The sequence below is a fragment of the Modestobacter sp. SYSU DS0511 genome (assembly GCF_054050755.1).
On record NZ_JBJGZY010000011.1, the window covers coordinates 1 to 55,063 of the forward strand.

Annotated in this window: 63 protein-coding genes and 1 riboswitch (1 of these 64 cut by a window edge); of the genes, 46 read left to right on the plus strand and 17 right to left on the minus strand. The window is 75.3% G+C overall.

Features of this window, described 5'->3' with window-relative positions; all coding sequences use genetic code 11:
- Positions 1–213 precede the first annotated feature (213 nt).
- The gene (locus ACI783_RS07390; RefSeq protein ID WP_457139831.1) at positions 214–723 is read left to right on the plus strand and encodes a MarR family winged helix-turn-helix transcriptional regulator; all 510 of its coding nucleotides are present in this window, start codon (positions 214–216) and stop codon (positions 721–723) included.
- Between the two features lie 150 nt (positions 724–873).
- Here ACI783_RS07390 and ACI783_RS07395 read toward each other — a convergent pair whose 3' ends face one another.
- The gene (locus ACI783_RS07395; RefSeq protein ID WP_457139832.1) at positions 874–1,653 is read right to left on the minus strand and encodes a hypothetical protein; all 780 of its coding nucleotides are present in this window, start codon (positions 1,651–1,653) and stop codon (positions 874–876) included.
- Between the two features lie 59 nt (positions 1,654–1,712).
- Here ACI783_RS07395 and ACI783_RS07400 point away from each other — a divergent pair, with 59 nt between their 5' ends.
- The 5 genes from ACI783_RS07400 (at position 1,713) to ACI783_RS07420 (ending at position 5,322) form a co-directional block, all read left to right on the plus strand.
- Positions 1,713–3,449 carry a carbon starvation CstA family protein gene (locus tag ACI783_RS07400; protein ID WP_457139833.1) on the plus strand — a complete coding sequence of 579 codons (1,737 nt, stop codon included), beginning with the start codon at positions 1,713–1,715 and terminating at the stop codon, positions 3,447–3,449.
- Complete coding sequence (locus tag ACI783_RS07405) at positions 3,446–3,850, plus strand: hypothetical protein (RefSeq protein WP_457139834.1); 405 nt, start codon at positions 3,446–3,448, stop codon at positions 3,848–3,850. Before ACI783_RS07400 ends, ACI783_RS07405 begins: the two co-directional genes overlap by 4 nt.
- 56 nt (positions 3,851–3,906) lie before the next feature.
- On the plus strand, positions 3,907–4,200 hold the full coding sequence (locus tag ACI783_RS07410) for a hypothetical protein (RefSeq protein WP_457139835.1): 294 nt from the start codon (positions 3,907–3,909) through the stop codon (positions 4,198–4,200).
- Between the two features lie 42 nt (positions 4,201–4,242).
- Entirely contained in the window at positions 4,243–4,743 is a 501-nt protein-coding gene (locus tag ACI783_RS07415; RefSeq protein ID WP_457139836.1) for a DUF2505 domain-containing protein, read from the plus strand.
- Positions 4,744–4,836: 93 nt separating this feature from the next.
- Complete coding sequence (locus ACI783_RS07420; RefSeq protein WP_457139837.1) at positions 4,837–5,322, plus strand: GAF domain-containing protein; 486 nt, start codon at positions 4,837–4,839, stop codon at positions 5,320–5,322.
- On the opposite strand, the gene ACI783_RS07425 is transcribed toward ACI783_RS07420, so the two are convergent.
- The 3 genes from ACI783_RS07425 to ACI783_RS07435 form a co-directional block, all read right to left on the minus strand.
- Positions 5,312–6,340, minus strand: coding sequence for an ion channel (locus tag ACI783_RS07425; RefSeq protein ID WP_457139838.1), 1,029 nt, complete (start codon positions 6,338–6,340; stop codon positions 5,312–5,314). The two genes, ACI783_RS07420 and ACI783_RS07425, sit on opposite strands and share 11 nt — an antisense overlap.
- A gap of 51 nt (positions 6,341–6,391) precedes the next feature.
- Positions 6,392–8,074, minus strand: coding sequence for a lytic murein transglycosylase (locus ACI783_RS07430; protein WP_457139839.1), 1,683 nt, complete (start codon positions 8,072–8,074; stop codon positions 6,392–6,394).
- A gap of 193 nt (positions 8,075–8,267) precedes the next feature.
- Entirely contained in the window at positions 8,268–10,856 is a 2,589-nt protein-coding gene (locus tag ACI783_RS07435) for an AMP-binding protein (protein ID WP_457139840.1), read from the minus strand.
- A 108-nt stretch (positions 10,857–10,964) separates the two neighbouring features.
- On the opposite strand from ACI783_RS07435, the gene ACI783_RS07440 reads away from it, so the two are divergent.
- Complete coding sequence (locus tag ACI783_RS07440; RefSeq protein WP_457139841.1) at positions 10,965–11,474, plus strand: mycothiol transferase; 510 nt, start codon at positions 10,965–10,967, stop codon at positions 11,472–11,474.
- A 27-nt stretch (positions 11,475–11,501) separates the two neighbouring features.
- Positions 11,502–12,731: an acyl-CoA dehydrogenase family protein gene (locus ACI783_RS07445; RefSeq protein WP_457139842.1), complete on the plus strand. Its 1,230-nt coding sequence runs from the start codon at positions 11,502–11,504 to the stop codon at positions 12,729–12,731.
- 1 nt (position 12,732) lies between these two features.
- On the opposite strand, the gene ACI783_RS07450 is transcribed toward ACI783_RS07445, so the two are convergent.
- Positions 12,733–12,987, minus strand: a complete 255-nt coding sequence (locus tag ACI783_RS07450; RefSeq protein ID WP_457139843.1) for a hypothetical protein — start codon at positions 12,985–12,987, stop codon at positions 12,733–12,735.
- Positions 12,988–13,094: 107 nt separating this feature from the next.
- Here ACI783_RS07450 and ACI783_RS07455 point away from each other — a divergent pair, with 107 nt between their 5' ends.
- Positions 13,095–13,388 (plus strand): hypothetical protein, encoded by a 294-nt coding sequence (locus ACI783_RS07455; RefSeq protein ID WP_457139844.1) that lies wholly within the window; start codon positions 13,095–13,097, stop codon positions 13,386–13,388.
- Positions 13,389–13,400: 12 nt separating this feature from the next.
- Here the strand turns inward: ACI783_RS07455 and ACI783_RS07460 are convergent, their stop codons facing one another.
- Positions 13,401–13,736 (minus strand): hypothetical protein, encoded by a 336-nt coding sequence (locus tag ACI783_RS07460; protein ID WP_457139845.1) that lies wholly within the window; start codon positions 13,734–13,736, stop codon positions 13,401–13,403.
- A gap of 152 nt (positions 13,737–13,888) precedes the next feature.
- Between ACI783_RS07460 and ACI783_RS07465 the strand changes: the two genes are divergently transcribed.
- From ACI783_RS07465 to ACI783_RS07480, 4 genes are all read left to right on the plus strand, one after another.
- Entirely contained in the window at positions 13,889–14,914 is a 1,026-nt protein-coding gene (locus ACI783_RS07465; protein ID WP_457139846.1) for an SDR family oxidoreductase, read from the plus strand.
- Between the two features lie 193 nt (positions 14,915–15,107).
- Positions 15,108–15,551 carry a PPC domain-containing DNA-binding protein gene (locus ACI783_RS07470; RefSeq protein ID WP_457139847.1) on the plus strand — a complete coding sequence of 148 codons (444 nt, stop codon included), beginning with the start codon at positions 15,108–15,110 and terminating at the stop codon, positions 15,549–15,551.
- Between the two features lie 78 nt (positions 15,552–15,629).
- Entirely contained in the window at positions 15,630–16,049 is a 420-nt protein-coding gene (locus tag ACI783_RS07475) for a PRC-barrel domain-containing protein (RefSeq protein ID WP_457139848.1), read from the plus strand.
- Between the two features lie 135 nt (positions 16,050–16,184).
- A riboswitch (guanidine-III (ykkC-III) riboswitch) is annotated at positions 16,185–16,250 on the plus strand.
- Positions 16,251–16,260: 10 nt separating this feature from the next.
- Positions 16,261–16,575 carry a DMT family transporter gene (locus tag ACI783_RS07480; RefSeq protein ID WP_457139849.1) on the plus strand — a complete coding sequence of 105 codons (315 nt, stop codon included), beginning with the start codon at positions 16,261–16,263 and terminating at the stop codon, positions 16,573–16,575.
- A 381-nt stretch (positions 16,576–16,956) separates the two neighbouring features.
- Here the strand turns inward: ACI783_RS07480 and ACI783_RS07485 are convergent, their stop codons facing one another.
- Positions 16,957–17,742, minus strand: coding sequence for an SDR family oxidoreductase (locus ACI783_RS07485; RefSeq protein WP_457139850.1), 786 nt, complete (start codon positions 17,740–17,742; stop codon positions 16,957–16,959).
- 85 nt (positions 17,743–17,827) lie between these two features.
- Between ACI783_RS07485 and mshA the strand changes: the two genes are divergently transcribed.
- The 3 genes from mshA to ACI783_RS07500 all read left to right on the plus strand — a co-directional run bounded on the left by mshA (position 17,828) and on the right by ACI783_RS07500 (position 21,197).
- A complete protein-coding gene (gene mshA, locus ACI783_RS07490; protein WP_457139851.1) occupies positions 17,828–19,195 on the plus strand; it encodes a D-inositol-3-phosphate glycosyltransferase in 1,368 nt (455 codons plus the stop codon).
- The gene (locus tag ACI783_RS07495; RefSeq protein ID WP_457139852.1) at positions 19,192–19,707 is read left to right on the plus strand and encodes a YbjN domain-containing protein; all 516 of its coding nucleotides are present in this window, start codon (positions 19,192–19,194) and stop codon (positions 19,705–19,707) included. The genes mshA and ACI783_RS07495 overlap by 4 nt, the downstream gene beginning before the upstream one ends.
- Positions 19,708–19,913: 206 nt before the next feature.
- Entirely contained in the window at positions 19,914–21,197 is a 1,284-nt protein-coding gene (locus ACI783_RS07500) for an aminotransferase class I/II-fold pyridoxal phosphate-dependent enzyme (protein WP_457139853.1), read from the plus strand.
- 20 nt (positions 21,198–21,217) lie between these two features.
- On the opposite strand, the gene ACI783_RS07505 is transcribed toward ACI783_RS07500, so the two are convergent.
- Positions 21,218–21,985 carry a class I SAM-dependent methyltransferase gene (locus tag ACI783_RS07505; protein WP_457139854.1) on the minus strand — a complete coding sequence of 256 codons (768 nt, stop codon included), beginning with the start codon at positions 21,983–21,985 and terminating at the stop codon, positions 21,218–21,220.
- 38 nt (positions 21,986–22,023) lie between these two features.
- Here ACI783_RS07505 and ACI783_RS07510 point away from each other — a divergent pair, with 38 nt between their 5' ends.
- Both ACI783_RS07510 and ACI783_RS07515 read left to right on the plus strand, forming a co-directional pair.
- Complete coding sequence (locus ACI783_RS07510) at positions 22,024–22,326, plus strand: hypothetical protein (RefSeq protein WP_457139855.1); 303 nt, start codon at positions 22,024–22,026, stop codon at positions 22,324–22,326.
- A gap of 24 nt (positions 22,327–22,350) precedes the next feature.
- On the plus strand, positions 22,351–23,118 hold the full coding sequence (locus ACI783_RS07515) for a phosphoglyceromutase (RefSeq protein ID WP_457078750.1): 768 nt from the start codon (positions 22,351–22,353) through the stop codon (positions 23,116–23,118).
- Between the two features lie 366 nt (positions 23,119–23,484).
- On the opposite strand, the gene phoU is transcribed toward ACI783_RS07515, so the two are convergent.
- Positions 23,485–24,150: a phosphate signaling complex protein PhoU gene (gene phoU, locus ACI783_RS07520; RefSeq protein WP_457139856.1), complete on the minus strand. Its 666-nt coding sequence runs from the start codon at positions 24,148–24,150 to the stop codon at positions 23,485–23,487.
- Positions 24,151–24,408: 258 nt separating this feature from the next.
- Between phoU and ACI783_RS07525 the strand changes: the two genes are divergently transcribed.
- Both ACI783_RS07525 and ACI783_RS07530 read left to right on the plus strand, forming a co-directional pair.
- On the plus strand, positions 24,409–25,704 hold the full coding sequence (locus ACI783_RS07525) for a sensor histidine kinase (protein ID WP_457139857.1): 1,296 nt from the start codon (positions 24,409–24,411) through the stop codon (positions 25,702–25,704).
- Positions 25,701–26,381, plus strand: coding sequence for a winged helix-turn-helix domain-containing protein (locus ACI783_RS07530; RefSeq protein WP_457139858.1), 681 nt, complete (start codon positions 25,701–25,703; stop codon positions 26,379–26,381). The genes ACI783_RS07525 and ACI783_RS07530 overlap by 4 nt, the downstream gene beginning before the upstream one ends.
- A 201-nt stretch (positions 26,382–26,582) precedes the next feature.
- Here ACI783_RS07530 and ACI783_RS07535 read toward each other — a convergent pair whose 3' ends face one another.
- Together ACI783_RS07535 and ACI783_RS07540 are read right to left on the minus strand one after the other, a co-directional pair.
- On the minus strand, positions 26,583–26,798 hold the full coding sequence (locus ACI783_RS07535; protein WP_457064044.1) for a DUF3072 domain-containing protein: 216 nt from the start codon (positions 26,796–26,798) through the stop codon (positions 26,583–26,585).
- A gap of 10 nt (positions 26,799–26,808) precedes the next feature.
- Positions 26,809–27,039, minus strand: coding sequence for a hypothetical protein (locus tag ACI783_RS07540; protein WP_457139859.1), 231 nt, complete (start codon positions 27,037–27,039; stop codon positions 26,809–26,811).
- Between the two features lie 84 nt (positions 27,040–27,123).
- Here ACI783_RS07540 and ACI783_RS07545 point away from each other — a divergent pair, with 84 nt between their 5' ends.
- A complete protein-coding gene (locus tag ACI783_RS07545) occupies positions 27,124–28,212 on the plus strand; it encodes a helix-turn-helix domain-containing protein (protein WP_457139930.1) in 1,089 nt (362 codons plus the stop codon).
- Here the strand turns inward: ACI783_RS07545 and ACI783_RS07550 are convergent.
- Positions 28,108–28,947: a hypothetical protein gene (locus ACI783_RS07550; protein ID WP_457139860.1), complete on the minus strand. Its 840-nt coding sequence runs from the start codon at positions 28,945–28,947 to the stop codon at positions 28,108–28,110. The two genes, ACI783_RS07545 and ACI783_RS07550, sit on opposite strands and share 105 nt — an antisense overlap.
- 42 nt (positions 28,948–28,989) lie before the next feature.
- Between ACI783_RS07550 and ACI783_RS07555 the strand changes: the two genes are divergently transcribed.
- Together ACI783_RS07555 and ACI783_RS07560 are read left to right on the plus strand one after the other, a co-directional pair.
- On the plus strand, positions 28,990–29,934 hold the full coding sequence (locus tag ACI783_RS07555; RefSeq protein WP_457139861.1) for a Ppx/GppA phosphatase family protein: 945 nt from the start codon (positions 28,990–28,992) through the stop codon (positions 29,932–29,934).
- Positions 29,934–30,980 (plus strand): hypothetical protein, encoded by a 1,047-nt coding sequence (locus ACI783_RS07560; protein WP_457139862.1) that lies wholly within the window; start codon positions 29,934–29,936, stop codon positions 30,978–30,980. The genes ACI783_RS07555 and ACI783_RS07560 overlap by 1 nt, the downstream gene beginning before the upstream one ends.
- Before the next feature lie 14 nt (positions 30,981–30,994).
- On the opposite strand, the gene ACI783_RS07565 is transcribed toward ACI783_RS07560, so the two are convergent.
- A complete protein-coding gene (locus tag ACI783_RS07565; RefSeq protein ID WP_457139863.1) occupies positions 30,995–31,537 on the minus strand; it encodes a type 1 glutamine amidotransferase domain-containing protein in 543 nt (180 codons plus the stop codon).
- 60 nt (positions 31,538–31,597) lie between these two features.
- On the opposite strand from ACI783_RS07565, the gene proC reads away from it, so the two are divergent.
- The 6 genes from proC (at position 31,598) to ACI783_RS07595 (ending at position 36,021) form a co-directional block, all read left to right on the plus strand.
- A complete protein-coding gene (proC, locus tag ACI783_RS07570; protein ID WP_457139864.1) occupies positions 31,598–32,422 on the plus strand; it encodes a pyrroline-5-carboxylate reductase in 825 nt (274 codons plus the stop codon).
- Between the two features lie 392 nt (positions 32,423–32,814).
- Complete coding sequence (locus tag ACI783_RS07575; RefSeq protein WP_457078723.1) at positions 32,815–33,231, plus strand: helix-turn-helix domain-containing protein; 417 nt, start codon at positions 32,815–32,817, stop codon at positions 33,229–33,231.
- Between the two features lie 196 nt (positions 33,232–33,427).
- Complete coding sequence (locus tag ACI783_RS07580; protein WP_012854759.1) at positions 33,428–33,526, plus strand: 30S ribosomal protein bS22; 99 nt, start codon at positions 33,428–33,430, stop codon at positions 33,524–33,526.
- 10 nt (positions 33,527–33,536) lie between these two features.
- Positions 33,537–34,655, plus strand: a complete 1,119-nt coding sequence (locus ACI783_RS07585) for an NAD-dependent epimerase/dehydratase family protein (protein ID WP_457139865.1) — start codon at positions 33,537–33,539, stop codon at positions 34,653–34,655.
- Positions 34,648–35,556: a lysophospholipid acyltransferase family protein gene (locus ACI783_RS07590; protein ID WP_457078719.1), complete on the plus strand. Its 909-nt coding sequence runs from the start codon at positions 34,648–34,650 to the stop codon at positions 35,554–35,556. Before ACI783_RS07585 ends, ACI783_RS07590 begins: the two co-directional genes overlap by 8 nt.
- A gap of 189 nt (positions 35,557–35,745) precedes the next feature.
- A complete protein-coding gene (locus ACI783_RS07595) occupies positions 35,746–36,021 on the plus strand; it encodes a hypothetical protein (RefSeq protein WP_457139866.1) in 276 nt (91 codons plus the stop codon).
- On the opposite strand, the gene ACI783_RS07600 is transcribed toward ACI783_RS07595, so the two are convergent.
- The 3 genes from ACI783_RS07600 to ACI783_RS07610 all read right to left on the minus strand — a co-directional run bounded on the left by ACI783_RS07600 (position 36,018) and on the right by ACI783_RS07610 (position 38,880).
- Positions 36,018–36,938, minus strand: a complete 921-nt coding sequence (locus ACI783_RS07600; protein ID WP_457139867.1) for an HAD family hydrolase — start codon at positions 36,936–36,938, stop codon at positions 36,018–36,020. The two genes, ACI783_RS07595 and ACI783_RS07600, sit on opposite strands and share 4 nt — an antisense overlap.
- Positions 36,939–36,987: 49 nt before the next feature.
- Entirely contained in the window at positions 36,988–38,172 is a 1,185-nt protein-coding gene (locus ACI783_RS07605; RefSeq protein WP_457139868.1) for a DUF5667 domain-containing protein, read from the minus strand.
- Between the two features lie 114 nt (positions 38,173–38,286).
- Positions 38,287–38,880 carry a sigma-70 family RNA polymerase sigma factor gene (locus ACI783_RS07610; protein WP_457139869.1) on the minus strand — a complete coding sequence of 198 codons (594 nt, stop codon included), beginning with the start codon at positions 38,878–38,880 and terminating at the stop codon, positions 38,287–38,289.
- 289 nt (positions 38,881–39,169) lie between these two features.
- Here ACI783_RS07610 and ACI783_RS07615 point away from each other — a divergent pair, with 289 nt between their 5' ends.
- The 15 genes from ACI783_RS07615 to ACI783_RS07685 all read left to right on the plus strand — a co-directional run bounded on the left by ACI783_RS07615 (position 39,170) and on the right by ACI783_RS07685 (position 53,995).
- The gene (locus tag ACI783_RS07615; protein ID WP_457139870.1) at positions 39,170–40,771 is read left to right on the plus strand and encodes an AMP-binding protein; all 1,602 of its coding nucleotides are present in this window, start codon (positions 39,170–39,172) and stop codon (positions 40,769–40,771) included.
- Positions 40,764–41,015, plus strand: coding sequence for a glutaredoxin family protein (locus tag ACI783_RS07620; RefSeq protein ID WP_457139871.1), 252 nt, complete (start codon positions 40,764–40,766; stop codon positions 41,013–41,015). The genes ACI783_RS07615 and ACI783_RS07620 overlap by 8 nt, the downstream gene beginning before the upstream one ends.
- 248 nt (positions 41,016–41,263) lie before the next feature.
- Positions 41,264–42,001, plus strand: a complete 738-nt coding sequence (locus ACI783_RS07625) for a redox-sensing transcriptional repressor Rex (protein WP_457139872.1) — start codon at positions 41,264–41,266, stop codon at positions 41,999–42,001.
- Complete coding sequence (locus ACI783_RS07630) at positions 41,998–43,446, plus strand: glutamyl-tRNA reductase (protein WP_457139873.1); 1,449 nt, start codon at positions 41,998–42,000, stop codon at positions 43,444–43,446. The genes ACI783_RS07625 and ACI783_RS07630 overlap by 4 nt, the downstream gene beginning before the upstream one ends.
- Complete coding sequence (gene hemC, locus ACI783_RS07635) at positions 43,443–44,384, plus strand: hydroxymethylbilane synthase (protein WP_457139874.1); 942 nt, start codon at positions 43,443–43,445, stop codon at positions 44,382–44,384. The genes ACI783_RS07630 and hemC overlap by 4 nt, the downstream gene beginning before the upstream one ends.
- Positions 44,385–44,472: 88 nt before the next feature.
- On the plus strand, positions 44,473–46,029 hold the full coding sequence (locus ACI783_RS07640; protein WP_457139875.1) for a uroporphyrinogen-III synthase: 1,557 nt from the start codon (positions 44,473–44,475) through the stop codon (positions 46,027–46,029).
- Positions 46,026–47,015 carry a porphobilinogen synthase gene (gene hemB, locus ACI783_RS07645; protein ID WP_457139876.1) on the plus strand — a complete coding sequence of 330 codons (990 nt, stop codon included), beginning with the start codon at positions 46,026–46,028 and terminating at the stop codon, positions 47,013–47,015. The genes ACI783_RS07640 and hemB overlap by 4 nt, the downstream gene beginning before the upstream one ends.
- A 13-nt stretch (positions 47,016–47,028) precedes the next feature.
- Positions 47,029–47,547 carry a hypothetical protein gene (locus ACI783_RS07650; RefSeq protein ID WP_457139877.1) on the plus strand — a complete coding sequence of 173 codons (519 nt, stop codon included), beginning with the start codon at positions 47,029–47,031 and terminating at the stop codon, positions 47,545–47,547.
- Positions 47,544–48,911 carry a glutamate-1-semialdehyde 2,1-aminomutase gene (hemL, locus tag ACI783_RS07655; protein WP_457139878.1) on the plus strand — a complete coding sequence of 456 codons (1,368 nt, stop codon included), beginning with the start codon at positions 47,544–47,546 and terminating at the stop codon, positions 48,909–48,911. Before ACI783_RS07650 ends, hemL begins: the two co-directional genes overlap by 4 nt.
- A complete protein-coding gene (locus tag ACI783_RS07660) occupies positions 48,908–49,576 on the plus strand; it encodes a histidine phosphatase family protein (protein ID WP_457139879.1) in 669 nt (222 codons plus the stop codon). Before hemL ends, ACI783_RS07660 begins: the two co-directional genes overlap by 4 nt.
- A complete protein-coding gene (locus ACI783_RS07665; RefSeq protein ID WP_457139880.1) occupies positions 49,569–50,144 on the plus strand; it encodes a TlpA family protein disulfide reductase in 576 nt (191 codons plus the stop codon). Before ACI783_RS07660 ends, ACI783_RS07665 begins: the two co-directional genes overlap by 8 nt.
- Before the next feature lies 1 nt (position 50,145).
- On the plus strand, positions 50,146–51,012 hold the full coding sequence (locus ACI783_RS07670) for a cytochrome c biogenesis CcdA family protein (RefSeq protein ID WP_457139881.1): 867 nt from the start codon (positions 50,146–50,148) through the stop codon (positions 51,010–51,012).
- Entirely contained in the window at positions 51,009–52,637 is a 1,629-nt protein-coding gene (resB, locus tag ACI783_RS07675) for a cytochrome c biogenesis protein ResB (RefSeq protein ID WP_457139882.1), read from the plus strand. The genes ACI783_RS07670 and resB overlap by 4 nt, the downstream gene beginning before the upstream one ends.
- Positions 52,634–53,602, plus strand: a complete 969-nt coding sequence (gene ccsB, locus ACI783_RS07680) for a c-type cytochrome biogenesis protein CcsB (RefSeq protein ID WP_457139883.1) — start codon at positions 52,634–52,636, stop codon at positions 53,600–53,602. Before resB ends, ccsB begins: the two co-directional genes overlap by 4 nt.
- A gap of 132 nt (positions 53,603–53,734) precedes the next feature.
- Positions 53,735–53,995: a hypothetical protein gene (locus ACI783_RS07685; protein ID WP_457139884.1), complete on the plus strand. Its 261-nt coding sequence runs from the start codon at positions 53,735–53,737 to the stop codon at positions 53,993–53,995.
- A gap of 77 nt (positions 53,996–54,072) precedes the next feature.
- On the opposite strand, the gene ACI783_RS07690 is transcribed toward ACI783_RS07685, so the two are convergent.
- The gene (locus ACI783_RS07690; RefSeq protein ID WP_457139885.1) at positions 54,073–54,315 is read right to left on the minus strand and encodes a hypothetical protein; all 243 of its coding nucleotides are present in this window, start codon (positions 54,313–54,315) and stop codon (positions 54,073–54,075) included.
- Positions 54,316–54,470: 155 nt separating this feature from the next.
- Here ACI783_RS07690 and ACI783_RS07695 point away from each other — a divergent pair, with 155 nt between their 5' ends.
- Together ACI783_RS07695 and ACI783_RS07700 are read left to right on the plus strand one after the other, a co-directional pair.
- Positions 54,471–54,899, plus strand: a complete 429-nt coding sequence (locus ACI783_RS07695; protein WP_457078675.1) for an Lrp/AsnC family transcriptional regulator — start codon at positions 54,471–54,473, stop codon at positions 54,897–54,899.
- A protein-coding gene (locus ACI783_RS07700) for a DUF4229 domain-containing protein (protein WP_457139886.1) crosses the window boundary here: on the plus strand, positions 54,892–55,063 show its beginning. Its footprint extends 209 nt past the window's final position; only the first 172 of its 381 coding nucleotides appear in the window; its start codon is at positions 54,892–54,894; its stop codon lies beyond the right edge, outside the window. The genes ACI783_RS07695 and ACI783_RS07700 overlap by 8 nt, the downstream gene beginning before the upstream one ends.

Consider the following 55,063-nt stretch of genomic DNA (forward strand, 5'->3'; position numbering starts at 1 on the left):
CCCCCCCCCCCCCCCCCCCCCCCCCCCCCCCCCCCCCCCCCCCCCCCCCCCCCCCCCCCCCCCCCCCCCCCCCCCCCCCCCCCCCCCCCCCCCCCCCCCCCCCCCCCCCCCCCCCCCCCCCCCCACGCCTGGCTAGGCTTTTCCGGACAGGCACGAGCCGCATCTCGCGATGATGGGGCCGCGCGCCGCGCCACCGTGATGAGGAACGCAACGATGGAGCTGCCGCCGGAAGCGGTCCTCGAACCCATGCCGACCGTGATCGACAGCAACGACTTCACGCCGCGGTTGATCTCCCTGCTGTCGAACAGCCTGGTCTGGCGCGAGTCACGACTCCTCCGCGCCCACTTCGGCCTGGGCACCAACGACTGGCGCGTCATCTCCGCACTCGCCCTCCGTCCGGGCGTGACGGCGAGCGAGATCTCCGACTTCGTGGCGATGAACAAGGCGATCATCTCCAAGAGCGTCGGCGTGCTCACCGAGCGCCGGCTCATCGTGCAGGTGGAGGAGACCGGCCGTTCCCGGCAGCTGTTCCTGACCGCGGCCGGGGCCGAGATGCACGACGCGATGCTGCCGATCTCGCTGCGCGGCCAGGAGATCATCCTGGCGGACCTCTCGGCGGAGGACGTGGCGCAGCTCAACCACCTGTTGCGCCGCCTCGTGGCGCACGTCCCCGACCTGCAGGCCGAGGAGGCGCTGGCCGACCGCAGCGCCCCCGGGAGCTGACCGCCGACCGGACCCGGACCGCCGGGCACCGCAGTCACCGGGCGCCCGGCGTTCCGGCTGCGGGACCGGTGGCGCGTCCGTGTCGTCCCGATCAGGCGACGGTCGGCTGGCGCCCTGCGCGACGACGCGGCCTGACCACCCCCGTGCCGGTCAGGCGTGCCCGGCGTCCCGGAGGGCGGCGAGGCAGGCTCGGTGCAGCGCTCGCTGCCGTCGTACCCGGGCCAGCAGCCCGGGCGTCGGCTCCAGCCCGCGGCCGGCCGCCGGCGTGACGTCGGTCAGCCGCCCGTCGGCCAGCCGCCCGGTGGTCACGTGCACGGTCCACCGCTCGGCGTCGGGCACCGAGACCTCCTGACCGACGAGCGTCGCCGGGCCGGTCGCCGCCGGGGCACCGTCGAGCACCAGCGGATCGGCGCCCCACTCCCCCACCCGCACGGTGCCGGCGTGCAGGCCGCCGTCGTCGACCGCGAGGACGGCGTCGGCCGGCCCGTCGCGGCGCCTCGTCGGGACGACCCGGACGTCCTCGAGCACGAGGACGAGCCGCGGCAGGTACCACCAGTGCTCCCGGCGGAGCATGGCCGAGTCGGCCAGCGCCCGGGACGGCGGGTGCTTGCGCAGCTCCTGCGGCAGCAGTTCGTCGGTGAACAGGCGGCCGTCGCCGTCCTCGACCAGGGTGCACCGGCCACTCAGCGCGAGCGGCTCCCAGCCGGCTCCGGTGAGCCGCGGATCGGAGAGGACGAGCGCCGCGGCGTCCGCAGCGGCGACGCTGCGGGCGGCCGCCACCTGCGCCCACGGCAGGGCCGCGGCCGGTCGCTGGCCGAGCAGCAGCGGGACCACGCCGAGCGCTCCGGGCGGGCTGCCGGGGCGTCGCCAGACCAGCTCGGCGAGGCCGGCGGCGCGAATCGCCCGCGTCGGAGTTGTGCGCTCGGTCACGTCCACTGTCTACTCTGCGGGCCTGCGGCCGCTCGGGCCGCCCTGCGCTGGAGGTCGCCGTGCCCGCAGTCGTCGTGGCAGCCGTGGTCGGGGTGCTGTTCTTCCTCGGGTACCGGTACTACTCCCGCTACCTGGCCCAGAAGGTGTACGTGCTCGACCCGGCGTTCGTGACGCCGGCGCACGAGTTCAACGACGGCGTGGACTTCGTGCCCACCAACAAGCACGTCCTGTTCGGTCACCACTTCACCTCCGTCGCCGGGGCCGCGCCCATCGTCGGCCCGGCGATCGCGGTGTTCTGGGGGTGGGGGCCGGCGCTGACCTGGATCGTGCTGGGCACGATCTTCGCCGCCGGCGTGCACGACTTCGGCTCGCTGGTCGTGTCGGTGCGGCACAAGGCCCGCAGCATCGGCACCCTCGCCGGGGAGGTCGTCAACGGCCGCGCCCGGGGCCTGTTCCTGGCGATCATCTTCTTCCTGCTGACCCTGGTGAACGCCGTCTTCGCCGTGGTCATCGGCAACCTGTTCGTGAACAACCCCGGGGCGGTCATCCCGATCGTGGTGGAGATCCCGGTCGCGATGGCCATCGGCCAGTACATCTACAAGACCCGCTCCTCGGCGCTCATCCCCTCGATCGTCGGGGTGCTGATCCTGTACGCGCTGATCCTGGTGGGCAACGCGTTCCCGATCTCCCTCGACGGCCTGGCCGAGACGCTCGGGTTCGAGCAGACCCGCAACCTCTGGGTGGTCCTGCTGTTCGTCTACACCTGGGTCGCCTCCCGCATCCCGGTGTGGGTGCTGCTCCAGCCGCGTGACTACATCAACAGCCACCAGCTGTTCATCGCCCTGGGCGTCATCTCCCTCGGCGTGATCGTCGGCCTGAACACCATCCAGGCGCCGGTGGTCAACGACGTCCCGGAGGGCTCGCCGAGCTTCTTCCCGTTCCTGTTCATCACCATCGCCTGCGGCGCCATCTCCGGTTTCCACTCGCTGGTCGCCTCCGGAACGACGTCCAAGCAGCTGGACCGGGAGACCGACGCCCGGTACGTGGGCTACATGGGCGCCGTCGGCGAGGGCTCGCTGGCCACCGGCGCGGTGCTCGCCGCCACCGCGGGCGTGGCCGCCTCCCAGGCCGAGTGGGAGGCGCTCTACCCCGACTTCGCCACCGCCAGCGGCGGCGCCACCGGCAACTTCGTCAACGGGGTCGCGGTCTTCGCCAACAACCTGGCCGTCCCGCTGGACATCGCCACCATCTTCGCCGCGGTCGTGGTGATCAGCTTCGCGGCCACCACGATGGACACCGGCGTGCGGCTGCAGCGCTACGTCGTCCAGGAGATCGGTGAGCTCACCGGCATCCGGGTGCTGGCCCGCAACCTCACGCTCGCCACCACCATCGCCGTGCTCATCCCGCTGGGGATGGCGCTGCTCCCCGGCGGCGGTGAGGCCGGCTACACCTTCGGCGTGCTGTGGCAGCTGTTCGGCACCACCAACCAGCTCACCGCCGGCCTGGCGCTGGCCGTGATCGCCGTGTGGGTCACCCGCCGCGGCCGCAGCCCGGTGGCGGTGCTGATCCCGCTCGTCTTCCTGCTGCTGATGACCTCGTGGGCGCTGCTGGTGAACCTGCGCAACTTCGTCCGCGACGACCAGTGGGTGCTGGCCCCGCTGGACGCGGTCATCTTCCTGCTGGCCCTGTGGCTGATCGTCGAGGCCGCGCTGGCACTGCGCGCCGCGTTCCGGGACCGGCGGACGACGGTGGGTGCCGAGGACCGGCCGGCTGCATCCCAGGAGGAGCCGCGGTGAGCCCGCGGGTCGTGCTCGTCCGCGGTGCGCGCGGCCCGGCCGGGGGCGGGTGCTGCAGTGGGGACGTGCGCCCCTTCGACGCCGGCGGGCACGCCCACCCGGGCCACCGGGACACGAGCAGCGACGACCCGGTCGGTGCGGTCTACCGCGCCCTGCGTGGTGGACTGCCCGATCAGGTGGCCGTGGAGGTCGTCTCCCCGTCCAACTGGCTGTGGCTGGTGCCCGCCCTGGTGGGCGACGGGCGGCGCCGGGGCCTGCGGGGCGCCGCGCTGCGGCGCTCGGTGCGCGCCGGGCTGGCCGTCGAGTCGCTGATCGCCGACGGCACGGTGCTGGCGTCGGGCCGGCTGCCCCCGCCCGCCACCGCCCTCGCCGCTGCACGCGCGGAACTGGGACTCCCCTGAGCGCCACCCCGGCGGTGGACGTTTCTCGCGCCCGCCCGGCGGTTATCGACGCACTGGTGACCATCCACCGACTCCCGCTGCAGCGGCTCATCTGGCGCCGGCTCTTCGAGCTCGGCCTCACCGCCGAGGATGCGGCTCAGCGGACCGAGGGGACGCTCTCCAAGGAGGCGATCCGGGGGTTGGTCGCAGGGAGCACGTCCGTCTACGTCAGCGACCGGGTGGCTCGGGCGCTGGCCCGGTCGCTGGGCGTCCCCGAGAACCGCGTGCGCCGTGCGGCGGGGCTCCCGGTGACCGACCCCGCCGGAGTGCGCACCCAGCCCCACCTCCGGATCGTCGGCCGGGACGACTGAGCCGCGAAGCGCGGTCCCAGCCGGCCGGCGGCAGGATGAGGTGTGCCCTTCGACCTGAGCGAGCGCTACCCGGCCGCCCCGGACACCGTGCTGGCCGTGCTGACCGACGAGTCGTTCCTCCGCGAGCGTGCGGCCGCGCTCGGCGCCCAGGTGCAGGAGCTGACCGTGACCGCCGACGGCGACCGCCCCCGCACCGAGGTGCGGCTCGCGGCGCCGACCACGGGCATCCCGCCGGTGTTCGCCCGCTTCGTGGGCGACCGCGTGTCCGTCCTCGAGCGCGCCGCCTGGACGCCGGACGGCGCCGGTGGGCACCGCAGCGACCTGGACGTGCAGGCCGAGGTGTTCGGGCGGGTCGTCCGGGTCACCGGTGAGCGTCGCCTGCTCCCCGACCCCACCGGCACCCGCTCCGCGGTGACCGGCGAGGCCTCGGTCGACGCCCCGCTGATCGGGCGCCAGGCGGAGGCCGCCGTCCGGGAGCTGGTCGGTGTCGTGCTCCGGCGCGAGGACGAGGTGCTGCGCCGGCGGCTGAGCTCCCGCACCTGACGCGCCAGCGCCCGGGACACGCTGTGCAACGATTCCGGATCGAACGCGACCGGAGGGATTGACGGGAGACCGCGCGCGGGCTCACGGTGCAACATGCGCCCTGTGGTGGTCGACGACCTCGCGCCGTTCGCCGACTGGCCGGCGGCCGTCCGGGCGTCCCTCACCCACCTGCACCGCACCGTCGGGCTCGACGTCTGGATGCTGACCGAGGTGGCCGGGACCGAGCAGGTCGTGCTGCACGCCCATCCCCGCGAGGCGGTCCCCGCCGGCACGTCCTTCCCGTGGGAGCGGACCTTCTGCCGGGCGATGGTGACCGGCACCGGGCCCCGGGTCGCGACCGTCACCGCCGCCGTCCCGGTCTACTCCCAGCTGCTGGCCGACTCCCCGGAACGGATCGCCGCCTACGTCGGGGTGCCGCTGGTGACCCGCTCCGGTGAGCTGTTCGGCACGCTGTGCGGGTTCTCCGCGCGGGCTCAACCGCGCAGCATGGCGCGCTTCCTGCCCACGGTCGAGCACACTGCCCGGCTGCTCAGCACGCTGCTGCCCGCCGACTCCTCCGGCGATCCGGTCAGCGGCTGAGCAGCTCCCGTGGTTCGATCCGCCGGCGCCCGATGTAGTAGAGCGTCGTCCCCTCCGGCACCGGGGTGTCCCACGGCGGGCTCACCGCCAGCTCGCCGTCGTCGCGCACCGCGAGCACCGTCGCACCGAACTCCCGGCCCAGGTGCGTCTGGCAGTCGCCGAAGGCGGCGAACCGGTGGCCGGCGGGCAGTCGCACCGAGTAGGTGTTGCCGTGCCCGCCGTGGCTCATCACGTCGGTGTAGACGTCGGTGATGCCGGGGTCCAGCGCCTCCTCGGTGAGCAGGTAGGGCATGTGCCACTGCACGCAGGCGATCGACGGGCTGACGTACCGAAGCGCGTCCCGACGGCCCAGGTCGCGCAGCGCGGCGACCATGTGCGCCTCGGGGTTGGCGTGGTCGGCGGCCAGCGCGATCGCCAGGGTCTCGTTGTCGTCGCGCCCGTCGACGATGACCGTTCGCGCGCGGGCCACGCAGGCCCGGGTCATCACGTCGATCCCGGTCAGGTCACCGCGCACGAAGGAGACCGTGGTCTGCTCCGGCACCGGGTGCTCGGCGACGTCGTCCCACGCGCACAGCACGATCTCCCCGCAGCCCTCGGTCACCAGCTCGGTGAGGATCCGCTCGGTGCGCCCCGGGGTGTACCCCAGGACGACGACGTGGTCGGTCAGGTCCAGTGCCACGACACCTCTCAGGCGCTTGCCGCGGACCGTCGACAGGTAGTCGGACAGCCGCGTGAACAGCAGGGTCAGCGTGACGATCCCGCCGACGATGACGTAGGCCCCGACGACGTGCCCGCCGTCCGAGACCGGGAACAGGTCGCCGTAGCCCACGGTCGCCGCGGTGACCACGAAGTACCACCAGTAGTTGCCCGGCGCGGCGATCTGGCTGTCCGCCGGCTCGACCAGTGCCATGGCGAGCCAGCTGGTGAGGAAGACGACCACGATCACCAGCAGCGGCAGCCGCCAGCCGTGCAGCCGGCTGCCCACCACACGGGTCAGCCGGGAGAGGAAGAAGAACACGGGCCTCCTGCCGGGTCGACGCTCGGGGCAACCTAGCGCCCCGCGTCCCGGTCAGTCCTCCGGCGGCCCCTCGCACGGCCGCGTCGGCAGGGTCGGCAGGGCAGCGAGCGCCGCCAGCTGGTCCCCCAGGTCGGCACCGACGACCACGGTGAGCTGGGGGACGTCGGCCTCGTGCACACGTCCGGCCAGCCCCAGTGCCTCGGCGAGCACCCGGGCCTCGACCTCCCGGCCGGCCGGGAACTCCAGGGCCGACTCCGCCCGGGCGTCGGTGAGCACCACGGCCCCGACGACGGCGCCGGTCCCCCGTAGTTCCGCAGCGAACGCCTCCGCGGTCGCCGGTTCGCCGGAGCCGTCACGGACGTCGACGGTCCACGACTCGGGGTCGCACGCCCCAGGCCCCGGCGACGGGCTGGGCACCGGGCCGGGCGTCGGCGCGGTCGGCGACGGCTCGACGGTCGGCGTCGGCTCAGCGGTCGGCTCCGGCTCAGCGGTCGGCTCCGGCTCAGCGGTCGGCTCCGGCTCGGCAGTCGGCGTCGGCGTCGGCGTCGGCGTCGGCGTCGGCGTCGGCGTCGGCTCAGCAGTCGGCGTCGGCTCAGCAGTCGGCGTCGGCTCAGCAGTCGGCTCCGGCTCAGCAGTCGGCTCCGGCTCGGCAGTCGGCTCCGGCTCGGCAGTCGGCTCCGGCTCGGCAGTCGGCTCCGGCTCGGCAGTCGGCTCCGGCTCAGCAGTCGGCGTCGGCTCAGCAGTCGGCGTCGGCTCAGCAGTCGGCTCCGGCTCGACAGTCGGCGTCGGCGTCGGCGCCGGAATCGGGCTCGGCGCCGGAGCGGCCGCCGGAGCCGGCTCGGCGGCCAGCAGCACCGCAGGCGGTTCCGGAGCGGGGTCCGGCGGCGGCGCGGCCGGTGCAGGGTCAGCCGGTGCAGGGCCAGCCGGTGCAGGGGCGGGCGGGGGCGTCGCCGTCCCCGCGTAGCCGGCGGCCAGTTCCAGCACCGAGGCGACATAGGCGGTGGAGTGGTTGTAGGCGAACACCGCGCGGGCCTGGCCGGTCAGGGGCGACAGGTCACCACCGGCGGCGCACAGGTAGCGGGCGGCCGCGGCAGCGGCATCGTCGAGGTCGAAAGGGTCACTGCGACCGTCACCGTCGCCGTCGGCGGCGTAGCGCGCCCAGGTCGAGGGGATGAACTGCATCGGTCCGACGGCGCGGTCGTAGGTGGCGTCGCCGTCCAGCCGGCCCCGGTCGGTGTCCCGGATCTCGGCCGTCGCGCCGGCGCCGGTCAGCGCGATGCCGACGATGCGTGGGGCCGAGGTCCCGTCGGGCTGCAGCGCCGCGCCGGCGAACCGGCCGTGGTTCGACTCCACCCGGCCGATCGCCGCGATGAGTTCCCAGCCGATGCCGCATGCCGCGGGTGCCTGCTCCGCCGCCCGTACGTAGGCCCGCAGCGCCACCGCCGGGGTCCCGCCGGCGGCCAGCGGCGGGTTCCACACCGGCTCGACCACGGTCGGCTCCGACGGCGCGGGGGCCACGGACGGGGCGGCGGGTACGTCGGCGGCAGGTGCTTCGGCGGATCCCCTGGCCGCGTCGGTGACCGCTGGCCGGCGTGGTGCGGGCGGGGCAGCCACGGCCGCACGGTCCGCGTCCGGCTCGACGACCGCGGCCGCAGCACCCGCCGGCGCGACCTCGGCCACCGACGCACTGGCCAACGCGGCCACGATCAGCCCCGCGGTCACCGCTGCACCCATGCGCCGCCCGACGGTCCTGGACGACGCACCCCCGGCCGTCGTCCGCCGCCGCCATCCGCTCATCCGTCCCCCACGGTCCGAGCTCCTCCGGCATCGCCCGGAGCCCCGGGACGCCGGACGGGATCAGTGAAGGGACGTCGACGCACCGGCGCAAGTGGTGCCGGCGCGTCGCGGTGCGCCGTTCACCCGCCGCTCACCTGCCGCCCGGTGCAGCGCTCTCGGACACGCTGACCTCGCCACCGGCGGCCGCCACCGCGTCGAGCTCGGAGGCCACCAGCTCGGCGACGGGTCCGACGTCGGGCTCGTGCAGCATCCCGGTGTGGTTGCCGGGGACCTCGTGCATCGACCACTGCCCGGTCAGGTGCCCGGACCACTGCCTGCGGCCGGCGGCCTCCGGGTCGTCCCGGGCCACCAGCACCAGCGTGCGGCCGTCGTAGGGCGCACCCCGGTACCGGCGCTGCAGGAACATCCCCTGCCGGTAGAACCGCAGGTAGTGCCCCTTGCCCGCATCGGGGACGATCCCGGTCAGGGCCAGCGCGCCGATCTGCTTCACCCGCCGCGGCAGGCCCCCGTCGATCGCCGGTGGGGAGGCACCGGGCTCCGGCGGGAAGGAGTCCAGGACGACCACCAGAGCGACCTCCTCCCCCGCTGCCCGGAGCTGGTGCGCCATCTCCAGCGCCAGGATCCCGCCGAGGGAGTGCCCGGCGAGCCGGTAGGGGCCGTGCGGCTGCACGCTGCGCACGGCGGCGAGGTGGCGCCGCGCGATCGCCCGCACCGACCAGTCGGGGCGGCCGCGGTTCTCCATGCCGTGCGCCTGCAGGGCCCACACCGGCTGGTCCGGACCGAGCCGGAGGGCCAGCGACCGGAACCCGACGGCCACACCTCCCGCTCCCGCGATGCAGAACAGCGGCGGCCGGCTGCCCTCCGCGCGGAGCCGGACCATCGTCGGGTGGGCCGGCTCCCGGCGCCGTCGCGTCGCCTCGGCGAACGAGGCCACCGTGGGCGACTCCTGCAGCAGCGTGGTGGACAGCACGCGCGCCGGGACGTCCATCTCGGTGCCCATGGCCGCCAGCAGCCCCTCGGCGGCCAGCGAGTCACCGCCCAGTTGGAAGAAGTCGTCGTGCAGCCCGACCTCGTCCAGCCCGAGGGCGCGGGCGAACTCCGCGGCGACCACGCGCTCCCAGTCGGTGCCTGGCGGGGTCACCTCGGCCCTGGCCGGCGGGGGCGGCAGCGCGGCCCGGTCCAGCTTGCCCCGTTCGGTCCGGGGCAGCGCCGGGAGGATGACGACGTCCTGCGGCACCATGAAGCCCGGCAGCACCTCGCGGACGGCGCGCCGCACCGTCGAGGCGTCCAGCCGCTGCACCGCCGGCACGACGTAGGCGACCAGCCGGGTCTGCCCGTCGTCCCCTTCGACACCGGTGACGACGGCCTCGCGGACCTCGGGCATCGCGAACAGCGCGGCGTCGACCTCGCCCGGCTCGACGAGGTGCCCGCGGACCTTGACGCTGTGGTCGGTACGACCCAGCAGCTGCACGCAGCCCTGCTCGTCGATCCGGGCCACGTCGTTGGTGCGGAACGTCCGGGTGCCGTCGGCCGAGCCGGAGAAGACGGCCGCGGTGAGGTCCGGGGCACCCCAGTAGCCCTCGGTCAGCCACCGGGAGGTGACCAGCAGGCGTCCGGTGCCCTGGTCGCGCTGCTCGCCGTGCTCGTCCTCGACGGAGAACGCCATGCCGTCGACCGGCCAGCCCACGGGGACGGCGCCGTCCGGCACCGGGTCGCCGGGGCGCAGCCGGAACTCGGCGAGCAGCCCCGTCTCGGTCGACCCGTAGCGGTTGCGGATCTCGCAGTCCGGACCGACCACCGACCGGATCGCGGCCAGCTGGGCGGCGTGGACGGCCTCGCCGCCGACCGTCACCGTCGACAGCGTGTCCAGGCGGTCGCCCGGCGGGAGCGTCGCGACCACCCCGCGCATGATCGCCGGGCTGGCCACCAGCACCGACGCGCCCACCGCGCGCAGCCAGCCCGGCAGCTCGGCGACCGGGCGGGTGCGGGGGTCGAACAACTGCTGGGTGCTGCCGGCCAGCAGGCCGCCGAGGGCGCCCTTCAACCCCGCGTCGAAGGCCAGCGGCAGCAGGTTGGCGACCAGGTCGCCGGCCCCGTAGCACCCGCTGGCCGACGAGTTGGTCCACGCGTCGTGCAGCGCGGCCGGGGAGCCGGCGAACACGCCCTTCGGCAGACCGGTCGAGCCCGAGGTGTACACCAGCGTGACCGGCGCCCCCGTCCCGGGCGGCGTCGAGCGGAGCGCGGTCGCCACCTCCTGGAGGTCCCGGTCCGCGGCCGACGCGGGGGGCTGCAGGACCACCGGGCACAGGGTGGCGGCCGCCTCCGCGTGCACCGCGTCGCTGACGCAGATCCGCGCACCGGCCAGCTCGACGTAGTGCCGCAGCCGGGCAGCCGGGGTGGTGGGATCCAGCACGACCACCGGCGCGCCGGCGGCGATCACCCCCACCACCGCGATCACCGCGTCGACTCCCGGCTGCCGGAGCACGCACACCGGCCGCACGCCGTCCTCGGCCGCCGCCACCGCGGACCGGACGGTCTCCCCCTCGCGCAGGACGTCGGCGAACAGCGCAGTCCGTGCGCGGTCGGCCAGCGCGGGCACGTCCGGCTGCGCGAGAGCGACGTCGACCAGCCGGTCGATCAGCCACTCGTCCGCGCGACCGTCGAGGGGCGGAAGCCCGACCGAGTGGCGCGCCGACGAGTGCTGCTCCACGGGGCTCATGCTCGGAAGCTAGTACCGAACCGTCCGGAGGTGCATGCCGATCAGCCGGGCAGGTGCCAGCGGTCGGCACGAGGTTGCCCCCGCCTGCCGGGCGGGTAGGCGCTCGTCATGCTGAGCCGTGACCTGCTGCTGACCGCCTTCGACAACGTCGAGGGTGCCGTCCGGGGGGTGCTCGACGGCATCGACCCGGCCCTGCTGAACGAGCGGATCGACCCCGAGGCCAACACCATCGCCTGGCTGGTCTGGCACCTCGTCCGAGTGCAGGACGACCACGTCGCCGAGGTGGCCGGCCGCGAGCAGGCCTGGACCGATGCCGGCTGGGCCGACCGGTTCGACCTCCCGTTCGACGCCGCGGCCATCGGCTACGGCTTCAGCAGCGACGACGTCGCCGCCACCCGGGTCACCGACCCGGACCTGCTGGCCGGCTACTCCGCCGAGGTGCACCGCCGGACGGCGGAGTTCGTCCGCGGCCTCACCGACCCCGACCTCGACCGCGTCGTCGACGAGCGCTGGGACCCGCCGGTGACCCTCGGCGTCCGGCTGGTCAGCGTGATCACCGACGACCTGCAGCACGCCGGGCAGGCCGCCTACCTGCGCGGCACCCTCGAACGCCGGTGAGCCCGAGCCGGGCGTAACGTCCGCCGGGTGAGCAGCGCTGCCACCACCCCCTCCGGCACCGACTTCTACGTCCTCGAGGACCTGCTGGCACCGGCGGAGGTCGAGGTCCGCGACCGGGTCCGGGAGTTCTGCGCCCGCGAGGTCACCCCGGTGATCAACGACTACTGGGAACGCGCGGAGTTCCCCTTCGCACTGCTGCCGGGCATCGCCGGGCTGGGCATCGCCGGTGGCACGGTCCGGGGCCACGGATCGCCCGGGATGAGCGCGGTCGCGGCCGGCCTGGTGGCCCGCGAGTGGGCCCGCGCCGACGGCAGCCTGGGCACGTTCTACGGGGTGCACAGCTACCTGGCCATGCAGTCGATCGCCATGCTCGGCAGCGACGAGCAGCAGGAGCGCTGGCTGCCGGCGATGGCCCGGCTGGCGACGATCGGCGCGTTCGGGCTCACCGAGCCGCAGCACGGCTCGGACGCCGTCGCGCTGGAGACGCAGGCACGCAGGGACGGCGACGAGTACGTGCTCACGGGCGCGAAGAAGTGGATCGGCAACGGCACCATCGCCGACCTGGTGCTGATCTGGGCGCGCGACGAGAACGGCGACGTCGGCGGCTTCGTCGTCCCGAAGGGCTCGACCGGCTGGACCGCGACCCGGATGACCGGGAAGACCGCCCTCCGGGCGGTGTGGCAGGCCGAGATCACCCTCGACGGCGTACGGGTACCGGCGGAGAACCGGCTGGCCCGCTGCTCCTCGTTCAAGGACGTCGCGAGAGTGCTCGACCGCACCCGGTACACGGTGGCCTGGCGGGCGCTGGGCGTGGCCGAGGCCGCCTACGAGCTGGCGCTGGCGCACACGCTGCGGCGGGAGCAGTTCGGCCAGCCGATCGCCGGCTACCAGCTGGTGCAGGAGAAGCTCGCCCGGATGCTGGCGGAGATCACCAGCATGCAGCTGCTGTGCTGGCGGCTGTCGGTGCTGGCCGACCAGGACCGGATGACCGCGGCGATGGCGTCGCTGGCGAAGATGAACAACGCGAAGAAGGCCCGGGCGATCGTGGCCGACGCGCGGGACCTGCTCGGCGGCGACGGCATCCTGCTGGAGCACCACGTGGCCCGGCACCACGCGGACATCGAGGCGATCTACACCTTCGAGGGCACCGACCACGTGCAGGCGCTCATCGTGGGCCGGGAGGTCACCGGCATCTCCGCGATCACCGGCCGCCGGTCCGCGCCGCGGACGGCTCCCGAGCCGCCCCAGTCGATCTGACTCAACTCACCCGCTGCAGCTCCGGCGCCGTCCGCCGTCGGCACTCGGCGCAGCCGGACCGTCCGGCGCCGACCCGCTCCCACCGCTGCGACCCCCAGACCTGCACGATCGCCCCGCACACGGCGAGCTCCACCTCCCCGTCGAGCTCGTCGGCGGGGCGGTGGGCCTCCACCGCGTGCCAGGACATGGGCTGGTCGGCCGGCTGGGCCCAGGACCGGCGGTCTGGTCGGGCGAAGCCGACGGCGTAGCTGTTCACGCACTTCTGTGTGCCCCAGGCCACAACTGGTCAATCATCGCTGTCACCTGACCACCCGACGGCACTACCGTGGGAGCGGTGAGTCGAGGAGGTGGCCAGTGGAGCCGGTGAGCCTGCTGGTGGGCGGCGCGTTGCTGGCGGCCGGCTACGTCGCCGGACGGCTGGGCCGCCGGCGGAACGCCACGCCGGCACTGCCGCAGGCGACCTGCAGCTGCGGTCACCCGTTGAGCCAGCACGACCCGGAACGGGGCACCTGCCACTCCGAGGTCGCCCGCGACGCCTACACCAAGCGGGGCAAGTGGGCCGGGCACACGTGGGTGGCGTGCAGCTGCCGGCAGTACGTCGGTCCGCGGCCGATCGACGAGGTCTTCGCCCCGCGCCTGCTACCGCCGACCTCCTGACCCGTCGCCGACTCAGCCCTCGGGCTCGACGTCCCGGTCCAGGTCCCGGTCCAGGTCCCGGTCCAGGTCCCGGTCCAGATCCCGGTCCCGGGCGTAGCGGCGGCGGACGTACTCGCGGGCCAGCAGCCCCCCACCGGCCAGGAGCACGAAGTTCACGGTGGCGAGCTCCCAGCCGCTGAGCAGCAGGCCCACCACGGCACCCAGGCAGCCCCACGCCACCTGGACGACGAGGTACTGACCGAACGGACGCCGGTGGAGGAAGGCGCGCGCGTCGTCGCGGGCGCGCTGCCGGTCCTGCGCCGCGGCCCGCTCCCAGCGGTTGAGCGGTGGCTGCCCGGACCCGCTCACGCGCCCGTCCCCGTGTCGACCATGCGGATGATCATGGCGATGGGGGCCGTCCCCCGCCTCCCGGGACGTCGCGGCGGGTTTGCCCACGCCCCCCGTCGCGCACACCGACGGAGACCAGGCGGGCCCTGGACCACAGACCGCGGAGGAGACACGTGACCGTTTCACAGCAGTCGTCCGCCGGGCGGGTGGTGGTGGTGACCGGTGCCAGCGGTGGGATCGGTCGCGCGGCCGCCGTCGCCTTCGGCCGCCGGGGTGATCGGGTGGCCCTGCTGGCCCGCGGGGAGACCGGGCTGACGGCCGCCGCCGACGAGGTCCGCGCGGCCGGCGGCACCCCGCTGGTGATCCCGGTCGACGTCGCCGACGCCGCGGCCGTCGACGCCGCCGCCGACCGGGTGGAGGCCGAGCTCGGCCCGATCGACGTGTGGTGCAACGTCGCGTTCAGCACGGTGTTCGCGCCCTTCGACCAGATCACCGCCGAGGAGTGGGCGCGGGTGACCGAGGTGACCTACCTCGGGTTCGTGCACGGCACGATGTCGGCGCTGCGCCGGATGCGCCCCCGCGACCGCGGGGTGATCGTGCAGACCGGGTCAGCGCTGGCCTACCGGGGCATCCCGCTGCAGAGCGTCTACTGCGGGGCGAAGCACGCGATCAAGGGCTTCACCGAGTCGCTGCTGACCGAGCTCAAGCACGACGGCAGCAACGTACGGGTGACGATGGTCAACCTGCCGGGGGTCAACACCCCCCAGTTCGACTGGGTGCTCAACCGCCTCCCGGAGCGCCCGCAGCCGGTGCCGCCGATCTACGCCGTGGCGCCGATGGCGGAGGCCCTGGTGCACGCCAGCGAGCACCCGCGGCGCCGCGCGTGGTGGATCGGGACGCCGACGGTCTACACGATCCTCGGCAACAAGGTCTGGCCGCAGTTCCTCGACTGGTATCTGGCCCGCACCGGCTACGACGGCCAGCAGCGGGGCGAGCCGGCGTCGTCCGACGACCCGGTGAACCTGTGGGAGCCCGCCGACGGCGCCGGCGGGCGCGACTTCGGTGCCCAGGGGAGCTTTCCGCACCAGGCCCGCAGCCGGGACCCCCAGATCTGGGCGAGCCGGCACCACGGTGCGCTCGCCGCCGTCGGCACCGGCGTGCTGGCCACCGCCCTCGCGGCCTGGCGCCGCGGCCGGTGACCGACCCGCCGGGTGCGGGTCCGTGTTGAGCCGGCGCCGCGACGGGTAGGTGCTCCAGGACGTCGCCTCCCACGGAGCGGGGCCGACGTCACGACCGGCGCCGGAAGCGGCCCGATCACCGCCGCTCCCGGCCGAGCCACCGTGCCCGGCCGCATGCGCGACCTCGCGTCCGGCCGGGCGGAGGAGGAACGGCGTGCAGACGTCCACTCTCACCGACGGCCCGCCCCGCCAGCACGCCGTCGTCTTCAGCGCCGGCGAGGAAGTCGTCGCCGGCCTCACCGACTGGGCCACCGAGAACCGCCTCCCGGCCACGTCGTTCACCGGCATCGGCGCCTTCTCGGAGGCCACGCTGGGCTTCTACGACCTGGACGACCAGGAGTACGCCGAGATCCCCGTCACCGACCAGGTCGAGGTCCTCGCGCTGACCGGGGACATCACGCTCGACGGCTCGGGCGGGTGGCAGGTGCACGCGCACGCCGTCTGCGGCCGACGGGACGGCTCGACGATCGGCGGCCACCTGCTGCGTGCCGTGACCCGCCCGACCCTCGAGCTGGTCCTGACGACGAGCCCGGCCCACCTGCAGCGCCGGCACGACCCGGCATCGGGGCTGGCCCTCATCGACCCCGGCAACGGCTGAGGGGCCCGCCGCGCACGGCAGCTCACGGTCCACCACCGAGGACGGCGGAGAACACGACCAGACAGCTGAGGAGAGAAGATGACCGCCACGAACACCCCAGGCCGCCTGGTGCCACTGAGCGAGACGGACCGGACCATCGCCGACCCGGCCGCTGACGTCCGTGCCCGCTCGGCCGTCGACAGCAGCGGCGAGGAGATCGGCACGGTCGAGGACCTGCTCGTCGACGACGAGGAGTGCCGCGTCCGGTTCCTGCAGATCGGCTCGGGCGGGTTCCTGGGCATCGGGAAGGACCGTTTCCTGGTCCCCGTGGACGCCGTGACGTCGGTCCAGCCCGACCAGGTCCAGATCGACCGAGACCGCGCCCGGATGACCGACGTCCCCGGGTACGACCCCGAGGTGACCCGCGACCCGGCCTACTTCGAGGACGTGTACGGGTGGTGGGGCTACGGCGCGTACTGGGGCCCCGGGTACCTCTACCCGCGCTTCCCGCAGCTCTGAGCCCGGGGGGGGGGGGGGGGGGGGGGCGCCCCCCCCCCCCCCCCCCCCCCCCCCCCCCCCCCCCCCCACTTCCCGCGGGGAACCCGTCCGACCGGGCGCTCGGTGGCTGCGGCGGCGCGGCCGTGCGAGCCTGGAGGGGAGCCCGCAGCGGAGCTCCCGGACGAGCGGCGCCGTACCCGGTCAGCGACAAGACGGCGTTCCGGGAGTGGTCATGGCCTGGCTCGTCCTCGTCGTCTCCGGCGCGCTGGAGGCCGTCTGGGCCACCGCGCTCGACCGGTCGCAGGGCTTCACCCGCCTGGTGCCGAGCGTGGTCTTCGCCGTCGCCCTGGCCGGGAGCATGGGCGGGCTGGCGTTCGCCATGCGCACCCTGCCGCTGGGCACCGCCTACGCGGTGTGGGTGGGCATCGGCGCCGTGCTGACCGCCGGCTGGGCGATGCTCACCGGCGCCGAGCCGGTCTCGGTGGTCCGGGTGCTGCTGCTGGCTGGCATCGTCGGCTGCGTCGTCGGGCTCAAGCTCGTGCACTGAGCCGGCGCGCACGTCACCGAGTCCCCCGGAGCAGCAGGACGGTGACGAACCACCGCCGCCGTGCGGACGGTCTCCTCCGGTCGCCAGGGCGCCACCCCGATCGTCAGCTCGCCGGCGAGCGCGCGCAGCGCGGGGTGGTCGGCGGGCTCCGCGGGCCGGACGGTGACCTGGTCGGACGACATGGCCCCAGCCTCGCGCACGGACCCGCATCGACACGCACTCCGACCATCCCCGGCTGCCCGGCCCCAGAGGTGTTCGGTGGGAGCTTGTGCTCTGCTCACCAGGAGTGAGCAGAGCACAAGCTCCCGGGACGTGGTCTCCCCGGGTCCGAGCACACCGACCCGCGGGAGGGCCGGACCGGCGGAGTCGCCCCGGCGGCGATCACTCCGGGTCGCGGGCGACCTTGTGCTGGGCCGCCTGGGCGCGCGGCCGGACGACGAGCAGGTCGACGTTGACGTGGTGCGGGCGCGTGACCGCCCAGGCGATCACGTCGGCGACGTCCTCGGCCACCAGCGGCTCGCGCACCCCGCGGTAGACGGCGTCGGCCTTCTCCTGGCTGCCGGTGCGGTTGAGCGAGAACTCCTCGGTCTTGACCATCCCGGGCGCGATCTCGATGACCCGCACCGGGTCGTGCACGAGCTCCAGGCGCAGCGTCTCGGCCAGCGTGTGCACCCCGTGCTTGGCGGCGGTGTAGCTGGCGCCGCCCTCGTAGCTGACCAGCCCGGCGGTGGAGCCGACGAACACCAGGTCCCCGGCGCCGGACGCCTGCAGCGCCGGCAGCAGCGCCTTGGTCACCCGCACCGGGCCCAGCACGTTGACGTCGTAGGTGCGCTCCCAGGAGTCCAGGTCGGCCTCGGCCACCGGGTTGGCGTCGAACGCCCCACCGGCGTTGTTCACCAGCACGTCGACCCGGTCCAGCGAGGCCGCCAGCGCCGTGACCGACGCGGGGTCGGTCACGTCCAGCTGCGCGACCCGGCCACCGATCCGGGCGGCCAGCTCGGTCAGCCGGTCCAGCCGGCGCGCGGCCAGCACCACGTCGAACCCCTCGGCCGCCAGCCGCTCCGCGGTCGCGGCGCCGATCCCGCTGGACGCGCCGGTGACGACGGCGACCCGGCCGGAGCCGGGGAAGGGCACTCGTGCGGGGGAGGGCGCAGCAGGGCTGGACATGTGTCCATCCTGGCCTTGTTGCAGACTGAACCACCGACAGGGTGTCCGCCGCGGGCGCCACGCACGCCCGAGCGGAGGTGGCACCGTGCCTGGTCGACGGTCCGGTCGCCCCGGCGTCCTGTGGCGCAACTCCACGGGCCGGGTGCTCCCGCGCCGGGTGGCGACCCTCTCGGTGCACACCAGCCCGCTGGAGCAGCCCGGCGCCGGGGACGCCGGCGGGATGAACGTCTACGTGGTCGAGGTGTCCCGCCGCCTGGCCGAGCGCGGCATCGCCGTCGACGTCTTCACCCGCGCCACCTCCAGCGACCAGCCGCCGGTGGTCGAGATGAGCCCGGGGGTCACCGTCCGGCACGTCAGCGCCGGCCCGTTCGAGGGGCTGGGCAAGAACGAGCTCCCCGCCCAGATGTGCGCCTTCACCGCCGCCGTGCTGCGCGAGGAGGCCCAGCACGAGCCGGGGCACTTCGACGTCGTCCACTCCCACTACTGGCTGTCGGGCCAGGTCGGCTGGCTGGCCCGCGACCGGTGGGGCGTGCCGCTGGTGCACTCCGCGCACACCCTGGCCAAGGTGAAGAACGCCGCGCTCGCCGAGGGCGACGAGCCCGAGCCGCGCGCCCGGGTGATCGGCGAGGAGCAGGTCGTCGCCGAGGCCGACCGGATGGTCGCCAACACCGCCGAGGAGGCGCGCCAGCTCGTCGACTTCTACGGCGCCGACCCGCGCCGCACGCTGGTGGTGCCCCCCGGGGTCGACCTGCGCACCTTCCGGCCCGGGGACCGCCAGCGGGCCCGGGAACGGGTGGGCGTGCCCGCCGACGCCGTCGTGCTGCTGTTCGTCGGGCGGATCCAGCCGCTCAAGGCCCCGGACATGCTGCTGCACGCCGCTGCCCGGATGCTCGCCGCCGACCCGGCGCTGCGCGCCCGGCTGCAGGTGCTGGTCGTCGGCGCGCCCAGCGGGTCCGGGCTGGCCGAGCCGCAGCGGCTGCAGGAGCTGGCCGTGCGCCTCGGCGTCACCGACGTCGTCCGGTTCCTGCCGCCGCAGCCGCCGGCGCAGCTGGCCGACCACTACCGCGCCGCCGACGTCGCCGTCGTGCCCAGCCACAACGAGTCCTTCGGCCTGGTGGCGCTGGAGGCGCAGGCCTGCGGCACGCCCGTGGTGGCTGCGCGGGTCGGGGGCCTGCCGACCGCGGTCGACGACGGCGTCTCCGGCCTGCTGGTCACCGGCCGCGACCCCGGCGACTACGCCGCCGCGATCACCCGGGTGCTCGAGCGCCGTGAGCTGCTCGCCGCCGGAGCCCGGCGGCACGCGGCCGCCTTCAGCTGGGACCGCACCGTCGATTCCCTCGTCGACGGCTACGCCGCGGCGATGGCCGAGATGGCCCGGCGGCCGGTGCCGCTGTCCCGGCTGCGCGGAGCGGACGAGGTGCGGCTGCTGTCCGGGGGCACGGCGGGCCGATGAGCCGGCGGAGCGTGGCGGAGCTCGACGGGGTCGTCGAGGAGGCCCTGCGCGCTGCGGAGCTGGAGTACGAGCACCCGGGCACGGGGCGGTTCGTGGTGACCCTGCCCGGGGTGAAGAAGCTGCGCACCCTGGTCGGGCTCACCATCGGCGCGCACGGGTTCCGGGTCGAGGCGTTCGTCTGCCGCCAGCCCGACGAGAACCGTGAGCGGCTGTGGGCCTGGCTGCTGCAGCACAACGCCCGGATGTACGGGGTCGCGTACTCGATCGACGGCGTCGGTGACATCTACCTGACCGGCACGCTCGGGCACGACGCGGTGAACCCCGAGGAGATCGACCGGGTCCTCGGCTCGGTGCTCACCTACGCCGACGAGCACTTCAACACGATGCTGGAGATCGGCTTCGGCAGCTCGATCCGCCGGGAGTGGGAGTGGCGGGTCAAGCGCGGGGAGTCGCTGCGCAACCTGGAGGCGTTCGCGGCCTTCGCCGACCCCACGCGGCGGCCGTCCGCCTGACCGGCCCTGCTGCGCGGCCGGGTGTCACCCGGCCGCGTCCGCACGGGTGGACCGGCGCGCACGCGGCGTCGACCAGTGACCCCGCCCACGCCCGGTCAGGTGACCCCCGAGGGGACCGCGTGACACCCGTTGACCACGGAGCGTGTCGAACGCCAGGGTCGGGGGACCGCGGCCACCCACGACCGCGCCGACCACCCGGAGTCCCCGTGCCCGACGCCCCGCCCGCCCGACGTGACGCCTTCGCCCCGCTGCTGGACAGCCCGCGGGCGGAGGTGATGCGGCGGCACGCCGGCGAGGGGCGGGCGACCCACTCGGTGCCCACCGGCGGGGCGCCCGAACCGGTCACCGTGTTCGACGACGGCCGGGCCCGGATCAACCTGGGCACCAACAACTACCTCGGCCTGGCCGGTGACCCGCAGGTGGTCGAGGCCGCGGTCGCGGCACTGCGTCGCTACGGCACCAGCGCCGCCGGCAGCCGGGTGCTCAACGGCACCACCCGCCTGCACCTCACGCTGGAGGAGGAGCTGGCCGACCACTACGGCACCGAGGACGCCGTCCTCACCTCCGCCGGCGTCAACGCCAACGTGGCGGTGCTGGCCGGCGCCGGCGCGCCCGGCGACGTCCTGCTGGTCGACGCCCACGCGCACGCCAGCCTGCACGCCGCGGCGGCCGCCAGCCGGGCCACCGTGCAGCGGTTCACCCACAACTCCGTCCCGTCCCTGGAGCGCCGGCTGGCGCGGCTGGCGCCCGACGCCGGTGCCGTGGTCGTCGTCGACGGCGTCTACTCGATGAGCGGGGAGGCCGCGCCGCTGGCCGCCCTCGCCGGGATGTGCCGGCGGTTCGGTGCCCGGCTGGTCGTCGACGAGGCGCACGGCCTCGGCGTGCTGGGCGAGCACGGCCGCGGTGCCGCCGAGGCGGCCGGGGTGCTCGACCGGGTCGACGCGGTCACCGTCGCGTTCAGCAAGTCGCTGGCCAGCGTCGGGGGTGCGGTGCTGACCTCCCGCGCGGTGGCCGACGGCATCCGGGCCACCGCCATGCCCTACGTCTTCAGCGCCGCCGGCGACCCGGCGGCCGTCGCGGCGGCGCTGGCCGCGCTGCGCGTGCTGCGCCGCGAGCCCGAGCGGATGCAGCGGCTGCGGAACAACGGGGCGCTGCTGCGCCGGGTGCTCACCGAGCACGGTGCCGCACCGCTGCCCGGGTCCGGTGCGGTGATCGCCGTCCCCACCGGTGACGACGAGCCGACCCGCGCCGCCTGGGCCGCCGCCCACGACGCCGGGGTCTACACCAACGCCGTCGGCTGGCCGGCCGTCCCGCGCGGCCACGGTGTGCTGAGGCTGGCGGTCATGGCGACGCACACCCCCGAGCAGCTGCAGGTGGCCGGCGAGCTCGTCGCCACCGCCGTCCGCAGCGCCCGCACCGCCGGGCTCGCCGGCGTCGTCACCGACTCGGCGAGGGTCGAACCGGCGATGTCCGGATCAGCGATGGCCTGACCGGGGCCGGCTGGGAGACCTCAGCTCGCTCCGCCGGGCCACCAGAAGGTGGTCGCGGTGCGTGGCCGGTCGTCGGGGGAGCGGCGCATCGCCGCGGCCACCTCCGGCTCGCGCTCCACCGGCAGGCACAGCCGCCGGCGGGTGAAGGCCAGCACCACGTCGTCGGGCGCGTCGCGCCACGGGTCGGCCCGCGACCAGGTGCGCTGCTGCGCGGCGATCCCCAGCTCGTCGAGCACCTCGGCGAACAGGGCAGCCGTGGGGCCGCTGGGCCGCTCCTGGCCGTGGAAGTGCCGCCACAGCCCGCCCAGGGACGTCCACGGGTGGACGTCGGTCAGCTCGACGACCACCCGGTGGCGGGCGTGCCCGGTCAGCTCGGTGACGAACGCGGCGACGTCGGGCACGTTGTAGACGACGTTCGCGCACACCACGACGTCGGCCGGCGGCACCCGCTGGGCGACGTCCGGCCACCGCCCGACCCAGGTGCGCACCGCCGTCGCCGGGGAGGTGAGCGCCGCCGCGGTGAACCGGGCCAGCAGATCGGCGGACTCGTCGACGCCCAGCAGCTCGGGTGCTCCGGCGGGCACGCTGGCCGCCCCACCGCCGCAGCCGACGTCCAGCACGCTGCCCGGGCCGGCCCCCCGCACCGCGGCGAGGGTCGCCGCCGCGCCGCGGTCGGCGCCGAACAGGCCCGGCGGGAAGCCGTAAGGGGACTCCGGGGCGGCGGCCAGCAGCTCCGGGTCGATCGCCCACGCCGCCAGCTCCGCAGCCCACCGTTCGGTCGCACGCACGGGCCGATCCTCCCCCTCCCGGGCTCGCGTGGGCGGCGATGGTGGACCAGACGCCTTCCCCGGCCCGGCAGGGCCGGGCGCTCATCGGCCTGGTCGCCGCCTCCGCGCTGGCCTACCCGCTGCTGCTGTGCGCGGTCGAGCTGCTGGTCGTGCAGCTGTTCGCCCCGGACGCCGGGTCGCTCGCGCTCTGGGGCTCGGTGGCGGTCGCCTGCAGCCTGGGCATGGTCGCCGCCGTCCGCTGGGGCGCCGGACGTCGGTTCTGGAGCCCCTGGCTGCTGGTCGGGCTGGTGCCGCCGGCGTTGTTCGAGCTGTGGGTCTGCTGGCCGCTGCTCACGCGCTGATCCGGAGTCGGGCAGGATGGCGGCGTGACTGAGACCGCGAGCCCCGCTGCGACCCTCGTCCTGCTCCGCCACGGCGAGAGCGAGTGGAACAAGGCCAACCTGTTCACCGGCTGGGTGGACGTCCCGCTGTCGGAGAAGGGCCGCGCCGAGGCGGCCCGCGGTGGCCAGCTGATGGCCGAGCAGGGCGTGCTGCCCGACGTCTGCCACACCTCCGTGCTCAAGCGTGCGATCGCCACCTCCGAGCTGGCCCTGGCCGCCGCCGACCGGCAGTGGATCCCGGTCAAGCGCTCCTGGCGGCTCAACGAGCGGCACTACGGCGCTCTGCAGGGCAAGGACAAGGCCGCCACCCTCGCCGAGTACGGCGAGGAGCAGTTCATGACCTGGCGCCGCTCCTACGACACCCCGCCGCCGCCGATCGAGCCCGGCAGCGAGTTCAGCCAGGACGGCGACCCGCGCTACGCCATGCTGCCGCCGGAGGTGCGCCCGGCCACCGAGTGCCTGGCCGACGTCGTCGTCCGGATGCTGCCCTACTGGTACGACGCGATCGTGCCGGACCTGCGGTCGGGGCGGACCGTGCTGGTCGCCGCGCACGGCAACAGCCTGCGTGCGCTGGTGAAGCACCTGGACGGCATGGGCGACGAGGAGGTCGTCGGCCTCAACATCCCGACCGGCGTCCCGCTGCGCTACGACCTCGACGCCGACCTGCGCCCGCTGCAGAAGGGCGGTCAGTACCTCGACCCCGACGCCGCGGCCGCCGCGATCGAGGCGGTCAAGAACCAGGGCAAGAAGTAGCCGCCGGGCCGGGCTGAGCCCACCGTGGGGTGGGTGAGCTCGGTCAGCCCGGCCGTGCACCGCGTGCAGGACGACATCGACCGCGTGCCCGACTGGGCTGCGCCCGGTCGCGCTCACCGCGAGGACGTCGCCGGCCTGCGCGACCAGCTCCGGCGGGCCGGCCGCGGCGAGTCCGGGCAGCAGCCGCTGCTCGTCGGAGGTCGGCGCCCGTGGGGCGTCGAGCGCGCGGGAGGTCGGCTGACCGGTGGGCGGGAGGGACGGCAGGCGGCGAGCATCCCGGTCCACCGGGTGCCGAGCCCCCGGATTCCGACCCGCAGACGCGACGAGGCCCCGGAGGCGATGCCTCCGGGGCCTCGTCGCGCGTGCTCAGCTGTCGTGCGCGGCCGCCATCGAGTTCTCGCCGGTGACCAGGTAGACCACCCGGCGGGCGACGCTGACCGCGTGGTCGGCGAAGCGCTCGTAGTAGCGGCCCAGCAGCGTGACGTCGATGGCCGACTCGATCCCGTGACCCCAGGTGGGCAGCAGCAGCTCGCGGAACAGCTGCTTGTGCAGCTGGTCCATCACGTCGTCCTCGGCCTCCAGCTCGACGGCGGCCTCGACGTCGCGCTTGGCGATGATCGTGCCGGCCTTGGCGACCAGGCTCTGGGCGACGTGGCCGGCCTCCAGGAAGACCGGGCGCACCTCCTGGGGCACCGCGTGCTCGGGGAAGCGCATCCGTGCGACCTTGGCGATGTGCTCGGCCAGGTCGCCCATCCGCTCCAGGTCGCCGACGATCCGCATCGCGGTGGTGATGGTGCGCAGGTCGGTGGCGACCGGCTGCTGCCGGGCCAGCAGGGTGAAGCAGCGCTCCTCGATGCTCTCGCGCACCGCGTCGATCCGCTCGTCGCCGGCGATGACCAGGTCGGCGAGCGCGACGTCGGCGTCGAGCAGGGCGGTGGTCGCGGTGCTCATCGCGGACCCCACCGAGTTGGCCATCTCCACCAGGCAGGCGTTGATGTCGTCCAGTTCCTCGCGGTAGCTCTCCCGCAGCACGCTTCCTCCGTCCACTTGCCGCGCCGGGTCCGGGCCCGGGTGGCTCGGCTGCTCGGCGCGTGGCGTCCCCGCCCACCGTTCGTGACGCCCGTGGTGGACGTCGGAACGCGTGTGCACACGAGCCTAAAGACGGTGCCACGCGCTGCAGGAGGCCGCTAGGTGAACGCCCGGGCACACCGCGGTGAACTGTCCCGCCCGGACGGGTGATGTGCCCCGGGCCCGGCCGTGCGCCCGCCCTTCGTGTCTAGCATCGGCACCGTGGAACCGCTGGTCGCCCTGGTGGCGGGCCTCGCGACCGGCCTGCTGCTGGCGCTCACCGTGGTCCGCGCCCGGCACCGTCCCGTCGACGAGGGGGGCGCGGCGCCCCCGCGCGGCCAGGTCGACCCGCGCGCCGACGAGGAGGCCGCGCTCTCCCGCCGGCTGGTCGACCTGATGGACCCCGCCGTCGTCGTGGTCGGCCCCGACGACGCGGTCCTGCTGGCCAACCCCTCCGCGCGGGCGCTGGGCATCGTCCGGGGCAGTCGCCTGCTGGTTCCCGGCCTGCTGGAGGTGGCCCGGGAGACCCAGACCGCCGGCAGCCGCCGGGCCGACGTCGCCCTCCCCGGCGACCTGGTCGGCGCGGGCCCCCGCACCGTGGGCGTGCACGGCATCCGGCTGCGCAGCGCACCGCTGAGCGTCACCGGGCCGGTGGCCCTGGTGCTGCAGGACGTCACCGAGGCCCGCCGCGTCGAGGCCGTCCGGCGGGACTTCGTCGCCAACGTCGGCCACGAGCTGAAGACCCCCGTGGGCGCGCTCGCGCTGCTCGCCGAGGCGATCCAGGGTGCCGCCGACGACCCGGAGACGGTGCAGCGCTTCGCCGCCCGGATGAGCCACGAGGCCGACCGGCTCTCCCGCCTGGTGCGCGAGCTCATCGACCTGTCCCGACTGCAGGGCGCGGAGCCGATGCCCGAGCTGGTGCCGGTCGCCGTCGCGACCGTCGTGGCCGAGGCCGTCGACCGCACCCGCGCCGCCGCGGCGGCCAAGGACATCCAGCTCGCCGTCGCCGCCCAGCCCGGCCTGGTGGTCCGCGGGGTCGAGGCGCAGCTGGCCACCGCCCTCACCAACCTGCTGGCCAACGCCGTCGCCTACAGCCCGGCGGGCACGACGATCGCGGTCGGCGCCCGGGCCCGCTCCGGGTTCGCCGAGATCGCCGTCACCGACTCCGGCATCGGCATCCCCCGCTCGGACCGCTCCCGGGTCTTCGAGCGCTTCTACCGGGTCGACCAGTCCCGGGCCAGCTCCACCGGTGGCACCGGACTCGGTCTGGCCATCGTCAAGCACGTCGCCAGCAACCACGGCGGATCGGTCACCGTGTGGAGCGAGGAGGGCCTGGGGTCGACGTTCACCCTGCGCATCCCCCTCGCCGCCGGGATCGACCAGCCCGTGGACGACGGCGCACCCGAGCGGCCGCCCGTGCCGCCGCTCCACCCCGCCCGCCCCCTCGACGTCGACGACGTCGCGGTCGGGTCCCACGACGACGGCCCCGCGGGGGCCGCGAGGAGAGGACGGTCATGACCCGAGTGCTCGTGGTGGAGGACGAGGAGTCCTTCAGCGACGCGCTGTCCTACATGCTGCGGCGAGAGGGCTACGACACGGTCGTGGCCGCCACCGGCACGGACGCGCTCGCCGAGTTCGACCGGGCCGGGGCCGACATCGTGCTGCTCGACCTCATGCTGCCGGGGCTCTCCGGCACCGAGGTCTGCCGCTCGCTGCGGGCCAGGAGCTCTGTGCCGATCATCATGCTCACCGCCAAGGACGCCGAGATCGACAAGGTCGTCGGGCTGGAGCTGGGCGCCGACGACTACGTCACCAAGCCCTACTCGGCCCGCGAGCTCGTCGCCCGGATCCGGGCCGTGCTGCGCCGCGGAACGGACGCCGAACCGGTGGTCGACAGCACGCTGGAGGCCGGCCCGGTGCGGCTGGACGTCGAGCGGCACGTCGTCGCCGTCGACGGGCAGCCCGTCGCCCTCCCGCTCAAGGAGTTCGACCTGCTCGAGATGCTGCTGCGCAACGCCGGACGGGTGCTCACCCGCGGCCAGCTCATCGACCGGGTCTGGGGGGCGGACTACGTCGGCGACACCAAGACCCTCGACGTCCACGTCAAGCGGCTACGGGCCAAGCTCGAGCCCGACCCGGCCAACCCCAAGTACCTGGTGACGGTGCGCGGGCTCGGTTACAAGTTCGAGGCTTAGCAGGATTGTCGGCCTGCCGGCCTCCCACCGCGGCCAGGTGCCGTGCCCCGGCTGCATTGAGCCGCTGACCGTCGGCTCGGGGGTGGACCCTGCGGGCCCGCCGCCCGAGCCGACCGCCTGCGGCGGGCCCGTCGTCCCCGGGTGAGGACCCTGCGGGCCCGTCACCCGGGGCGACACCGCCTGGCGGCGGCCGACCGAGCCTTACTGGCCCCGGCCGGTCTCGTCCTGGAGCTCGTCGATCTTCTTCGAGGCGTCGGCCTTGTTGATGTCGTCGGGGACGTCCTCCCCGGCCTCGCGCGCGAGCGTGTGCAGGTAGCTCTTCTGCGCGCCCGTGGCCGGCTCGTCGCCGGTCACCCAGTCCGACGGGTCCTTCTCGGTGCTGCGCGGGCTGTCGGGCCCGGTCTCTGCTTCGCTCATGTGTTCGAAGCTACGCGGGTGCCTGCTCCGGCGCAGCTCGAACGACGCCGGCGGCCGTGGCCGTCCGCGGTGCCCTGGTGCGGGCCGCCTCCCACCGTCGTCCGGTGCGGTAGACGTGCTCGGCGCCGCAGGGGCAGGCGACGGTTAGCGCGATGTGCGTCGCGTGGTTGGCGACCGACCGGACGCGCCGGTCGGCCACCAGCTCGGTGGTCCGGGTGACGGGGCAGGTGATCAGGAACATGCCCGCAGCCTCTGCCGCCGCGGTCCACCGGACGAGTGGCAGGGGTGACGGCGATCGCGTGTTTCCTGCCATGCTGTCGCCGTGATGCCGACCGACCGTCCGCTGGTGGTGAGCGCCGTCGTCGCCGACGGCCTGGTGGGCTCCTTCGGGCTGGGGGTCGCGGCCGAGGTCTTCGGCTACGACCGCCGTCACCTGGGGCTGCCACGCTTCGACTTCGCGCTCGCCGCCGTCCGGCCGGGGGTGGTCCGGACCGACACCGGCATCGGGCTGACCGTGGAGCACGGTATGGAGCGGGTGGCCGTCTCCGACATCGTCCTGGTGACCTCCTGGGAGGACCTGGCCCAGCCCTCCCCGCCGGAGCTGCTGGCCGCGCTGGTGACCGCGCACGACCGCGGTGCCCAGCTGGTGAGCCACTGCTCGGGGGCCTTCGTGCTCGCCCGCGCCGGCCTGCTCGACGGTCGCCGGGCCACCACGCACTGGCGGATGGCCGGGGAGCTCGCCGCACGCTTCCCCCGTGTCCAGGTCGATCCGGCGGTGCTCTACGTGGACGCCGGCCGGGTCATCACCGGCGCCGGGACGGCCAGCGGCATCGACGCGATGCTCCACCTGGTCCGCCGGGAGTGGGGTGCGTCGGCGGCCAACGCGCTGGCCCGGGACATGGTGGTGCCCCCGCACCGCGACGGCGGCCAGGCCCAGTTCATCGACGAGCCGGTGGCCCGATGCGAGGACGACCTGCTCGGCGTCGTCCTCGAGTGGGCCCGGGCGCACCTCGCCGAGGAGATCACCGTCGAGGTGCTGGCCCGCCGCGCGCTGATGAGCCCGCGCAGCTTCGCCCGCCGGTTCAAGGCCACCACCGGGACGACGCCGCACGCCTGGCTGCTCACCCAGCGGCTGGTCGCGGCGGAGTCGCTGCTGGAGGGCAGCGACGCCCCGGTGGAGGAGATCGCCCGGCTGGTCGGCTTCGGCACCGCAGCCGGGCTGCGGGAGCAGTTCGGCCGCCGTCGCGGCGTCTCCCCGCGGGCCTACCGGCAGACCTTCCGGGCCACCCGCGCCGGCGGCGCGCCGGTCTCAGCCGGGCCGGCGTCGATGCAGCTCGACGGGCACCGGCCGGGGGCTGGCCGGGTGCGGGGCGACGAGGCCGGCGTCCAGGCGCGCCTCGGTCAGCCGGCGTAGCTCGGCGTAGGCGGCCTCGCCCAGCAGCGCGGTCAGCTCCGGGCCGTAGGTCTCCACCAGCGGCTGCGCCGCGACGTGCGCGGTGGGGGAGCCGGTGCACCACCAGTGCAGGTCGTGGCCGCCCGGACCCCAGCCGCGGCGGTCGAACTCACCGATGGACGACACCAGCACCCGGGTGTCGTCGGGCCGGTCGACCCACTCCTGCTCCCGCCGGACCGGCAGCTGCCAGCACACGTCCGGCTTGGTCTCCAGCGGGTGGCGGCCCTGCCGCAGCGCCATCGCGTGCAGCGCGCAGCCGGCACCTCCGGGGTGCCCGGGCCGGTTGAGGAAGACGCAGGCGCCGTCGACGACCCGGGTGCGCAGCGCTTCCTCGGCGGCCTCCCCGGGCGCTGGCTCGTCCAGCGTGTCCGGCTCGGTCCACTCGTCCCGGGCCGGCGCCTGGCCGGGGTGGCGTTGCCAGTCGAGCGGGGTGAGCTCGGCCACGGAGGCGGCGACCCGCTCCAGGTCGTCGGTGTCGGTGAAGAACGCGCCGTGGTTGCAGCAGCCGTCCTCGGCACGACCGGCGACGACGCCGACGCAGCCGCGGCCGAACACGCACGTCCACGCGCTGGTCAGCCAGGTGAGGTCGGCCCGCACCAGGTGCTCGGGATCGGCCGGGTCGACGAACTCCACCCACTCGCGGGGGAAGTCCAGCCCCACCTCGGGCGGGGCGTCGGCGGGGGTGCTGGAGTCCACCGGCGCAGCGTAGGCGGCGGGTGACCCGGCAGACTCTCCCGCATGCGACTGGGCGTGCTGGATGTCGGCTCCAACACCGTGCACCTGCTGGTGGTCGATGCGCACCGCGGCGCGCACCCCACCCCGATGCACGACGACCGCTGGCTGCTGCGCCTGGCCGAGCACGTGGGGGAGGACGGCAAGCTGTCCAAGGCGGGGGAGAAGGCCCTGCTCACCGCAGTGCAGAAGGCCAAGCGACAGGCCGCCGACCGGCGGTGCGACGAACTGCTGGCCTTCGTCACCTCGGCGATCCGGGACGCCGACAACGGGGCCGCGGTGCTCCGCCGGGTGCGCGAGCAGACCGGGGTGGAGCTGCAGGTGCTCAGCGGGGAGGACGAGGCCCGGCTGACGTTCCTCGCTGCGCGCCGCTGGTTCGGCTGGAGCGCCGGCCGGTTGCTCGTGCTCGACATCGGCGGCGGTTCGCTGGAGCTGGCCAGTGGCATCGACGAGGACCCCGACGTCGCCCTCTCGGTGCCCCTGGGCGCCGGGCGGATGACCCGGCGGTTCCTCCCCGACGCCGAGACCGGGGGACGCCCCGACCTCGCCGCGCTGGCCCAGCTGGAGGCGCACGCGGAGGAGGTGCTCGCCCCGGCCGGGCGCAAATTGCGTGCCGCGGGTGAGCCCGACCTGGTGGCGGCGACCTCGAAGACGTTCCGCACCCTGGCCCGGCTCGCCGGCGCCGCGCCCTACGCCGCGGGCCTCCGGGTGCCGCGTGAGCTCAGCGCGACGGGGTTGGGGCAGGTCATCGGCTTCGTCTCCCGGATCGAGGCCGGCGCGCTGGCCGAGTTGCAGGGGGTTTCGGTGCAACGCGCGCACCAGGTACCGGCCGGTGCCGTCGTGGCGCAGGCTGCGATGCGCGCGGTGGACGTACCGTCTGTGCGGATCTGTCCGTGGGCGCTGCGCGAGGGGGTCATCCTCCGGCGCCTGGACTCGCTGGAGGGGGCGTGATGTCGCAGCCGTCGTCGGGGGAGCACAGCGTCCGCTCGCTGGCCGAGATCCTGCGCGAGCACGGTCTGGAGAGCGAGCAGGGCACGCGCCCCGGTCGTCGTCGCCGGGGCCCCGACGAGGCGCCCACCGGCCGCTCGGCGCCCGTCGACGTGGACGGGCGTCCGGCCGCCGTCGCCCCGCGGCCGGCACCCGCCGCGCCGTCGCCACGTCCCGGTACGCCGGGGCGCCCGGCCGGACCGGCGCCCGGGGTCCGTCCCGTCACCGCGCGGGCCCAGTCCCCGGGCGCACCGTCCCCGGCGGCGGGGCGGGCGGGCGCCCGGGTGGAGTCGCCGCGCCGGGCAGACCCGACCCGCGACGGTGCGCCGGGTACACCGCGGGGCGGGTCGTCGGCGGCCGCCCCCTCCTGGGCCCCGGCCGAGGACCGCCCGCGCGGCAGCGGGCTGGGCGACCTGGCCGCATCCGGGCCGGTGACCGGCCGGCCCGGGCCCACCGCTGCCCCGGTGCCGCAGGGGCGGCGGCACACCGACGCACCTGCCCGGCTCGCCCCGGGGCCGACGTCGTCACCCGCGGCCCCGGCCGCATCGGCGCCCAGCCCGTCACCGGCGCCCACCACCGGCAGCGTGCCGGGTGGGCCGTCGACGGCGGCCATCCCGGCGCTGCAGACGTCGGGTGCGCCGGCCACGGGTGAGCGCCGCACGGGCGCGCACCGCACCGGCCCGCAGCCGGCCGTGCCGGGCGAGGCGGGCGTCGAACCGGCGAGCGGCCCGCAGGGCGTGCTGGCCTGGATCAGGTTCGTCGGTGAGCTCGTGGTGGCCCTGGCGGTCGGGATCGGGCTCTACTTCGCGTTCACGCTGCTGTGGGAGCTGATGCCCTACGCCGCACTGGTCGCCGCACCGCTGGCCGTCACCGGGCTGGTCGCCGGGGTCGCTGCATGGCGGAAACGGCAGGGGCAGGGGCCGCTCGCCGTCCCGTTGCTGGCCGGCCTCCTGCTCGCCGGCACGGTGCTGGTGATCGCGCCGGCCGCGGGGCTGCTCGCGGGGTCCTGACCCGGGCGGCGGGTTCAGGCGCCGGCGAACTGCTCGACGAGCGTCCTGCTGAAGGCGTCGAGGTCGTCGGGCTTGCGGCTGGTGGTCAGGTTGCCGTCGACGACGACCTCCTCGTCCACCCAGTCCGCGCCGGCGTTGCGGAGGTCGGTCTGCAGCGAGGGCCAGGAGGTCATCCGCCGCCCCCGGACGACGTCGGCCTCGGCGAGCACCCACGGGGCGTGGCAGATCGCGGCGACCGGCTTGCCCGCGTCGAAGAACGCCTTCGCGAAGGCCACCGCGTCGGTGTCGGCGCGGACGAAGTCGCCGTTGATGACCCCGCCGGGCAGGACCAGGGCGTCGAAGCCGTCGGGGTCGGCCTGCGACACGACCACGTCGACGTCCTTGGTGTCGCCCTTGTCGATGTGCTGGTACATGGTGATCGACCCGGGCTCCAGGCCCACCAACTGCGGCTGGGCACCGGCATCCACCAGGGCCTGCCAGGGGCGCTCCAGCTCGACCTGCTCCACGCCGTCGGTGGCCAGCACGGCCACGCGCTTGCCGTTCAGTTCTCCGGACATGGTCGCTGGCTACCCCGGTCGCCCCGGAGCACACGCACGACGGGCGCTACCGTCGCGGGCATGATCACTGGGAGTCGTCACGGGCTGGCCGTCGTCGGTGGGGGGAAGATCGGTGAGGCGCTGCTGGCCGGGCTGGTCCGGCAGGCGGGGAGCGGGGACGGCATCCGCGTCGTCGAGCGCAGCCCGGAGCGGGCCGCCGAGCTGACCGCGCGGTACGGCGTGGACGCGCTCGACCTGGCCGAGGCGGCCGCGCAGGCCCGGGTGCTGCTGCTCGCGGTCAAGCCGCAGGACCTCGACGCGCTGCTGGGCCTGCTGGCCCCGCACGTGGCCGCCGACGCGCACCTGGTCGTCTCCGTCGCTGCCGGGGTGTCCACCGGGCGGATCGAGGCGGCGCTGCCCGCCGGCACACCGGTGGTCCGGGTCATGCCCAACACGCCCGCGCTGGTCGACGCCGGGATGAGCGTGCTGTCCGCCGGAGCGCACGCCACCGACGCGCACCTGGACGAGGCCGAGTCGCTGCTCGCGCCGGTGGGGCAGGTCCGGCGGGTGCCGGAGAGCCAGCAGGACGCGGTGACCGCGCTGTCGGGCAGCGGCCCGGCGTACTTCTTCTACCTGGTCGAGGCGATGATCGACGCCGGCATCCTGCTGGGCCTGCCGCGGTCGGTGGCCGCGGACCTGATCGTGCAGACGGCCTACGGCTCGGCGGTGATGCTCCGCGACTCCGGTGAGCACCCGGTCCAGTTGCGCGAGGCGGTCACCAGCCCCGGTGGGACGACGATCGCCGCGATCCGCGAGCTGGAGCGGCACGGGGTGCGGGCGGCCCTCATCGCCGCGATCGAGGCCGCGCACGACCGTTCGGTGGAGCTGGGCCGCCCCCGGGCCTGAGCCGCGTCGCGGCCACTCGTCGTCCCGGCCCCTCGTCGACTCGGTCACTCGTCGACTCGGCGACCTGTCGACATCTGCCCACGGGGGGCGGTCGGTCGGCGTCCGCCCGGCCCCCGGGTGCCCGACCAGGTCGCCCACTCCCCACACGGGCTCCCCAGGGTGGTCCCCAGGGTCGGCACCCCGCACCGCCCCGGCGGAAATCACATCGATGTGTTTTTCCACAGAATCTGTGGACAAGGGGTCCGCACAGGCGAGTCGACTTGGGGACAACACGCCGTGACGGGTGTGTCACGCGTTGTCTCTGTCCACTTGTGCCCAGGACGGACCGGTCCGCCTGTTCGTTTCACCCATCGCTTCTGTCACTCCGGTCCCCTTACGCTCGGTACCAGCACATGAGCGTTCTGTTCGCCGGTGGGGAAGCCGGTGGCCGCGAAGATGTGCTGATACCGGAGATGATCGACGTGACCATGCCCCACCGCGCACCGCTCCAGCAGACCGCTCGCCCGGGTGTCCCGGCGCCGCGACAGATGGGCCGGCCGGTCTCGGCCGCCGCCATGTCGCGCCCGGTCCCGGCCGCCCACCCGGCCGCCGCCCCGGTCGGTCGCCCCGCCGCGGTCCCGGCCCCCCGCGCCGCGGTCGCGTTCCTGACCGTTGCCGAGGTCGCCGCGCTCATGCGGGTCTCGAAGATGACCGTCTACCGCCTCGTGCACGGCGGCGAGCTCTCCGCCGTCCGCGTCGGCCGTTCCTTCCGGGTGCCCGAGCGCGCCGTGCACGACTACCTGCGCGACGCCTACACCGACATCGCCTGAGGAAGGACCCCGCTGCCCTGCAGCGGGGCCGTTCCAGAAGGGCACCAGGTAGTCTCGGGCGCTGAGCGGTGCCACCCCCCGGCCGGGGGTGGCCCGCGCTGGAGCTGAACACCTCGCACGGTGCCCGGATCAGGAACCGCGTGGCCACCCGGTCACCGCCCCCGGCGCCGCGTGACCACGACGTCGGGAGCAGGACATGGGTTCGGTCATCAAGAAGCGCCGCAAGCGGATGGCGAAGAAGAAGCACCGCAAGCTGCTCAAGAAGACCCGCGTGCAGCGCCGCAACAAGAAGTGAGCTGACGCTCGTGCCGCCTGCGGTCGTCCTGGTCACCGGCGTGAGCCGGTGGCTGGGCGGCGCGCTGGCGGCCGAGCTCGCAGCCGACCCGGGCATCGACCGGGTCATCGGGGTGGACACCGTCCCCCCGGCCCCCGAGGTGCTCCGCCGCCTCGGGCGGACCGAGTTCGTCCGCGCCGACATCCGCAACCCGTTGATCGGGAAGGTGATCGAGTCGGCCGCGGTGGACACCGTGGTCCACATGAACATCAGCGTCACCCCGGCCGGCGCGGGTGGGCGGGTGTCGATGAAGGAGCTCAACGTCATCGGCTCCATGCAACTGCTGGCCGCCTGCCAGCGGTCGGCCCGGGTGCGCCGGCTGGTGCTGAAGTCGACCAGCGCGGTCTACGGGGCCAGCCCCCGCGACCCGGCGGTGTTCACCGAGACGATGCAGGCCCGGCGGGTCCCCGGTGGGGGCTTCGCCAAGGACAGCCTGGACATCGAGGGCTACGTCCGCTCCTTCGCCCGGCGTCGTCCCGACGTCGGGGTGGCCGTGCTGCGGTTCACCAACCTCATCGGCCCGCGCATCGACTCCCTGCTGTCGGGCTTCTTCCGGATGCCGGTGATCCCCACCGCCCTCGGGTACGACGCCCGCGTGCAGCTCCTCCACGAGGACGACGCCGTGGCGGTGCTGGCCCGGGCGGCCACCGGGGACTTCGTCGGCACGGTCAACGTCGGTGCCTCGGGCACCGTCCTGCTCTCCCAGGCGATCCGCCGGCTGGGCCGGGTGCAGCTGCCGCTGCCCGAGGCCGCGATGGGCTCCCTCGGCCGGCTCACCCGCCGGCCCGGGCTGGTCGACTGGTCCCCGGAGCAGATGCGCTTCCTCAACTTCGGCCGGGTCGTCGACACCCGGGTGCTGCGCGAGGAGTTCGGGTACACCCCGCACTACTCGACCGCCGAGGCGCTGGCCGACTACGGCCGCACCCTCCCGCCGGTCGTCCGCCCGGAACTGGTCGAGGGCGTCACCGGCGGGGCCCGCTCGGTGGTGACCCGGTTCGCCGGTGGCCTGGCCGCCGCCTCCGCCGTGCTCACCCCGCGGCACCGGCCGGCGCCGTCGGTGCCCGGCCTGCGGGCGGTGCGCGATGCCTGAGGCCCGGGTCATCCCGCTGCGCCCGGACGACGATCCGGTCCCCCCGCCTCCCGCGTCCGCGCCCACCTGGGACCAGGAGGTCGTGGGCGGCCTGGACTTCCTGCGGCGCCGGCTCACCGGCGAGTACGACACCGACGAGTTCGGCTTCGACCCCGACCTGACCGACCACCTGTTCCTGCCTCTGCTGCGGCCGTGGTTCGAGCGCTGGTTCCGGGTGGAGGTCCAGGGGCTGGAGAACGTGCCCGACACCGGCGGCGCGCTGGTGGTGGCCAACCACTCCGGCACCGTGCCGGTCGACGCGCTGATGGAGACCGTGGCGCTGCGCGACCAGCACCCGGCCGGGCGCCGGCTGCGTCTGCTCGGTGCCGACCTGGTGTTCCAGGTGCCGTTCATCGGGTCGCTGGCCCGCAAGCTGGGCGTCACCCTCGCCTGCAACGAGGACGCCGAGCGGCTGCTGTCGGCGGGGGAACTGGTGGGCGTCTTCCCCGAGGGCTTCAAGGGCGTGGGCAAGCCGTTCAGCGAGCGGTACACGCTGCAGCGGTTCGGCCGGGGCGGGTTCGTCAGCGCCGCGCTGCGCACCGGCGTGCCGATCGTGCCGTGCGCGATCGTCGGCGCCGAGGAGATCTACCCCATGCTCGGCAACGCGAAGACCGCCGCCCGGCTGCTCGGGCTGCCGTACTTCCCGATCACCCCGACCTTTCCGCTGCTCGGCCCCCTCGGTGCGGTGCCGCTGCCCTCGAAGTGGTTCATCGCCTTCGGCGAGCCGATCGAGACCGCCTCCTACGGGCCGGCGGCCGCCGACGACCCGATGATCGTGTTCAACCTGACCGACCAGGTGCGCGAGACGATCCAGCACTCCATCTACCGGCTCCTCCTGCAGCGCCGCAGCGTCTTCAGCTGAGAGGGCGCCCGATGCCGGTGATCCGCGGGCATCGGTGCGCCGGCCGGTGGTGACCCGGCCGACCTGATGGGGAGCCGGGCCGTGACGCGGCTCCCCGTCAGGTGTCGCGGCTGCACGTCCTCACCGACGGGACCGGCACGACTCCCCGGGAGGTGCATCCGAACGGGGTGGCCGGCACGAAGACCGTTCGTGGCGGAGTTCGACGCGGACGGCCCGGGCTGGGTGCTGGAGCCGCTGCTGGGTGCCGGCCTGTCGGTGGACCAGGCGGGTGACCTGCTCTTCCGGCTGGCCTTCGAGGTGATGGTGAGCGAGGTGCGCGGCGCCCGCCTGCCCACCACCGGCGCCCTCGCCGAGCAACCCGACGCCGTGCGCACCGCCTGGGAGCAGACGTTGCTGCGGTTGATGCTGGTCGACCCGCTCCGGGAGGACGGCGCGGCCAGCGGGCTGACCCTCGCCGGGAGCTAGAACGGCCAGCGGTTGCGGCGGCGCAGCGCGACCAGCCCGCCGACCACGCCCCCCGACAGGGCTGCGGCGCCGACCGTGGGGACGCCGATCTTGGCGGCCTTGCGCCCGGTGCGGAAGTCCTTGATCGTCCAGCCGCGGGACCGGGCGATGGCCCGCAGCTCGGAGTCGGGGTTCACCGCGACCGCGGTGCCCACCAGGCTGAGCATCGGCAGGTCGTTGCTGGAGTCGCTGTAGGCGCTGCAGCGGGCCAGGTCCAGCCCCTCCCGCTCGGCGAGCACCCGCACCGCCTGGGCCTTCGCATCGCCGTGCATCAGCTCGCCGACCAGCCGCCCGGTGAACCGCCCGTCGACCACCTCCGCGACCGTGCCGAGGGCGCCGGTGAGCCCCAGCCGGTGGGCGATGATCGAGGCGAGCTCGACCGGGGTGGCGGTGACCAGCCAGACCCGCTGCCCGGCGTCGAGGTGCTGCTGTGCGAGCAACCGGGTGCCCGACCAGATGCGGTCGGCCATCAGCTCGTCGTAGATCTCCTCGCTGGCCTGCTTGATCTCCTCGACCGGCCGGCCCGCGACGAAGGCGAGCGCGTTGTCCCGCACGGTGTGCATGTCGATGCTGCTCTCGCTGCCCGCGATCCGGAACTTGGCCTGCTGCCAGATGAAGGAGGCCACGTCGCGGGAGGTGAAGTACTTGCGGGCGGCCAGTCCGCGGGCGAACCAGAACAGCGAGGCGCCCATCATCATCGTGTTGTCGACGTCGAAGAACGCGGCGCCGGTCGGGTCGGGGTGCGGCACGGGTGCCGGCGCGGTCTCCGCGGCCGCGGCCGACGCGGTGCCGGCGACGAGCGCGCGGGTCTCCTCGTCGGCCAGCCCACCGGGGAGGCGCGCAGCACGCCCGCGGAAGGGGATTCTGACCACGGTCACCTCCCGGTGTGGGCTGTGCTGGGCACCCGACCCTAGCGAGCCGGGCTGCTCAGTCGGCGGCAGGTCGACAGTTGACCGAGATCAGCGGCGGCAGGCAGACCCGGAGGCCCGGGACGACCGGGGGCAGCTCGACGACCGTGCCCGGCCGGGACGGCGCGGCGGTGCTGGGCGACGCGGGTGCGGCGGGCAGCGGCAGCCCCGGCCGCTCACCGGGAGCAGGCCCGGCCGGCGCGGCCGGTGTGGCCGGTGCGGGGGCCGAGGGCCTGGGTGCCGGAGCCGGGGACGGGGTCGCCGCCCCGGCCGCGGGTGCCGCGGTGGTCACCGGAGAGGTGGACGGCGCCGCCGGCGCGGCCCCACCCGGGGCCGCCGGCGCTCCTCCCGATGCAGCCGGGGGCGCCGACGGACTACCCGGGGCGGGGCGCTGCGCCGCCGGTACGTCGGTTGGGCAGGGGGTGGGCCGCGGGCCGAGCTCGTCGGCGGTGGTGACGGCCGGCCCGCCGGCGCAGGCCAGCGCGGTGCCGAGCGCCGCGGCGCGGTCGGCGACGGCGGAGACGAGCCGCCGGGAGCCGGCCAGCGCCTCGTCGACGCCGGCGGGGAGGCCGTCGGGCAGCGCGTCCAGACCGGTGCGCTGCCCGGTGGTCCACGTGGCGAGCGCCTGCAGCGCCGCGGTGTCGCCGTCGGCGACCGCCCGGGTGGTGAGCCACGAGGTGCCCTCGGTGGTCTGGCGGTCCATGGTCCGCAGCGTCTCGAGCACGGGCGACGCGTCGCCGGCGGCGGTCAGCTCGGTCAGCTCGCCGAGCCGGGTGGTGGCGAAGTCCAGCAGCGTCGCGCCGCGACTGCTGTCACCGGCGAGCACCAGCTGGGTCGCCTCGCCGCCGCGCTTCACCTCGTACAGCAGGTCGCCGGGCGCCGCGCCCTGGGCGGCGGCCAGCAGGCCCCCGAGGGCGGCCACGGTGAGCGTGGCGCCGGCGAGCCCGGCGGTGAGCCGGCCCCGACGGGGCGGGGTGCCGGCGGCCAGCAGACGCCGCAGCCCGCGGCGCCGGGGCGAGGGTTGCCGGACGGCGGCCATCGCCACCAGCCGGGCCCGGGTGGCCGCGCGGAACACCGGGTCCGGCCGGACGGCGTGCTCGTCCGCCAGGCCCTCCAGCCGGGCCAGCACCAGGTCCTCGGCGGTGCGGGGCGGGCCGGCGGCACGGCGGGCGGCGCCCGTCGCGTCGTCGTGCTGCACCGTCACCGTCGTCCTCCGCGTACCGCCCCGGTCCCGCGTCGTCGGTTGGCGCGGCGATCCGCTCTGGTCAACGAGGGTGCGGGCCCGGCGTTACGCAGCGCGGCCGGGCGATCACACCCGTCACCGCAGTCCCGGGTGCACCAGCGCGGCGAGCCGGCGCACCGCGCGGTGTTGCAGCGCCTTGACCGCGCCGTCCTTCCTGCCCATCGCGGCCGCGGTCTCCGCGACGGTGAGGTCCTGCAGGAAGCGCAGCTCCAGGCACTCGCGCTGGTCGGCGGAGAGCTGCTGCATGCAGGCGATGAGCTCGGCGTTGGTGAGCCGCTGCACCACCGTGTCCTCCGGGCTCTCGGTCGCCCGGTCGGCGTCGCGCACGTCCGCGGTGGTCACCTCCAGCCGGTGGCGGCTGCTCTTCACGTGGTCCAGCACGATGTTGCGGGCGATCGTGACCAGCCAGGCGCCCACGTCGCGGCCCTGGAAGGTCAGCGAGTCGATCCGGCGCAGCGCCCGGACGAACGTCTCGCTGGTGAAGTCCTCGGCCGTGGCCCGATCGCCGACCCGGAGCAGCACGAACCGGTAGACCAGGTCGACGTACCGGTCGTAGAGCTGGCCGAAGCCCTCGGCGTCGCCCTGCTGTGCCCGGCGGACGAACTCCCAGACCGCGTCCTGGTCGGCGGGGATCCCGGGGTCCCCGCCGGCCTCGACGGGGGCCGGCACCGGGACCGCCTCGTCCGCGGAGCTCGCCGGGCTGGCCGTGGGGCTGGTCGCCAGGGGCTGCTCGAGCCGGGGACGGGGGACCGGTCGGAGGCGTCGGTCGGTGGCGGGGGCAGCCGGCGGCGCGGAGGGGTGGGAACGGGTCATGCCGTGCAGCTCCTCCACCCCCGGTCCGGCCGGCTCGCCCGGCGGAGGGAACCCGCTGCGGGCGGCTCACCGGGATGACACCATCGTGCCCCGGTGGCGCTGTCGCCGCTGGTCGGGGGCGGTCCGTGGGTCCAGGGAGGTCCGTGTGACGGAAGAGGGCGTCCCGCTGGCGCCGACCGCGCCGGTCGGGTCTCTCGCGGCGCTGGTGCGCCGCGCGGCCGCGACCTCCGGGGAGTCCCCGGCCCTGGTGCACGGTGCGCGCAGGCTGACCTGGGCGCAGCTCGACGCGCTCGTCGACCGGGCCGCCGCGGGCTACCGCACCCGTGGGCTGGCCGCCGACGACCGCGTGGCGGTCCAGCTGCGCAACGGGGTCGACTGGGTGGTGGCGGTGACCGGCGCCCTGCGGGCCGGCCTGGTCGTCGTCCCGGTCAACACCGCCTTCACCGACCCCGAGGTGTCGCACCTGCTCACCGACTCCGGGGCGCGGCTGCTGGTGACCGCGGCCCCCCGGGCGGAGCTCGCCGGGGTGCCGGTGCACGCCGGCCCGCCGGACGACGACGGCCCGGCTCCGGTCGATCCCGAGGACCCGGCCGCGCTGGCGCTGCTCGTCTACACCAGCGGCACCACCGGCCGGCCGCAGGGCGCGATGCTCACGCACGCCGCACTGCTGGCGAACCAGCAGCAGTGCCTGGCCCTGGACCCGCCGCCGGTGCGCGCGGGCGACCGGGTGCTGGTCGTCCTCCCGCTGTTCCACGTCTACGGCTTCACCGGCGCCTGGGGGCTCGTCGCCGCGACCGCCGCCTGCGCCGTGCTGGTCGAGGAGTTCGACCCGCTGGCCACGCTCCGGCTGATGGCCGAGGAGGAGGTCACCGCCGTCCCCGCCGCCCCGCCGATGTACGCGGCCTGGCTGGCGGCCGCCGACGCCGCCGGCTCCGACGCGGTGCTGCGGCGCGGCTTCGCCGCCGTCCGCACGGCCAGCTCCGGGTCCGCCCCGCTGCCGGCCGCCGTGCTGACCGCGATGCGCGAGCGGGCCGCGGTCACCGTGTGGGAGGGCTACGGGCTGACCGAGGCCGGCCCGGTGCTGGCCAGCACCCTGGTCACCGGCCGGTCCAAGCCGCGCTCCATCGGCGGGCCGCTGCCCGGGGTGGAGCTGCGCCTGCGGGACACCGCGGGCGGCCCGACGGCCGGCGACGACCCGGGCGACGACGGGCACGACGACCCGGCCGACGACGGGGACGACGACGCGGAGGAGGCCGGCGAGATCTGCGCCCGCGGGCCCAACCTGTTCAGCGGGTACTGGCCCGACCGCACCGACGGGCCGGACGCGCGAGGGTGGCTCGCCACCGGTGACATCGCCTACCGGGACGCCGACGGCGACCTGATCCTGGTCGACCGCCGGCGGGACCTGGTCATCGTCAACGGGTTCAACGTCTACCCGGGCGAGGTCGAGCGGGTGCTCGACGCCCATCCCGGGGTCGCGCAGAGCGCGGTCATCGGGCTGCCCGACCCGCGCACCGGCGAGGCGGTGCACGCCGTCGTGGTGGCCGCGCCTGGCGCCGAGATCGACGAGGCGGAGCTGCGCGCGCACGCCGCGGCGTCGCTGGCCCGGTTCAAGGTGCCGGTGGCGGTCCACCTGGTGCCCGAGCTGCCGCACTCGCTCACCGGCAAGGTCAGCCGGGCCCGGCTCCGCGAGCTGGGGATGGAACGGGCGGCGCGCGCCGCCCTCTGGGAGGACACCGGTGACTGACCCCGCACCACGCCTGCAGCTGCTCACCCGGGCCGGGTGCCACCTGTGCACCGTGGCGGAGGAGACGCTCACCCGCATCGGCGGGGAGGCCGGCCTGACGCCGGTGCTGGTCGACGTCGACGCGGACGAGGAGCTGCGCGCCGAGTACGGTGACCGCGTCCCGGTGGTGCTGCTCGACGGCCACGAGCACAGCTACTTCACCGTCGACGTCCCGCGCCTGCGGCGTGACCTCGGCGTCGGCTGAGGCGCCGGCTGAGGCACCGGCTGAGGCACCGGTCGCACCCGACCGGGTGGCGCGCGGCGTGGCATCCGACACAGCGGGGGCCGGTGACCTGCGCGGACGGGGTCGGCGACTTTGTTCAGGCCTTCACAAGCGGTTACCGTGAGATGGCCGGGCGCTGACGTGCCCAGGTCCGTCGAGTTCCCTTGCCCTGAGTCCCCCGAACGTCCGGCCCCGGCCGGGGCGTGTTCGGATCGCTGGAGAGTCTGCCCGTGACCCAGTCGCGGCCCCGGAACATCCCGGAGGCCACCGTCGCCCGGCTGGCCGTGTACCTGCGGGTGCTGGCCGGTCTCGCCGACGACGGTCGCAGCCACGTCTCCTCCGGCGAGCTGGCCTCCGCCGCCGGGGTCAACCCCGCCGGGCTCCGCAAGGACCTGTCGCACCTGGGGCCGTGCGGTGTGCGCGGGGTGGGCTACTCGGTGGCCGGGCTGCGCGCGCGGCTGTCCGAGGCCCTGGGCGGCGAGCGGTCCCGACCGTGCGTGCTGGTCGGGCTCGGCCGCCTGGGCTCCGCGCTGGCCGACTACACCGGCTTCGCCAGCCGCGGCTTCACCTTCGTCGGCCTGCTGGACAGCGACCCCGCCACGGTGGGAACCCGGGTGGGCGGGTGCACGGTCCGCCCGGTGGAGGAGCTCGAGGCGGTGGTGCGAGCCACCGCCGCCACGATCGGGGTCATCACGACACCGGCCGAGGTGGCGCAGTCGGTCTGCGACCGGCTCGTCGCGGCCGGGGTGAGGAGCATCTTGAACTTCGCGCCGGTGGCGTTGTCCGTGCCCGCGGGGGTCGACGTCCGCAAGGTCGACCTGTCCGTCGAACTCCAGGTGCTGGCCTTCCTCGATCAGCAGCAGAGGGACGGGGACCAGCAGCGCGCCGGCGTCCCCTCGCCGGCGGCCGAGCTGCACACCGCGGGGAGCGCGCTGAGCTCCTCTTCCGGCGCAGGGGGTGCGCGATGAGCCTGCTCGCCGTCGGCATCAGCCACCAGACCGCTCCGGTCGCCCTGCTCGAGCAGGTCAGCATGAGCGGCGACGACACGGTCAAGGCGCTGCACGAGCTGGTCGACAGCGACCACGTCAGCGAGGCGATGGTCCTGGCCACCTGCAACCGGATCGAGGTCTTCGCCGAGGTCGACCGCTTCCACGGCGGCGTCACCGACGTCAGCCGGGTGCTCGCCCGGCACGCCGGCGCCACGGTCGAGGAGCTCTCGCCCTACGTCACCGTCTACTACGAGGACCAGGCGATCGGCCACCTGTGCACCGTCGCCGCCGGTCTGGACTCGATGGTCGTCGGGGAGACCCAGGTGCTCGGGCAGCTGCGCGCCGCCTACGCCCTGGCGCAGGAGGAGGGCACCGTCGGGCGCGAGCTGCACCCGATCGCCCAGCGCGCGCTGCGGGTCGGCAAGCGGGTGCACGCCGAGACCGGCATCGACAAGGCCGGTGCGTCGCTGGTCTCGGTCGCCCTGGACCGCGTCACCGACGTCCTCGGTGACCTCGCCGGCCGGCCCGTGCTCGTGGTCGGCGCCGGCTCCATGGGGGCGCTGGCGGCCACCACGCTGGCCCGCCGCGGCGCCGCGGTCACCGTCAGCAGCCGCACCCCGGCCAGCGCCGCGAGACTGGCGGAGTCCGTCGGCGGCCGGCAGGCCGACCTGGACCGGCTCCCCGAGGAGCTGGCCGCCGCCGACGTGCTGGTCACCTGCACCGGCGCCACCGGCACGGTGATCGGCGAGGAGCTGGTCGCCACCGCGATGGCCGGCCGCGGCGGCCGGCGCATGGTCGTCGTCGACCTCGCCCTGCCCCGCGACGTCGAGGCGGCGGTCGCCGGCCTGCCCGGCGTGCACGTCGTCGACCTGGCGATGTTGCAGGGCGAGCGGGCCGCCCACCCGGGGCAGCCTGTGGCCGGTTCGGTCGCCGCCGACGACATCGCCGCCGCGCACGCGCTGGTCGAGCTGGAGACCTCGCTGCTGCGCGCCGAGCGGCAGGCCGCCGCGGTCGCCCCCACCGTCTCCGCGCTGCGCAGCCAGGCCGCGGAGGTCGTCGACGCCGAGCTGCTGCGGCTGTCCACCCGGTTGCCCGACCTCGACGCCAAGGCCCGCAGCGAGATCGCCCGCACCGTGCGCCGCGTCGTCGACAAGCTGCTGCACGAGCCGACCGTGCGGGTGAAGGAGCTGGCCAGCGCCCCGGGCGGCACCGACTACGCCGACGCGCTGCGCGCGCTGTTCGGCCTGGGCCTTTCCGGCGCCACCGACGGCGACCGGGCCACCCTCTCCGACGCGGTCACCGTCGACCCGCAGCTGCCCGCCGGTACCCCGCTGTCGGCCCTGGACCCGCGGATCGAGGCCGCCCGCGACGGGCGCGCCGGCGGCTCTGCCGCCCTCGACCGGCGCACCGGGGGTGCCCCGTGACCGCCGCCCTGCCGCTGCGGCTGGGTACCCGCGCCAGCCAGCTGGCGCTCACCCAGTCCTCCCACGTCGCCGACGCGCTGACCGCGGCCACCGGCGTGCCGGTCGAGCTGGTGCACGTGAGCACCTACGGCGACCGGTCCACCGAGGCGATCAGCCAGCTCGGCGGCACCGGCGTCTTCGTCGCCGCGCTGCGCGAGGCCCTGCTGCGCGGTGAGGTCGACGTCGCGGTGCACAGCTACAAGGACCTCCCGACCGCGCCCGCCCCGGGGCTCACGCTGGCCGCCGTCCCCCCGCGGGAGGACGCGCGCGACGCGCTCGTCGCCCGCGACGGGCTCACCCTGGGCGAGCTGCCCCCGGGTGCCCGCGTGGGCACCGGAGCCCCGCGCCGGATGGCGCAGCTGCGCGCGCTCGGCCTCGGCCTGGACGTCGTGCCGATCCGCGGCAACGTCGACACCCGGATGGCGCGGGCGCTGGGGCCGGACGCCGACCTGGACGCCGTCGTGCTGGCCCGCGCCGGGCTGGCCCGGATCGACCGGCTCGCCGCGGTCACCGAGGTGCTCGACCCGCTCCAGGTGCTGCCCGCGCCGGCCCAGGGCGCGCTCGCCGTCGAGTGCCGCACGGAGGACACCCGGGTGCGCGAGCTGCTCGCCGTGCTGGAGCACCCGGCCACGCGGGCCTGCGTCGCCGCCGAGCGCGCCGTGCTGGCCGCGCTGGAGGCCGGGTGCAGCGCCCCGGTGGCCGCCTCCGCCGAGCTGGCCGAGGACGAGGACGGCGCCGCCGAGCTCTACCTGCGCGCCTCGGTCACCGCGATCGACGGCAGCGACGGCGTCCGCGGCTCGCTCACCGGCCCGGCCGTCGAGGCCGAGGCGCTGGGCCGGCAGCTGGCCGCCGAGCTGCTCGACCGCGGCGCCGCCGCGCTGATGGCGGCACCCCGGTGACGCGCCGTCCCGGGCGGGTGCCCGCCCGCCCCCACGACCCCGTACCACCCGCAGCGACCCCCTCCGGGGGCAGGAACAGGAGCACGCGATGACGCGCTCACGCAAGCAGAACGGCAGCAGTAAGGGCACCGTGGTGTTCGTCGGTGCCGGCCCCGGCGACCCGGAGCTGCTGACCGCCCGGGCGAGCGCAGCGATCGCCGGCGCCGACACGGTGCTGGTCGACCCGGACGTCTCGGCCGCGGTCACCGAGGCCGTGCGCGAGGCGCACCCGGACCTCGAGCTGACCCCGGTCAGCGGTGAGCCGGCCGACGTCGCCAAGGGCGCCGTCGCCGCGGCCAAGAACGGCAACGTGGTGGTCCGGCTCGTCGCCGGCGACCCGTTCACCAGCGACGCCGTGGTCAAGGAGGCGCTCGCGGTCACCCGGACCAGCATCCCGTTCGACGTCGTCCCCGGCGTCGCGGTGAGCACCGCGGTGCCGGGCTACGCCGGCGTCCCGCTGGGCGGCACCTCGGTGACCGCCGACGTGCGCCCGGGCGCGGACGCCCCGGCCGACCTCACCGCGCTGGCCGCCGCCGCCTCGGGCACCGGCGCCACGCTGGTGCTCCAGGCGTCCGCCGAGCAGTTGCCCACGCTGGCCGCCGGCCTGGTCGAGGGCGGGCTCCCCGGCTCCACCCCGGTCCTGGTGACCACCGGGGGCAGCAGCACCGCGCAGAAGAGCGTCGCCGGCAAGCTGGCGGCGGTGGCGGAGAAGTCCGCCGGGCTCGACACCCTCACCGGCGCGGTCGTGGTGACCGTCGGTGCCGCCGTCGACAAGCGCGGCAAGCTGTCCTGGTGGGAAAGCCGCCCGCTGTTCGGCTGGCGGGTGCTGGTGCCGCGCACCAAGGAGCAGGCGGGGGAGATGAGCGACCGGCTGCGTGCCTACGGCGCCGTCCCGGTCGAGGTGCCGACGATCGCCGTCGAGCCGCCGCGCAGCCCCGCGCAGATGGACCGGGCGGTCAAGGGCCTGGTCACCGGCCGGTACGGCTGGATCGTCTTCACCTCCACCAACGCCGTCCGCGCGGTGCGGGAGAAGTTCGTCGAGCTGGGCCTGGACGCCCGCGCCTTCGCCGGGGTCAAGGTCGCCTGCGTCGGCGAGCAGACCGCCCAGGCGGTCCGCGACTTCGGGATCGTGCCGGAGCTGGTGCCCACGGGTGACCAGTCCAGCGAGGGCCTGCTGGCCGACTTCCCGCCCTACGACGACGTCTTCGACCCGATCGACCGGGTGCTGCTGCCCCGCGCCGACATCGCCACCGAGACCCTCGCCGCCGGGCTGCAGGAGCGCGGTTGGGAGATCGACGACGTCACCGCCTACCGCACCGTCCGGGCGGCGCCGCCGGCGGCCGCGGTGCGCGAGGCGATCAAGGGCGGCGGCTTCGACGCGGTCTGCTTCACCTCCTCGAGCACGGTGCGCAACCTGGTCGGCATCGCCGGCAAGCCGCACGCCAAGACGGTCGTCGCGGTGATCGGCCCGGCGACCGCCGCCAGCGCCACCGAGTTCGGCCTGCGGGTCGACGTGCAGCCGGAGACCGCCGCGGTCGGCCCGCTGGTCGACGCGCTCGCCGAGTTCGCGCAGGCCCGCCGGGCCGAGGCAGAAGGCGAGAAGTGACCGGCGGGGCCAACCCCGGGTTCGCCCGGGGCCGCCGGCTGCGCTCCACCCCGGCGATGCGCCGGTGGACGGCGCAGACCCGGCTGGCCCCGGCCGACCTGGTGCTGCCGGTCTTCGTGAAGGAGGGCATCGCCGAGCCGCAGCCGATCAGCTCCATGCCGGGCGTCGTCCAGCACACCCAGGACTCGCTGCGGAAGGCGGCGGCCGAGGCGGCCGAGGCCGGGATCAGCGGCCTGATGCTCTTCGGCATCCCGGCCGACAAGGACCCGGTGGGTTCGCAGGCCGATGCCGCCGACGGCGTGGTCAACGCGGCGTTGCAGCAGCTGCGTGCCGACCTGGGCGACGAGCTGGTGCTGATGGCCGACCTGTGCCTGTGCGAGTACACCGACCACGGCCACTGCGGCGTGGTCACTCCCGCGGGCGTCGTCGACAACGACCCGACGCTGGACCGGTACGCCGCGGTCGCGATCGCGCAGGCGCAGGCCGGTGCGCACGTCATCGCCCCCAGCGGGATGATGGACGGCCAGGTCGCGGCGATCCGGGCGGGGCTGGACAGCGCCGCGTACACCGAGACGCCGATCCTCGCCTACGCCGCGAAGTACGCCTCCGGCTTCTACGGCCCGTTCCGCGAGGCCGCCGAGGGCGCTCCGCAGTTCGGCGACCGGTCGACCTACCAGATGGACCCGCCGAACGCCGACGAGGCGCTGCGGGAGGTCGCGCAGGACCTCGCCGAGGGCGCGGACGCCGTCATGGTCAAGCCGGCGCTGCCCTACCTGGACACCGTGGCCCGGGTCGCCGACGCCGTCGACGTCCCGGTGAGCGCCTACCAGGTCAGCGGCGAGTACGCGATGCTCGAGGCGGCCGCGGCCAACGGCTGGGTCGACCGGCAGCGGGCGATCCTGGAGACGCTGACCGCCATCCGCCGGGCCGGTGCGGGCTCGGTGCTCACCTACTGGGCGGTCGAGGCCGCCCGCTGGCTGCGCTGAGCAGCGCCGCGAGATGACCGACCCCGAGCCCCCGGACGACCCGACCTACGTCGAGCCCGGGGGCTCGTGGCGCCCGTTCTGGCTGGCCGCCGCCGGGCTGGCCGCACTGCTCGTGCTCGCCGCGGTGGTGCCCGGCCTGTCGGCCGGGGTGGTCGCCGTCGTCGCCGGGCTCGTGCTGGGCGTCCTGGCCGCCGGCACGCTGTCGGCGCGCCGGGCCTGGACGGTGCGGGTCGGCGGCCGCGGCGCGTACGCCGCGCTGAGCGTCGGCCGGGAGCGGATCCCGCTGGCCGACGTCGACGCCGCCCACCTGCGCGCGGTGCAGGCCGGCGCGGCGGGGGTGGACGCCGGCGCCCCCGTCCTCGGCGGCGGCTGGTCGCTGCCCCGGGGCCGCACCGGGCTGCCGCTGCGGCGGAACGACGGCGGCACCGTGCTGGTGCCCACCCGCGCCCCGCAGGCTGTGACCGCCGCCATCCTGGCCGGGCACCCCGGCGGCGGCGGTCGCACAGATCCACCTGGGAGAGTGGAGCCGTGACCGAGCCCTACCCGTACGAGGCGCCGGCGTCGGCGCAGTTGTTCGACCGGGCCCGGCAGGTGACGCCGGGCGGGGTCAACTCCCCGGTGCGCGCCTTCCGCGCCGTCGGTGGCACCCCCCGGTTCATGGCGTCGGCGTCCGGCCCGTGGCTGACCGACGCCGACGGCCGCCGCTACGTCGACCTGGTGGCCTCCTGGGGGCCGATGATCCTGGGCCACGCCCACCCCGAGGTGGTCGCCGCCGTCACGGCCGCGGCCCGCAACGGCTTCACCTTCGGCACGCCCACCGCCGGCGAGGCGGAGCTGGCCGAGGAGATCGCCGGCCGGGTCGCCCCGGTCGAGCGGGTGCGGCTGGTCAACTCCGGCACCGAGGCCGTCCTGTCGGCCCTCCGGCTGGCCCGCGGGTTCACCGGCCGGCCGCTGGTGGTCAAGTTCGCCGGCTGCTACCACGGCCACGTCGACGCGCTGCTGGCCTCCGCCGGCTCCGGCGTCGCCACCCTGGGCCTGCCGGACACCCCCGGGGTGACCACGGGGGCCGCCGCGGACACGATCGTGCTCCCCTACAACGACGTCGCCGCGGTCGAGGCGGTCTTCGCCGAGCGCGGCCACGAGATCGCCGTCGTCGTCACCGAGGCCGCGCCGGGCAACATGGGCGTCGTCCCACCGCTGGACGGCTTCAACGCCCAGCTGCGGCGGATCACCGCCGAGCACGGCGCGCTGCTGCTGGTCGACGAGGTGATGACCGGGTTCCGGGTGTCCCGCTCCGGCTGGTACGGCCTGGACCCGGTCGACGCCGACCTGTTCACCTTCGGCAAGGTGATGGGTGGCGGTATGCCCGCCGCGGCGTTCGGCGGTCGCGCCGAGGTGATGGAGCAGCTCGCCCCGGCCGGGCCGGTCTACCAGGCGGGCACGCTGGCCGGGAACCCGGTCGCCGTCGCCGCCGGGCTCACCACGCTGCGGCTGTGCACCGACGAGGTCTACGCGCACTGCGACGAGGTCGCCGCCACGCTGCGCGGCGCGGCCAGCGCCGCACTGTTCGCTGCCGGTGTGCCGCACCGGGTGCAGCAGGCCGGGTCGATGTTCTCGGTGTTCTTCGTCCCGGACGAGCGGCAGGTGCGCGACTACGCCGACGCCCGCACCCAGGACGTCGCGGCGCACACCGCCTTCTTCCACGCCATGCTCGCCCGTGGCGTCTACCTGCCGCCGTCGGCGTTCGAGGCCTGGTTCGTCAGCGCCGCCCTGGACGACGAGGCCGTCGAGCACGTGCTCGCCGCTCTGCCCGCCGCCGCCTCGGCCGCCGCGGCCGCCGCCGGGGGCCCCGCACCGTCGACGGTCTCGACCGACGCCCAGGAGCTGCAGCCGTGAGCGACCCGACCGCCCGCCAGAATGGCCATTCTGGCGAGACCACCGTCGTCCACGTGATGCGGCACGGTGAGGTGCACAACCCCACCGGCGTGCTCTACGGGCGGCTGCCCGGCTACCGGCTGTCCGCAGCCGGTGAGGGCATGGCCCGCACCGCGGCCGCCTGGTTCGCCGACAAGGGCGTGACCCACCTGGTGGCCAGCCCGCTGGAGCGCGCGCAGCAGACCGCGCAGCCGATCAGCGACGCGCTGGGGCTGGAGATCGCGACCGACGAGCGGCTGATCGAGGCCGGTAACTCCTTCGAGGGCAAGGCCTTCGGCGTCGGCGACGGCGCGCTCAAGCACCCGGGCAACTGGTGGCGGCTGCGCAACCCGTGGACGCCGTCGTGGGGCGAGCCGTACCGGGAGATCGCCGCCCGGATGCTCGGCGCCGTCGCCACCGCCCGCGACGCCGCCCGGGGGCACGCCGCGGTCTGCGTCAGCCACCAGCTGCCGATCTGGACGCTGCGGCTGCACCTGGAGGGGCGCCGCTACCTGCACGACCCGCGGAAGCGGGAGTGCGGCCTGGCCAGCGTCACCTCCTTCACCTACTCCGGCGACCGGCTGGTCGGCATCTCCTACGCCGAGCCCGCCGGCGCGACCGACCCCGACGCGGTGCCCGGTGCGTAGGACCCTGGCCGCAGCGCTCGCGCTGGGCGGTGCGCTCCTCGCGGGGTGCAGCACCGGCCCCGACGCCGTGGACGTGGCGAACGGCGGGGAGTTCCGGTTCGTCGAGAGCACCCCGGAGGGCGAGGTCATCCCGGAGGGCGAGCGGAAGGGCGCGCCGGAGTTCTCCGGCACGCTGCTCGACGGCAGGAAGTGGAACTCCGGCGAGCTGGCCGGGGACGTCGCCGTGCTCAACTTCTGGGGCTCCTGGTGCGCGCCCTGCCGGGTGGAGACCCCGCAGTTCCAGGAGGTCTACACCGAGGTCGCCGACGACGGCGTGCAGTTCCTCGGGCTGAACGTCAAGGACACCGAGCAGCTGGCCACCCGGTTCCTGGAGAGCAAGGGCATCACCTTCCCCTCCCTGTTCGACCCGCGCGGTGAGGTGGCGCTGGCCTTCCGCGACTACCCGGCGGCGGCGATCCCCTCGACGATCGTGCTCGACCGCGACGGCCGGGTCGCGGCGGTGTACACCGGTGAGGTGCGCCAGGACGACCTGCGCGCGGTGCTGGCGCAGCTCACCGGGGAGGCCTGAGGTGGTCGACGCGGTCAAGGAGCTGGTCGCCGACGGCCCGCTGCTGGTGGCTGCGCTGGTGTCCGCGCTGGCCGGGCTGATCAGCTTCGCCTCGCCCTGCGTGCTGCCGCTGGTCCCCGGCTACCTCTCCTACGTCACCGGGCTGGTCGGCACCGGCGGCCGCACGAGCGCCCCCGCCCCCGCCCCCGCTCCGACGAGCGATGGCGGCACCGCGGCCGCACCGACGAGCGGTGGCGGCACCGCGACCATCGCGCGCACCGCGGTCGACGAGCGGGCACCCCGTGGGCGGATGGTCCTGGGTGCGCTGCTGTTCGTGCTCGGCTTCACGGTCGTGTTCGTGGCCGCCGGCTCGGCCTTCGGCGGGCTGGGCCGGGCCCTGCTGCAGTACAACGACGTCATCACCCGGGTGATGGGCGTGGTCACCATCCTGGTGGGGCTCGGTTTCCTGGGCTGGCTCCCGCTGCTGCAGCGCACCTCCCGGCTGTCCGTGCGTCCGGCCACCGGGCTGGCCGGGGCACCGCTGCTCGGCGTCGTCTTCGGCCTGGGCTGGACACCCTGCCTGGGCCCCACGCTGACCGCCGTCTTCTCCCTGGCCGTCGACCAGGCCACCGCGGGCCGGGGCGCCTTCCTCAGCCTGGCGTACTGCCTGGGGCTGGGTGTGCCCTTCGTGCTGGTCGCGCTCGGCGCCCGCTGGGCGGTCGGCGCGATGTCCTTCCTCAAGCGCCACGCCCGCGGGGTCACCCGCGTCGGCGGTGCCGTCCTGGTGCTGGTCGGGCTGCTGCTGGTCACCGGCGCGTGGACCGAGATGATGCGCTGGCTGCAGGGCTGGCTCGCCGCCACCGGCCTGGCCGAGGGCGCGCCGCTGTGACGATCACCGCGCCGCCGCGAGCCGCCGCAGCTCCCACCCCGCCGTCCCGCCCGTCGGCCGGTCGCCGGCTGGCCAACCGGCTGCTGCGCTGGTGGCGCCAGCTCACCGCGATGCGCACCGCGCTGATCCTGCTGTTCCTGCTGGCGCTGGCCGCGATCCCCGGCTCGCTGCTGCCGCAGCGGTCGCTGTCGCAGACCAACGTCCGGCAGTACTTCGCCGACCACGAGACGCTCGCGCCGTGGCTGGACCGGCTCTACCTGTTCGACGTCTTCAGCTCGCCGTGGTTCGCCGCGATCTACCTGCTGCTGTTCATCTCGCTGATCGGCTGCGTGCTGCCCCGGGCGGTCGAGCACGGGCGCGCGCTGTTCACCCCGCCGCCGTCGGCGCCGCGGCACCTGCACCGGCTGCCGGAGTCCGCCGCGTTGACCACCCCGCTCGCCGGGCCGGCGGCGCTGGACGTGGTGGAGGAGGAGCTGCGGGTCCGCCGCTTCCGGGTGGTCCGCCGTGAGGGCAGGTCGGGCCCGGAGCTGTCGGCGGAGAAGGGCTACCTGCGCGAGACCGGCAACGTGCTGTTCCACCTCTCGCTGCTGGCGCTGCTGCTCGGCCTGGCCGGCGGGAAGCTCTGGGGCTACGAGGGCAGCATCCTGGTCACCGAGGGTTCCGGCTTCTGCAACACCTTCCAGCAGTACGACACCTACTCCGCCGGCCCGCTGGTCGACAACGGTGCGATGTCCGACCTCTGCGTCGACCTGGACGACTTCCAGGCCACCTACGAGGAGGACCGGACCGCCGCCTCCTACACCGCGGACATCCGCTACGGCCCGGCCGGCGGCGGCGCCGACCAGGAGACGACGATCGGGGTCAACGACCCGCTGCGCACCGGCGGCGACCGGGTCTACGTCACCGGGCACGGGTACAGCCCGTGCTTCTCCGTGACGGTGCCCGGGGCCGAGCCGATCACCGACGTCTGCGCGCCGTTCCTCCCCGCCAGGCAGTCCACGATGGACAGCGAGGGCGCGGTCAAGCTCCCCGACCTCGGGGCGGGGATCGAGGAGCAGTACGCGATCCAGGGGCTGTTCGCCCCGACCGGCGTGGTCCAGGGCGGGATCCTCTCCTCGGTCGACCCGCGGCCGCTGGACCCGCAGGTCGCGATCTTCGTCTGGAAGGGCTACCTGGGGCTGGACTCCGGCCTGCCGCAGTCGGTGTACACGATCGACCAGCGGCTGATCGACCAGGAGCGGCTCACCGAGGTCGGCCGGGCCAACCTGGCGGTGGGGGAGTCGACGACGCTGCCCGACGGCACCGTGGTGACCTTCAGCAGCTACCGGCAGTTCGCCGCGCTCCAGCTGTCGCACGACCCCGGCCAGATCTGGGTGCTCGCTGCCGCGATCGCCGTGCTGGTCGGCCTGCTCGGCATGCTCCTGGTGCGCCGTGAGCGGGTCTTCGCCCGGGTCGGCCCGGGTGCCGACGGCGGGGGTACGGTGCTGTCGATCGGCTCGCTGACCCGGGGCAGCGCCGACACCGGCCCCCGGTTCGCCGAGCTGACCGACGACGTCAGGCGCGCGCTGGCCGCGGCCGCCCCGGCACCGCCCCCGTTCTCCGAGAGAGAGGCCCCGCCGTCGTGATCGACGAGTCGCTCGCCGCGTTGTCCGACACGCTCTTCTCCATCGCGGTGGGGCTGTACTCCCTCGCCATGGTGGCGTTCTGCGCCGAGCTGGCCTTCGGCCGGCCCGCGCGGGCCCGCGAGCTGGTCGCGGCCGGCAACGCCCCGGCCACGCCGGTCGACGGGACCACCGGCCCGGGAGCGGCGCCGGAGCCGGGCCGGGCCCGCCGCCTGGGCATGGTGGCGATGGTGCTCACCGTCATCGGTGCGCTCACGCACACCGGCGTGCTGGTCACCCGAGGCATGGCGGCCGACCGGCTGCCCTGGGGCAACATGTACGAGTTCTCCACCGCGGTGGTGCTCGTGGCGGTGGTCGCCTACGCGGTGATGGCGGTGCGGACGCCCGCCCTGCGGCACATCGGTGCCTTCGTGCTGGGGCCGGTCGTCCTCTCGCTGGTGCTGATCGGGCTGTTCCTCTACGTGGAGACCGGCCCGCTGGTGGCCGCGCTGCGGTCCAGCTGGCTGGCGGTGCACGTGAGCACCGCGACGCTGGGCTTCGGCATCTTCTTCGTCAGCGGGATCGCCAGCATCCTCTACCTGGTCCGCAGCCGCCGGGAGTCCCGGGCCGCGGCGGGGGAGGAGCTGGCGCCGTCCCTGCTCGACCGGCTGCCCTCGGCCGCCGCTCTGGACCGCACCGCGCACCGCACCGCCGTCTTCGGCTTCCCGATCTGGACCTTCGCGGTCATCGCCGGGGCGATCTGGGCGGAGAGCGCCTGGGGCCGCTTCTGGGGCTGGGACCCGAAGGAGACCTGGGCGTTCATCGCCTGGGTGGTCTACGCCGCCTACCTGCACGCCCGGACCACGTCCGGCTGGCGCGGCCGGCCGGCTGCGTGGATCAACATCGTGGGCCTGGCCGTCATGATCTTCAACTTGCTGTTCGTCAACCTGGTCTCCACCGGGCTGCACAGCTACGGCGGGGTCAGCTGACCTTCCGGTCACCCAGCGTCACGATCGGGTGAAACCAGCCCGAGCGGAACGACGGTGGCTCGCGGCCTGCCCGCGGGACGTGCCATCCTCGGGTCATGACTGAACCCGGTGGAGTTCACTGTGGGTAGGCACGTGGCAGCTGAGGGCGCGTCGGTGCACCCGCTCGTCGCAGCGGCGTTGGAGCAGCGGCCGGAGGCGTCGGGTCCCCGGCACGCCGCCGGCCAGGGCGGCCTCGGCTGGCCGGGCGACCCGGCCGACGGCACGGGTCTGGGCTGGCCCGGCGACCTGGACACGGGCACCGACCGGGCGGAGGCGCCCGGGTCGGACGAGCTGGCCACCCCCCGGCGGGCCGGCTGGCGCCGGCTGTTCGGCGGCTCCCGCACCGCCGCGTAGCGCACCCCCGACGACGACGCGAGCCGTCGGCCACCACCCGGAGGCCGACGGCTCGCGTCGTCAGGAGGGGCGCCGGGTCAGCTCAGGCTGCCGTCGTCCCGTCGGGCCCGTCGCTCGAGCTCCCGGAGGAACTCCGGGTCGTCGTCGGGCGCCACCGGCCGGGTCGGGCGCTGCGCCCGGGGTGGCCGGGGCGGCCGGGGCCCGGCACCGGGCCGGCCGATCCCACCCGAGCCGCCGGCGCCCCCGCTCTGGGCCGCGGCAGCCCGCATCACGAGCACGACCACCACGGCAGCGATCACCAGCATCACCAGGAAGACCATCGGTCCACCCCCCTCGTCAGCACCCAATGTACGACCGCGCCGATACTGGTACCCGGTGATCTCGCGCCCCAGGGTGCGGGTCCACAGACCGGGCACAGCGGCTCCTCAGGCGCCGGGTGCGACCACGGCAGGACCGGAGGGGCGTCATCGACGCGGTGGACGAGCAGCTGATCGCGCTGCTGGGGGCGAACGGGCGGGCCAGCTACGCCGAACTCGCCCGGCAGGTGGGGCTGTCGGCGCCCTCGGTGCACGAGCGCGTGGGCAAGCTGGAGGCCGCCGGGGTGATCACCGGCTACCGCGCGGTGGTCGACCCCGCGGCGGTGGGCCTGGGGGTGACCGCGCTGGTCGGCGTGATCGAGAGCGACCAGGTCGACGACGTCGGCCTGGAGGAGGCGCTGGCCGCGCTGCCCCCGGTGGAGGACTGCTGGCGGGTGGCCGGGAGCGAGGGCTACGTGCTCAAGGTGCGGGTGCCCGACATCCCGGCGCTGGAGGACACCATCAGTGCCATCAACCGGATCCGCGGCGTCGCCCGCACGCGGACGACGGTCGTCCTCTCCACCAAGTGGGAGGGTCGCCGTGGCTGACGACAGGAACGTCGGGCAGCGGGTCACCCCCGCTGCGACCAAGGGGAGGGACGTCGTGGCTGACGACGCGCAGGCACCGGTGAACCCGGTGGGGCCGACCGGCGGGCCGGCGGAGCCGCCGCCGCTGGTGCCCTGGCTGCTGGCCTACACCTTCGCCCGGCTGG

Bases quoted from the DNA above. Each gene is read 5' to 3' on its own strand.
- ACI783_RS07390 (WP_457139831.1), top strand. From the start codon at position 214: ATGGAGCTGCCGCCGGAAGCGGTCCTCGAACCCATGCCGACCGTGATC.
- ACI783_RS07420 (WP_457139837.1), top strand. From the start codon at position 4,837: ATGCGCCCTGTGGTGGTCGACGACCTCGCGCCGTTCGCCGACTGGCCG.
- ACI783_RS07430 (WP_457139839.1), bottom strand. From the start codon at position 8,074: ATGGGTGCAGCGGTGACCGCGGGGCTGATCGTGGCCGCGTTGGCCAGT.
- ACI783_RS07435 (WP_457139840.1), bottom strand. From the start codon at position 10,856: ATGAGCCCCGTGGAGCAGCACTCGTCGGCGCGCCACTCGGTCGGGCTT.
- ACI783_RS07440 (WP_457139841.1), top strand. From the start codon at position 10,965: ATGCTGAGCCGTGACCTGCTGCTGACCGCCTTCGACAACGTCGAGGGT.
- ACI783_RS07475 (WP_457139848.1), top strand. From the start codon at position 15,630: ATGACCGCCACGAACACCCCAGGCCGCCTGGTGCCACTGAGCGAGACG.
- ACI783_RS07480 (WP_457139849.1), top strand. From the start codon at position 16,261: ATGGCCTGGCTCGTCCTCGTCGTCTCCGGCGCGCTGGAGGCCGTCTGG.
- ACI783_RS07485 (WP_457139850.1), bottom strand. From the start codon at position 17,742: ATGTCCAGCCCTGCTGCGCCCTCCCCCGCACGAGTGCCCTTCCCCGGC.
- ACI783_RS07495 (WP_457139852.1), top strand. From the start codon at position 19,192: ATGAGCCGGCGGAGCGTGGCGGAGCTCGACGGGGTCGTCGAGGAGGCC.
- ACI783_RS07510 (WP_457139855.1), top strand. From the start codon at position 22,024: ATGGTGGACCAGACGCCTTCCCCGGCCCGGCAGGGCCGGGCGCTCATC.
- ACI783_RS07530 (WP_457139858.1), top strand. From the start codon at position 25,701: ATGACCCGAGTGCTCGTGGTGGAGGACGAGGAGTCCTTCAGCGACGCG.
- ACI783_RS07535 (WP_457064044.1), bottom strand. From the start codon at position 26,798: ATGAGCGAAGCAGAGACCGGGCCCGACAGCCCGCGCAGCACCGAGAAG.
- ACI783_RS07540 (WP_457139859.1), bottom strand. From the start codon at position 27,039: ATGTTCCTGATCACCTGCCCCGTCACCCGGACCACCGAGCTGGTGGCC.
- ACI783_RS07545 (WP_457139930.1), top strand. From the start codon at position 27,124: ATGCCGACCGACCGTCCGCTGGTGGTGAGCGCCGTCGTCGCCGACGGC.
- ACI783_RS07555 (WP_457139861.1), top strand. From the start codon at position 28,990: ATGCGACTGGGCGTGCTGGATGTCGGCTCCAACACCGTGCACCTGCTG.
- ACI783_RS07560 (WP_457139862.1), top strand. From the start codon at position 29,934: ATGTCGCAGCCGTCGTCGGGGGAGCACAGCGTCCGCTCGCTGGCCGAG.
- ACI783_RS07565 (WP_457139863.1), bottom strand. From the start codon at position 31,537: ATGTCCGGAGAACTGAACGGCAAGCGCGTGGCCGTGCTGGCCACCGAC.
- proC (WP_457139864.1), top strand. From the start codon at position 31,598: ATGATCACTGGGAGTCGTCACGGGCTGGCCGTCGTCGGTGGGGGGAAG.
- ACI783_RS07575 (WP_457078723.1), top strand. From the start codon at position 32,815: ATGAGCGTTCTGTTCGCCGGTGGGGAAGCCGGTGGCCGCGAAGATGTG.
- ACI783_RS07580 (WP_012854759.1), top strand. From the start codon at position 33,428: ATGGGTTCGGTCATCAAGAAGCGCCGCAAGCGGATGGCGAAGAAGAAG.
- ACI783_RS07590 (WP_457078719.1), top strand. From the start codon at position 34,648: ATGCCTGAGGCCCGGGTCATCCCGCTGCGCCCGGACGACGATCCGGTC.
- ACI783_RS07630 (WP_457139873.1), top strand. From the start codon at position 41,998: ATGAGCCTGCTCGCCGTCGGCATCAGCCACCAGACCGCTCCGGTCGCC.
- ACI783_RS07640 (WP_457139875.1), top strand. From the start codon at position 44,473: ATGACGCGCTCACGCAAGCAGAACGGCAGCAGTAAGGGCACCGTGGTG.
- ACI783_RS07650 (WP_457139877.1), top strand. From the start codon at position 47,029: ATGACCGACCCCGAGCCCCCGGACGACCCGACCTACGTCGAGCCCGGG.
- ACI783_RS07690 (WP_457139885.1), bottom strand. From the start codon at position 54,315: ATGGTCTTCCTGGTGATGCTGGTGATCGCTGCCGTGGTGGTCGTGCTC.